Source organism: Arthrobacter sp. MMS18-M83 (assembly GCF_026683955.1).
Taxonomy (GTDB): domain Bacteria; phylum Actinomycetota; class Actinomycetes; order Actinomycetales; family Micrococcaceae; genus Arthrobacter.
Map to the genome: position 1 here is coordinate 2,648,123 of NZ_CP113343.1, position 56,769 is coordinate 2,704,891.

54 protein-coding genes and 1 pseudogene (1 of these 55 running past the window's edge) are annotated in these 56,769 nt (G+C 63.7%); 33 read left to right on the forward strand and 22 right to left on the reverse strand.

Annotation, left to right across the window (positions count from 1 at the left end):
* The 7 genes in view from OW521_RS12475 to OW521_RS12505 are tightly spaced (at most 49 nt apart) and all read right to left on the reverse strand, a layout consistent with a single transcriptional unit that may run on beyond the window.
* Window positions 1-1,000, reverse strand: the 5' portion of a protein-coding gene (locus OW521_RS12475; protein ID WP_268019954.1) for a Gfo/Idh/MocA family protein. Its footprint begins 122 nt before the window's first position; the window shows 1,000 of its 1,122 coding nt (coding positions 1-1,000); its start codon is at window positions 998-1,000; its stop codon lies off the left edge, out of view.
* The gene (locus tag OW521_RS12480; RefSeq protein ID WP_268019955.1) at window positions 985-1,683 is read right to left on the reverse strand and encodes a ThuA domain-containing protein; all 699 of its coding nucleotides are present in this window, start codon (window positions 1,681-1,683) and stop codon (window positions 985-987) included. Before OW521_RS12480 ends, OW521_RS12475 begins: the two co-directional genes overlap by 16 nt.
* 49 nt (window positions 1,684-1,732) lie before the next feature.
* Entirely contained in the window at window positions 1,733-2,737 is a 1,005-nt protein-coding gene (locus OW521_RS12485) for a sugar phosphate isomerase/epimerase family protein (protein ID WP_268019956.1), read from the reverse strand.
* A gap of 11 nt (window positions 2,738-2,748) precedes the next feature.
* Window positions 2,749-3,942 (reverse strand): Gfo/Idh/MocA family protein, encoded by a 1,194-nt coding sequence (locus OW521_RS12490; RefSeq protein WP_268019957.1) that lies wholly within the window; start codon window positions 3,940-3,942, stop codon window positions 2,749-2,751.
* Window positions 3,943-3,976: 34 nt separating this feature from the next.
* Window positions 3,977-4,900 (reverse strand): carbohydrate ABC transporter permease, encoded by a 924-nt coding sequence (locus OW521_RS12495; RefSeq protein WP_268019958.1) that lies wholly within the window; start codon window positions 4,898-4,900, stop codon window positions 3,977-3,979.
* Window positions 4,900-5,802: a carbohydrate ABC transporter permease gene (locus OW521_RS12500; RefSeq protein ID WP_268019960.1), complete on the reverse strand. Its 903-nt coding sequence runs from the start codon at window positions 5,800-5,802 to the stop codon at window positions 4,900-4,902. The genes OW521_RS12495 and OW521_RS12500 overlap by 1 nt, the downstream gene beginning before the upstream one ends.
* 3 nt (window positions 5,803-5,805) lie before the next feature.
* Window positions 5,806-7,125 carry an extracellular solute-binding protein gene (locus OW521_RS12505; protein WP_268019961.1) on the reverse strand — a complete coding sequence of 440 codons (1,320 nt, stop codon included), beginning with the start codon at window positions 7,123-7,125 and terminating at the stop codon, window positions 5,806-5,808.
* Window positions 7,126-7,416: 291 nt separating this feature from the next.
* On the opposite strand from OW521_RS12505, the gene OW521_RS12510 reads away from it, so the two are divergent.
* Window positions 7,417-8,493 carry a LacI family DNA-binding transcriptional regulator gene (locus OW521_RS12510; RefSeq protein WP_268019962.1) on the forward strand — a complete coding sequence of 359 codons (1,077 nt, stop codon included), beginning with the start codon at window positions 7,417-7,419 and terminating at the stop codon, window positions 8,491-8,493.
* On the opposite strand, the gene chrA is transcribed toward OW521_RS12510, so the two are convergent.
* Both chrA and OW521_RS12520 read right to left on the reverse strand, forming a co-directional pair.
* Window positions 8,468-9,667: a chromate efflux transporter gene (chrA, locus tag OW521_RS12515; protein ID WP_268019963.1), complete on the reverse strand. Its 1,200-nt coding sequence runs from the start codon at window positions 9,665-9,667 to the stop codon at window positions 8,468-8,470. The two genes, OW521_RS12510 and chrA, sit on opposite strands and share 26 nt — an antisense overlap.
* 22 nt (window positions 9,668-9,689) lie before the next feature.
* The gene (locus tag OW521_RS12520; protein WP_268019964.1) at window positions 9,690-10,022 is read right to left on the reverse strand and encodes a hypothetical protein; all 333 of its coding nucleotides are present in this window, start codon (window positions 10,020-10,022) and stop codon (window positions 9,690-9,692) included.
* Between the two features lie 86 nt (window positions 10,023-10,108).
* Between OW521_RS12520 and OW521_RS12525 the strand changes: the two genes are divergently transcribed.
* From OW521_RS12525 to OW521_RS12535, 3 genes are all read left to right on the forward strand, one after another.
* On the forward strand, window positions 10,109-10,639 hold the full coding sequence (locus OW521_RS12525; RefSeq protein WP_268019965.1) for a Chromate resistance protein ChrB: 531 nt from the start codon (window positions 10,109-10,111) through the stop codon (window positions 10,637-10,639).
* Window positions 10,636-10,887 carry a chromate resistance protein ChrB domain-containing protein gene (locus OW521_RS12530; protein WP_268019967.1) on the forward strand — a complete coding sequence of 84 codons (252 nt, stop codon included), beginning with the start codon at window positions 10,636-10,638 and terminating at the stop codon, window positions 10,885-10,887. Before OW521_RS12525 ends, OW521_RS12530 begins: the two co-directional genes overlap by 4 nt.
* 200 nt (window positions 10,888-11,087) lie before the next feature.
* Window positions 11,088-11,774, forward strand: a complete 687-nt coding sequence (locus OW521_RS12535; RefSeq protein WP_268019968.1) for a hypothetical protein — start codon at window positions 11,088-11,090, stop codon at window positions 11,772-11,774.
* 26 nt (window positions 11,775-11,800) lie between these two features.
* Here the strand turns inward: OW521_RS12535 and OW521_RS12540 are convergent, their stop codons facing one another.
* Window positions 11,801-13,777 carry an amino acid transporter gene (locus OW521_RS12540; protein WP_268019969.1) on the reverse strand — a complete coding sequence of 659 codons (1,977 nt, stop codon included), beginning with the start codon at window positions 13,775-13,777 and terminating at the stop codon, window positions 11,801-11,803.
* A gap of 367 nt (window positions 13,778-14,144) precedes the next feature.
* Here OW521_RS12540 and OW521_RS12545 point away from each other — a divergent pair, with 367 nt between their 5' ends.
* From OW521_RS12545 to OW521_RS12595, 11 genes and pseudogenes are all read left to right on the forward strand, one after another.
* Window positions 14,145-14,243: a potassium-transporting ATPase subunit F gene (locus OW521_RS12545; protein ID WP_078107172.1), complete on the forward strand. Its 99-nt coding sequence runs from the start codon at window positions 14,145-14,147 to the stop codon at window positions 14,241-14,243.
* A gap of 6 nt (window positions 14,244-14,249) precedes the next feature.
* Entirely contained in the window at window positions 14,250-15,917 is a 1,668-nt protein-coding gene (gene kdpA / locus OW521_RS12550) for a potassium-transporting ATPase subunit KdpA (protein ID WP_268019970.1), read from the forward strand.
* A complete protein-coding gene (gene kdpB / locus OW521_RS12555; protein ID WP_268019971.1) occupies window positions 15,914-18,052 on the forward strand; it encodes a potassium-transporting ATPase subunit KdpB in 2,139 nt (712 codons plus the stop codon). The genes kdpA and kdpB overlap by 4 nt, the downstream gene beginning before the upstream one ends.
* A gap of 8 nt (window positions 18,053-18,060) precedes the next feature.
* A complete protein-coding gene (gene kdpC / locus OW521_RS12560) occupies window positions 18,061-18,672 on the forward strand; it encodes a K(+)-transporting ATPase subunit C (RefSeq protein ID WP_268019972.1) in 612 nt (203 codons plus the stop codon).
* A gap of 57 nt (window positions 18,673-18,729) precedes the next feature.
* Window positions 18,730-21,378: an ATP-binding protein gene (locus tag OW521_RS12565; protein ID WP_268019973.1), complete on the forward strand. Its 2,649-nt coding sequence runs from the start codon at window positions 18,730-18,732 to the stop codon at window positions 21,376-21,378.
* Window positions 21,375-22,052 (forward strand): response regulator, encoded by a 678-nt coding sequence (locus tag OW521_RS12570; protein WP_268019974.1) that lies wholly within the window; start codon window positions 21,375-21,377, stop codon window positions 22,050-22,052. The genes OW521_RS12565 and OW521_RS12570 overlap by 4 nt, the downstream gene beginning before the upstream one ends.
* 26 nt (window positions 22,053-22,078) lie before the next feature.
* Window positions 22,079-22,201: pseudogene (locus OW521_RS12575) on the forward strand (maleylpyruvate isomerase family mycothiol-dependent enzyme); the annotation flags it as partial.
* 32 nt (window positions 22,202-22,233) lie between these two features.
* The gene (locus tag OW521_RS12580; protein ID WP_268019975.1) at window positions 22,234-22,773 is read left to right on the forward strand and encodes a maleylpyruvate isomerase family mycothiol-dependent enzyme; all 540 of its coding nucleotides are present in this window, start codon (window positions 22,234-22,236) and stop codon (window positions 22,771-22,773) included.
* A gap of 797 nt (window positions 22,774-23,570) precedes the next feature.
* The gene (locus tag OW521_RS12585) at window positions 23,571-24,296 is read left to right on the forward strand and encodes an SDR family oxidoreductase (RefSeq protein WP_268019976.1); all 726 of its coding nucleotides are present in this window, start codon (window positions 23,571-23,573) and stop codon (window positions 24,294-24,296) included.
* Window positions 24,297-24,341: 45 nt separating this feature from the next.
* Window positions 24,342-25,250, forward strand: coding sequence for a helix-turn-helix transcriptional regulator (locus tag OW521_RS12590; protein ID WP_268019977.1), 909 nt, complete (start codon window positions 24,342-24,344; stop codon window positions 25,248-25,250).
* Window positions 25,247-25,561, forward strand: a complete 315-nt coding sequence (locus OW521_RS12595) for a carboxymuconolactone decarboxylase family protein (RefSeq protein WP_268019978.1) — start codon at window positions 25,247-25,249, stop codon at window positions 25,559-25,561. Before OW521_RS12590 ends, OW521_RS12595 begins: the two co-directional genes overlap by 4 nt.
* A gap of 55 nt (window positions 25,562-25,616) precedes the next feature.
* On the opposite strand, the gene OW521_RS12600 is transcribed toward OW521_RS12595, so the two are convergent.
* Both OW521_RS12600 and OW521_RS12605 read right to left on the reverse strand, forming a co-directional pair.
* The gene (locus tag OW521_RS12600) at window positions 25,617-26,060 is read right to left on the reverse strand and encodes a hypothetical protein (protein ID WP_268019979.1); all 444 of its coding nucleotides are present in this window, start codon (window positions 26,058-26,060) and stop codon (window positions 25,617-25,619) included.
* A 31-nt stretch (window positions 26,061-26,091) separates the two neighbouring features.
* Window positions 26,092-27,246, reverse strand: a complete 1,155-nt coding sequence (locus OW521_RS12605) for a hypothetical protein (RefSeq protein ID WP_268019980.1) — start codon at window positions 27,244-27,246, stop codon at window positions 26,092-26,094.
* Between the two features lie 185 nt (window positions 27,247-27,431).
* Between OW521_RS12605 and OW521_RS12610 the strand changes: the two genes are divergently transcribed.
* Complete coding sequence (locus OW521_RS12610; RefSeq protein WP_268019981.1) at window positions 27,432-28,364, forward strand: NAD-dependent epimerase/dehydratase family protein; 933 nt, start codon at window positions 27,432-27,434, stop codon at window positions 28,362-28,364.
* A gap of 34 nt (window positions 28,365-28,398) precedes the next feature.
* Here OW521_RS12610 and OW521_RS12615 read toward each other — a convergent pair whose 3' ends face one another.
* Together OW521_RS12615 and OW521_RS12620 are read right to left on the reverse strand one after the other, a co-directional pair.
* Window positions 28,399-29,103, reverse strand: coding sequence for an alpha/beta fold hydrolase (locus OW521_RS12615; RefSeq protein ID WP_268019982.1), 705 nt, complete (start codon window positions 29,101-29,103; stop codon window positions 28,399-28,401).
* A 73-nt stretch (window positions 29,104-29,176) separates the two neighbouring features.
* Window positions 29,177-31,081, reverse strand: coding sequence for an FAD-binding monooxygenase (locus tag OW521_RS12620; protein ID WP_268019983.1), 1,905 nt, complete (start codon window positions 31,079-31,081; stop codon window positions 29,177-29,179).
* 678 nt (window positions 31,082-31,759) lie between these two features.
* On the opposite strand from OW521_RS12620, the gene OW521_RS12625 reads away from it, so the two are divergent.
* From OW521_RS12625 to OW521_RS12650, 6 genes are all read left to right on the forward strand, one after another.
* Window positions 31,760-33,229 carry a fumarylacetoacetate hydrolase family protein gene (locus OW521_RS12625; protein ID WP_268019984.1) on the forward strand — a complete coding sequence of 490 codons (1,470 nt, stop codon included), beginning with the start codon at window positions 31,760-31,762 and terminating at the stop codon, window positions 33,227-33,229.
* Window positions 33,222-33,896 carry a GntR family transcriptional regulator gene (locus OW521_RS12630; RefSeq protein WP_268019985.1) on the forward strand — a complete coding sequence of 225 codons (675 nt, stop codon included), beginning with the start codon at window positions 33,222-33,224 and terminating at the stop codon, window positions 33,894-33,896. Before OW521_RS12625 ends, OW521_RS12630 begins: the two co-directional genes overlap by 8 nt.
* Window positions 33,897-33,951: 55 nt before the next feature.
* Window positions 33,952-35,466, forward strand: a complete 1,515-nt coding sequence (hpaE, locus tag OW521_RS12635; protein WP_268019986.1) for a 5-carboxymethyl-2-hydroxymuconate semialdehyde dehydrogenase — start codon at window positions 33,952-33,954, stop codon at window positions 35,464-35,466.
* 96 nt (window positions 35,467-35,562) lie between these two features.
* Window positions 35,563-36,639, forward strand: coding sequence for a 3,4-dihydroxyphenylacetate 2,3-dioxygenase (gene hpaD / locus OW521_RS12640; RefSeq protein WP_268019987.1), 1,077 nt, complete (start codon window positions 35,563-35,565; stop codon window positions 36,637-36,639).
* Between the two features lie 3 nt (window positions 36,640-36,642).
* The gene (hpaH, locus tag OW521_RS12645) at window positions 36,643-37,428 is read left to right on the forward strand and encodes a 2-oxo-hept-4-ene-1,7-dioate hydratase (RefSeq protein WP_268019988.1); all 786 of its coding nucleotides are present in this window, start codon (window positions 36,643-36,645) and stop codon (window positions 37,426-37,428) included.
* Entirely contained in the window at window positions 37,413-38,249 is an 837-nt protein-coding gene (locus OW521_RS12650) for an HpcH/HpaI aldolase family protein (protein ID WP_268019989.1), read from the forward strand. The genes hpaH and OW521_RS12650 overlap by 16 nt, the downstream gene beginning before the upstream one ends.
* A 583-nt stretch (window positions 38,250-38,832) precedes the next feature.
* Here OW521_RS12650 and OW521_RS12655 read toward each other — a convergent pair.
* Window positions 38,833-39,360, reverse strand: coding sequence for a hypothetical protein (locus OW521_RS12655; RefSeq protein ID WP_268019990.1), 528 nt, complete (start codon window positions 39,358-39,360; stop codon window positions 38,833-38,835).
* A 285-nt stretch (window positions 39,361-39,645) separates the two neighbouring features.
* Here OW521_RS12655 and OW521_RS12660 point away from each other — a divergent pair, with 285 nt between their 5' ends.
* Window positions 39,646-40,854: an aspartate transaminase gene (locus tag OW521_RS12660; protein WP_268019991.1), complete on the forward strand. Its 1,209-nt coding sequence runs from the start codon at window positions 39,646-39,648 to the stop codon at window positions 40,852-40,854.
* 45 nt (window positions 40,855-40,899) lie between these two features.
* Window positions 40,900-41,574, forward strand: coding sequence for a 4-carboxy-4-hydroxy-2-oxoadipate aldolase/oxaloacetate decarboxylase (locus tag OW521_RS12665; protein ID WP_268019992.1), 675 nt, complete (start codon window positions 40,900-40,902; stop codon window positions 41,572-41,574).
* 149 nt (window positions 41,575-41,723) lie between these two features.
* Here OW521_RS12665 and OW521_RS12670 read toward each other — a convergent pair whose 3' ends face one another.
* Window positions 41,724-41,945, reverse strand: a complete 222-nt coding sequence (locus OW521_RS12670; protein WP_268019993.1) for a hypothetical protein — start codon at window positions 41,943-41,945, stop codon at window positions 41,724-41,726.
* A 134-nt stretch (window positions 41,946-42,079) separates the two neighbouring features.
* Window positions 42,080-43,012 (reverse strand): LysR substrate-binding domain-containing protein, encoded by a 933-nt coding sequence (locus OW521_RS12675; protein ID WP_268019994.1) that lies wholly within the window; start codon window positions 43,010-43,012, stop codon window positions 42,080-42,082.
* A 603-nt stretch (window positions 43,013-43,615) separates the two neighbouring features.
* Between OW521_RS12675 and OW521_RS12680 the strand changes: the two genes are divergently transcribed.
* Genes OW521_RS12680 through OW521_RS12700 form a run of 5 tightly spaced genes read left to right on the forward strand, consistent with a single transcriptional unit; the run spans window position 43,616 to window position 48,343 of the window.
* On the forward strand, window positions 43,616-44,404 hold the full coding sequence (locus OW521_RS12680) for a LamB/YcsF family protein (RefSeq protein ID WP_268019995.1): 789 nt from the start codon (window positions 43,616-43,618) through the stop codon (window positions 44,402-44,404).
* Window position 44,405: 1 nt separating this feature from the next.
* Entirely contained in the window at window positions 44,406-45,128 is a 723-nt protein-coding gene (locus OW521_RS12685) for a 5-oxoprolinase subunit B family protein (protein ID WP_268019997.1), read from the forward strand.
* Complete coding sequence (locus OW521_RS12690) at window positions 45,125-46,138, forward strand: biotin-dependent carboxyltransferase family protein (protein WP_268019998.1); 1,014 nt, start codon at window positions 45,125-45,127, stop codon at window positions 46,136-46,138. Before OW521_RS12685 ends, OW521_RS12690 begins: the two co-directional genes overlap by 4 nt.
* 57 nt (window positions 46,139-46,195) lie before the next feature.
* On the forward strand, window positions 46,196-47,536 hold the full coding sequence (locus OW521_RS12695; protein ID WP_268019999.1) for an MFS transporter: 1,341 nt from the start codon (window positions 46,196-46,198) through the stop codon (window positions 47,534-47,536).
* A gap of 57 nt (window positions 47,537-47,593) precedes the next feature.
* Window positions 47,594-48,343, forward strand: coding sequence for an SDR family oxidoreductase (locus OW521_RS12700; protein WP_268020000.1), 750 nt, complete (start codon window positions 47,594-47,596; stop codon window positions 48,341-48,343).
* Between the two features lie 180 nt (window positions 48,344-48,523).
* Here OW521_RS12700 and OW521_RS12705 read toward each other — a convergent pair whose 3' ends face one another.
* Window positions 48,524-48,958, reverse strand: coding sequence for an acyl-CoA thioesterase (locus OW521_RS12705; RefSeq protein WP_184740220.1), 435 nt, complete (start codon window positions 48,956-48,958; stop codon window positions 48,524-48,526).
* Between the two features lie 228 nt (window positions 48,959-49,186).
* Here OW521_RS12705 and OW521_RS12710 point away from each other — a divergent pair, with 228 nt between their 5' ends.
* The gene (locus OW521_RS12710) at window positions 49,187-50,080 is read left to right on the forward strand and encodes a cytochrome c oxidase assembly protein (RefSeq protein WP_268020001.1); all 894 of its coding nucleotides are present in this window, start codon (window positions 49,187-49,189) and stop codon (window positions 50,078-50,080) included.
* Window positions 50,081-50,093: 13 nt separating this feature from the next.
* Here the strand turns inward: OW521_RS12710 and OW521_RS12715 are convergent, their stop codons facing one another.
* The 3 genes from OW521_RS12715 to purB form a co-directional block, all read right to left on the reverse strand.
* Window positions 50,094-50,597, reverse strand: a complete 504-nt coding sequence (locus tag OW521_RS12715) for a GNAT family N-acetyltransferase (protein WP_265979508.1) — start codon at window positions 50,595-50,597, stop codon at window positions 50,094-50,096.
* A 124-nt stretch (window positions 50,598-50,721) separates the two neighbouring features.
* Window positions 50,722-51,381, reverse strand: a complete 660-nt coding sequence (locus OW521_RS12720) for a histidine phosphatase family protein (RefSeq protein ID WP_268020002.1) — start codon at window positions 51,379-51,381, stop codon at window positions 50,722-50,724.
* Between the two features lie 295 nt (window positions 51,382-51,676).
* Window positions 51,677-53,119: an adenylosuccinate lyase gene (gene purB, locus OW521_RS12725; protein ID WP_268020003.1), complete on the reverse strand. Its 1,443-nt coding sequence runs from the start codon at window positions 53,117-53,119 to the stop codon at window positions 51,677-51,679.
* Between the two features lie 195 nt (window positions 53,120-53,314).
* Here purB and OW521_RS12730 point away from each other — a divergent pair, with 195 nt between their 5' ends.
* Together OW521_RS12730 and OW521_RS12735 are read left to right on the forward strand one after the other, a co-directional pair.
* The gene (locus OW521_RS12730) at window positions 53,315-53,623 is read left to right on the forward strand and encodes a hypothetical protein (RefSeq protein WP_268020004.1); all 309 of its coding nucleotides are present in this window, start codon (window positions 53,315-53,317) and stop codon (window positions 53,621-53,623) included.
* Window positions 53,623-55,086, forward strand: coding sequence for a hypothetical protein (locus OW521_RS12735; RefSeq protein WP_268020005.1), 1,464 nt, complete (start codon window positions 53,623-53,625; stop codon window positions 55,084-55,086). Before OW521_RS12730 ends, OW521_RS12735 begins: the two co-directional genes overlap by 1 nt.
* Window positions 55,087-55,119: 33 nt before the next feature.
* Here OW521_RS12735 and OW521_RS12740 read toward each other — a convergent pair whose 3' ends face one another.
* Window positions 55,120-55,548 (reverse strand): phage holin family protein, encoded by a 429-nt coding sequence (locus OW521_RS12740; RefSeq protein WP_268020006.1) that lies wholly within the window; start codon window positions 55,546-55,548, stop codon window positions 55,120-55,122.
* Between the two features lie 74 nt (window positions 55,549-55,622).
* Between OW521_RS12740 and OW521_RS12745 the strand changes: the two genes are divergently transcribed.
* Window positions 55,623-56,741: a histidinol-phosphate transaminase gene (locus OW521_RS12745; protein ID WP_268020007.1), complete on the forward strand. Its 1,119-nt coding sequence runs from the start codon at window positions 55,623-55,625 to the stop codon at window positions 56,739-56,741.
* Window positions 56,742-56,769: the final 28 nt, after the last annotated feature.

Genomic DNA, 56,769 nt, shown 5'->3' on the forward strand with positions numbered 1-56,769 from the left:
CGGATTCCATGACTTCCAAGGCATGGAAGGCCAACTGGCCGCCTGCGCGCGGTTCCACGCCGGCAGGGGTGGCAGCGAGGTCGGCGATGCCGAAGCCTCGGCCCGAATCGATGTAGCCGGCCGAGGCCGGCAGCGTCTGCCAGGAGTCGGCGCCGAGCGTGAAGAGTTCAACGTCGCCGTCAAAGTGGTTCGGGTCGGGAACAACAAGGGACCCCGTGGCGCCATGGACCTCGATGTTGGCCGACTTCGTTTTCACGGCGTCGAAGCTCATCACGAGCGTGGACAGTGCGCCGGAGGCATGGACCAGGACTCCGGTGACGTGCGAATCGATGGTGACCGGGATCGATTCGCCCTGGCGCGGTCCTGAGCCGATGGTGCGCGAGTTCCGGGTGTGGCTTGCGGCTCCGATGACCGAGACCACCGGGCCGAGCAGGGTGACGAGGGCGCTGACGTAGTAGGGGCCCATGTCCAGCAGGGGTCCGCCGCCGGGCTGGTAGTAGAAGTCCGGGTTCGGGTGCCAGCGCTCGTGTCCCGGGGTGACCATGGTCGCGGTGGCCGAGATCGGCGCACCGATCAAGCCGTCGTCGATCGCCTTGCGGGCGGTTTGGATCCCGGTACCCAGCACCGTGTCCGGCGCGCAGCCGACCACGACGCCGGCCTCCCGCGCCGCGTCGAGCACTTGCCGTGCCTCGGCGGTAGTTGCCGCGAGGGGCTTCTCCCCATAAATACTCTTGCCGGCGGCGATCGCCCTCAAAGCGATCGGCGCGTGCGCGGCAGGAATGGTGAGGTTCAAGACGAGCTCGACGTCGTCCGCCGCCAGGAGCTCGTCGACCGTGACCGCGCGGACGCCGTCGTAAGAATCCGCGACCGCTTGCGCGCGTGCGGGATCGAGATCGGCGACGGCCACTAGGTCAATCGCTTCCAGTCGTCGGAAATTTGCCAGGTACTGGGCGATGATGGCACCGCAGCCGATGATTCCTACTCTTAACGGCTTGCCCAAAGCATGCCCCTTTCGATGATTGTGCGGACGTTGCTGTCCTGGAGGATTTCCACCCGGTGCCCGGGGGTGCAGACGAAGATCCGGCCTTCGGCCCACTGCCTGGTCCAGATGGCAGGAGAGGTGACCTCCCGGTTCCACTGGTCCCAGTCCCTGACCTTCTGGGTGGTGGTGGCGAGGACGTCGATGTAGTCGTCCGAGAGGACCCAATACTGCTCGGTGACCAACTTAAAGTCGCCGAGACCCTGCGTGATGGGGTGGCTCGCGGCAGCCGGGAGCATGTTCACCGTGTACGGCACGTAGTTGTCGGACTGTTCGCCGATGCGTTCGTCCGGGTGCTTGCCCGGGTGGCAGGCGAATTGGCCGCCGATCATGTGCAGGTAGTCCGAGTTGTTCCGGTAGGAATCGGCGATGCCGCCGTGCCAGCCGGCGAGTCCGGTGCCGTTTTCGACGGCGGTGCGGAGCCCTTCGAATTCGTCCTTCTCGATGGTGGACATGGTCATGCACTGCACGATCAGGTCCACGCCGGACATATATGCCGAATCGGCATATACCTTGGGGGATTCCTCCACCCGGACGTCGTAGCCGTTGTCCTTGAGGAACGGGATAAAGAGTTCTGTGGCCTCGAATGGCTGATGGCCATCCCAGCCGCCACGGACCACCAGGGCGGTCTTCTTGTCAGTCATGGTTTCCTTTGCTTAGAAATACGGCCGGACAGCCGAGAAATACAGGTGGTCAGCGGCTTGAGAAGGCCGCGTCGAACGCGGCGACCGGCGGGGCGATAGCGGCGAGTTCCCGGACCATGGCCAAGGATTGCGGTGCCCCCAGGAGCCGGTCCATGCCCGCGTCTTCCCACTCGACGCTGGTTGGCCCGTCGTAGCCGATGGCGTTTAGGGTGCGGAAGATCGGCTCCCATTTCACGTCTCCGTGGCCTGCGGTGACGAAGTCCCAGCCCCGCCGCGGATCGGCCCACGGCAAGTGGGATCCGAGCCGGCCATTGCGGCCATTGAGCTGGCGGATGGATTCCTTGACGTGCATATGGAAGATCTTCGGCGCGAAATCCTGAAGGAACATCACCGGATCCAGGTCCTGCCAGATGAAGTGGGATGGATCGAAATTCAGCCCGAAGCTCTCCCGGTGGCATACTGCTTCCAACGTGCGCTTCGCGGTCCAGTAGTCGTAGGCGATCTCGGAGGGGTGCACTTCCAAAGCGAAGCGGACCCCCACTTCGTCGAACACGTCGAGAATCGGGTTCCAGCGGTCCGAGAAATCCTGGTAGCCGCGTTCGATCATCGCCTCCGAGGCAGGCGGGAACATGGCCACGGCCTTCCAGATGGAGGAGCCCGTGAATCCCGTGACGGTCTTGACGCCGAGGCGTGCCGCGGCCCGTGCCGTGTCCTTCATGGCCTGTGCGGCGCGTTGGCGCACTCCTTCGGGGTCGCCATTGCCCCAGACCTCATCGGACAGGATGTCCCGGTGGCGTTCATCGATGGGGTCATCACACACCGCTTGGCCGGTGAGGTGGTTGGCGATCGCGAAGACCTTAAGGCCGTTCCTCTCCAGGATGTCCAGGCGTTCCTTGACGTAACCGTCGTCGACGGAAGCACGGTAGGGGTCCAGGTGGTCGCCCCAGCAGGCGATTTCCAGCCCGTCGAAGCCCCACTCGCCCGCGAGCCGTGCGACCTCTTCGAAGGGCAGGTCGGCCCATTGGCCGGTGAATAGTGTGATGGGTCGTTTCATGTGGTTCCCTCCTAGACTTTCTGCCAGCGGCTGGACTCTGCGGCGCTGCCTTCCACGGCGGCCAGCACCTTTTGCACTTGCAATGCATCAGCGAACGACGGCGAGGGCTGCTCGCCTGCCCCGATCGCCGTCACGAGGTCCACCACTTGGTGCGTGAAACCGTGCTCGTAGCCGAGGCCATGGCCCGTAGGCCACCAATTGCCGGCGTAGGGGTGTTCGGGTTCGGTGACGAAGATCCGGCGGAATCCGGCGTCGGGGGATTCTGCGGCGTCATAGAAGGACAAGACGTTCATCTCTTCAAAGTCGAAAGCCAACGACGCTTTGGTGCCATTGACCTCCAGGCGCATGGCGTTCTTGCGTCCCAGGGCGAAGCGCGTCGCCTCGAAAACCCCGACGGCGCCCGGCGAAGTAGCGCCGCCGTCGAACCTTGCGCTGAAAATCGCGGCGTCGTCAACAGTGACTCTGCCGCGGGGCGCATCGGCGCCGACGTCGCCATGGCCGCCGAGGCCCACGAGGTCACCGCCCAGCGGGCGCTCGTGGACGAAGGTTTCCAGGAGGGCGGAGACACCGGTGATCTGCTGCCCGGTGACCCACTGCGCGGCGTCGATGCTGTGCGCTCCAATGTCGCCCAGGGAGCCCGACCCCGACTTCGACTTGTCCAGCCGCCAGGTCATGGGAGCGTTTTCGTCACTGAGCCAGTCCTGCAGGTACTGCGCCCGCACATGCCGGATGGTTCCGAGCCGGCCCTGCTCGACCATCCGTTTGGCCAGGGCCAAAGCTGGCGTGCGACGGTAGCTGAACCCGCACATCGATAAGACTCCGCGTTCGGCCGCGGCCTGCGCGGCTTCGGTCATGCGCTCTGCTTCCGCCACCGAATTGGCCAGCGGCTTTTCGCAGAGCACGTGCTTGCCGGCTTCAAGGGCCGCGATCGCGATCTCGGCATGCGTGTTGCCCGGGGTGCAGATGTCGATCAGGTCGATGTCGTCCCGCTCGAGGAGCCGGCGCCAATCCGTCTCCACGGATCCCCAGCCGAGCTTGCGCGCGGCGGCCCGGACGCCGTCGTCGTTCCGGCCGGAAAGGGCGGTGAGCTGGGGGTCCAGCGGGAGATCGAAGAACCTCGGCGCAGTCCGCCAGGCGTGGGAGTGGGCGGCGCCCATGAACGAGTAGCCGACCATGCCGACGCGCAAGGGCTTTGCGGTAGTCATTGTGTTTCCTTTCGTGCTATTCACAGTGCAGCAGCTACTTGCTGAATCCGGCGGTCAGTCCGCTGAGCAGCTGGCGGCGGGCCACAACATAGATCACCAGCAGCGGCAAGGTCGCGAGCACCACCGAAGCCAGCACGGCGGGGATGTTGACGCTGAATTCGCCCTGGAACGTCCACAAGGACAGCGGAAGCACGCGGGTGGACGGGCTTTGGGTCAGGATCAGCGGGAAGAGGAAGCCGTTCCAGACGCCGAGCGCGTTGTAAATGCCGACGGTCACGACGGCGGGCCGCGTCATGGGCAGCGCGAGTCGCCACATCATGGCCCAGTCCGAGCAGCCGTCGAGCCGCATGGACTCGAACAGCTCGTTGGGGACATCCCGCATGAAGTTGCTCAGGATGAGGACCGAAATGGGAATGGCGAACGCGATGGACGGGAGGATCAGCGCCAACAAGGTGTCGTAGAGATGCGCTTTGGTGATCATCCAGTAGATGGGGATGATCGTGGCGTGGAGCGGAATCGCCAGGCCCAGGAGGAACGTGTTGTTTGTCCAAGCCAGGAAGCGGCCCTTACCGCGAACGATCGCGTAGGCAGCCATGAACGAGACGAAGAGTGCCGGCACAACGCTGCCCACTGTGACGATCAGGCTGTTGACGAAGTACATCGCGAAGTCGTTCTCGAGCACCAGCTTGTAGTTGTCCAGCGTCGGCTCGCTTGGCGGCATCATCGGGTTCGAGGTAAAGAAGCCTGCCTGGTTCTTCAGGCTGGTGACCACGACGTAGTAGATAGGAACGATGATGACCGCCAGCCACAACCAACCGCCCAAGCCGCCCAGATAGTTAGGACGGAAGCGTCCTGGTCCCTTGGTCCGTTTTGACCGGGGGCCATGCTTGTGGTCTTGCTTGTCGCTTAGCGCGGCGCGCCTTGCCGGAGGTACGGGAAGTTGGGTTGTGGAAGCCATCAGGCACCTTCCAATTGGCTTGCGTTGCGGTTCTTGCCACCGAGTCTTTGCAGGATCAGGGCCAGCGCAAGGCCGATCACCACGAGGATGACGCCCAGGGCACTGGCAGCTCCCATGTCGTTCGCCTTGAAGCCCGTCAGGTACATGTGCAGCGGCAGCAGCCGCGTGGCGTACCCGGGTCCGCCGCCCGTGAGGACGAAGACGAGGTCGAAGTAGGCCAGCGAGCCGACCACCATGAGGGTGGAGGACGTGATGATGGTGTACTTCAACTGGGGCAAGGTGATGGCGAAGAACTGTTGCATGCGTCCTGCACCGTCAATTTGGGCCGCTTCGTAGAGCGACGCCGGGATCTGGCGTACGCCGCCTTGGTAGATGAGCGTGTGGAACGGGACGAACTGCCAGGCGATGACAAAGACGACCACGAAAAGCACCAGATCCGAGTTGCCGAGCCAGTCCTGGGCAAGGAACGGAAGGCCCAAGCCCGGGCCAAGGCCGAAGTTCGGGTCCAACAGGGCCTTGTACGCGATGGCGACGGCAGCCGAGGAAAGCAGCAGCGGCACGAAGTACAAGACCGCGAGGGCTGCGCGGTATTTCTGGGAAGCGGACGTGAACACGCCCAGCAGTAGGCTGATGGGCGCCTGGACGATGAACGAGAAGAACATGATCTTGGCGGTGACCAACAGCGCGTTACCGGTGACGGGATCGGTTAGGACCGTGGTCCAGCTCGACAAGCCGTCCAGCTTGATTTCGCCCAGCCCATCCCATTTGGTGAAGCTCAGGAAGAGCACGCCAAGGAGCGGGAGGATGGCGAACAGGAGGAAGAAAACGAGGGCTGGTGCGGCCAGCCACCCCGACGGGCCCTTTTCAAGGACCCGCCGGGAAGAACCGGTTGAGATGGACACTGGTTACTTTCCGATCGTTGCGTTCATGGTTGTGACGAACTGATCGGGGCTGATCTTCTTCAGGAAGATCTGGTCCAGGTTCGCCAGCATGGCGTCTCCCTGTGCGGGGCTGAGGGCCTGGTCCCAGGAGAGGGTGAAGCTCGGGGCGTTCTTGGCCATGCCGTACACGTAGCTCAAGAAGTCCTTGTCCGGCGATGCTGCCAGCTTGCTCTCGATGCCCGTGGTCACGGGAACGGCTCCGGAATCGATCAGGGCCTGGGTGTCAGCGTCGGTGAACATTCCGCTCTTGACGTAGTCGAGCGCAGCCTTCTTCTGGCTGTCAGTGGCCTTGGAGGAGATCGACCAGAAGTTGGAAGGGTTGCCCACCACGTTGGCCGGATCGCCCTTGCCTCCGGAAACGCTCGGGAACGTGATGTAGCCCAGCTTGCCGCTCTTGACGAAGTCCGCTGCGTCCTTCTTCATGCCCTGGTAGATCCAGCCGCCCTGCAGGATCATGGCGGCCTTGCCGGTGTAGAGGAGCGCCTGGTCGGCGTTGCTGTCGGCAGCGATGGAGGAGAAGCCGTTCACGAATCCGCCGGCGTCAACCAGTTCCTGGATCTTGGTCAGGGCTTCCTTGACGGCGGGATCGGACCAGGCGCCGGGCTTGTTCGCGGCGATGTTCGCGAAGGCGTCGGGTCCGCCGATGCGCTCAACAAGGTATTCGAGCCACATCAGGTCAGGCCACTTGGACTGGCCACCCAGGGAGAAGGGGGCAATACCGGCTGCTTTGAACTTCGGCACCAGCGCCATCAGCTCATCCCAGGTCTTGGGGGCTTGTGCGCCGATCTTGTCGAAGATTTCCTTGTTGAAATACAGGACGACCGGCTGCACGTTGTTGTTCGGCAGGGCATAGGTCTTGCCGTTGATCACGCCATTCTTGAGCACGGACGGAAGGTAGCGGCTCTTGACGTCCGGGTTTGACCCGATGAAATCGGACATGTCGGCCACCTGGCCGGAGTCGACGTAGGACTTCAAGACTCCGCCGCCCCACCCATAGATGAAGGTAGGTCCCTGGCCAGCGCCGACGGCGGTGCGGACCTTGGTCTTGTACGCGTCGTTCGCGAAGAAGTCGAGCTTGATGGCCTCATCCGGGTGAGCTTTGTTCCACGCGTCGATGGACTTCTGGAGCACGGGCTGGTTGCCGCCCGTAAGGCCCCACATGGTGGTCGAATCGGCGTTGCCCGCCGAACCGGCCGGTCCGCTGGAACCACAGGCAGCGAGGGAGAGTGACACGGCCGCAGCAGTGACGGCGATCGCTGCTGAACGCAACGTGAGTTTTACCATTTGCATTTCCATTCGTCCTCCGGGCTCGACGCTGATTGCCCGGCTATTGGTTTCGGGAGTCCGGCCTTCAGGTATGAGGCTGCACTGCCGCTGACACTGAGTACGCTTTGCGGATTCGTCGAAATATTTCGACATTACTTTCGGTCCGTCAAGCAAATTTAGCTGTGGCCTGCGTCACCGTCAAGGACTTTCTGGCATAAAGTTCAACTCTTTTACGAAATGATGATTGACTCTGCTGGCGTTGACGCCCAGACTTGTGGGACCGAAATATTTCGAAAGAGTAGGGGAGTCATGGCCAGCAATGAACGCCCGGCCAAGCTGACATTGGCCGCGATTGCGCGGGAGGCGGGCGTCTCGATGCCGACGGTCTCGAAGGTAGTCAACGGGCGCGAGGACGTTGCCGCCGCCACTCGCGCCAAGGTTCTGACTGCCTTGGAGCGGACGGGGTACAAGTCACCGCTTCAGCGAAAAAACATCGCTGGCCGGCGGCCCGTGGTGGAGGTAGTGCTGGACACCTTGAACTCGGCGTATGGAGTGGAAGTGCTCAATGGCGTGCTGGAGCACGCGGCCGCATCCGACGTCGAAGTCCTCCTCAACATCACGGGCCAACAAGGTGCGTCGACACTTAGCCCGGAGCAACGGGCCCAGCGGATCATCGACGAGGGGCGCAGCGGCATGATCGTGGTGACCTCGGCCTTCAGTTCGGCTCAGTTGGATCCATTCCGACGGCGGCACATACCCATCGTTGTCATTGACCCGCTCAACCCGCCGCCGGATGACGTGGTCAGCGTGGGCGCCAGCAACTGGGCGGGCGGCAAGTCTGCCACGGCCCATTTACTGGATCTGGGTCACCGGCGAATCGCCTACCTGGGCGGGCCGGAAGCCGCGGAATGCAACCAAGCGCGGCTTCACGGCTACATGGCCGCACTGATGGCGAACGGTGTGCCGGTCGAGGAGCGCTACATCCTGTCAGGGCCTTTCCGGTCCGAGAGCGGTGTGGCGGGAATGAAGACCCTGCTTCAGCTTGAAGAGCGCCCAACTGCGATCTTCGCCGCAAGCGACAGCATCGCTTTGGGAGTCCTCGCCGAGGCGCGTCGGCAAAAGATCCGCATCCCCGAGGACATTAGTGTGGTCGGTTTTGACGGCACCTACCAGGCGGAAGAATCGGTGCCTCCCCTGACATCTGTGTCCCAGCCGCTGCAGGAGATGGGCCGCGCCGCCTTGCGGTTCGTGCTGCGGCAAATGCGAGGCGATGCGGTGGATTCACGCAGGGTGGAACTTGCCACGCACCTCGTGGTCCGCGAATCCACGGCGCCTCGGGTCCCCGAGCAGGATAAGGCCGTCAGCGGTGTAGGAGGAGGCCGATGAGGCCGGCGGCAAGGACGATGTAGGGTTCATTGATTTTGAAGCGCCAGAGCAGACCGAGGGAGGCCAGGGCGATGGCCGCGGTGGTCCAGTCGGTGACGGCCTCCCGGGTGAGAATGACGACGGCTCCGGAGAGGGCTCCCGCCGCCGCGGCGGTGGCGCCGGCGACGAAAGCTTTGACTTGTTTGTTGTCGCGGTGGCGGATGAACCAGCGTCCCGGCAGGACGACGGCGAGGTAGATCGGGGTGAATATCCCCACGGTGGCGACGACGGCCCCCGGAAAACCGGCGACGAGGTAGCCGATGAAGCCCGCGGTGATCACCACGGGGCCTGGTGTGATCAGGCCCATTGCGACGGCGTCGAGGAACTGGCCCTGGTCCAGCCAGTGGTGCTGGGCGACGACGCCGTCACGCAGCAGGGGCACTATCGCCAGGCCGGAACCGAAGACCAGAGCCCCGGTCTGGAGGAAGAACAGTCCCAGGGCCAGCAGTGTTCCGCCCGCGGCGACGGGGGCGGCCAACAACGCCAGGGGCAGCAGGAGTGCCTGTGAAGCCGGAGGTTCCGGCCCGGCGGGCGGCTTGGGGGCGCGGTGGCGCAATCGGGGCCAGCGCAATTTCGGGCGCGCGTCCAGCAGCAGGATCGCCAGCCCGGCGCCCAGGATCAGCGGGATGGGTTCGGATCCGGTCAGCGCCGTCACGGCGAAAACGACGCCGCTGATCGCCCAGAGCCTCCAGTCCCGCCGGTCCGTGAGCTTCAGGAGTTTATAAGCGGCGATCGTGATGATTGCCATGACTGCGGGGGCGATGCCGTAGAAGAGGGCCTGGACGATCCCGAGCCCTGAGAATTCGGCGTAGAGCGCGCCGACGGCCACCACAATCGCGAAGGACGGGGCGATGAACGCCGCGGCGACGGCGAACGCTCCCCAAGCTCCGCGTTGAAGGTATCCGATCCACATGGCCACCTGGGCTGCGAGGGGGCCGGGCATCGTCTGGCCCAGGGCAACCCCGTCGAGGAAGTCCTTCCGGTCGATCCAACCGCGCTGTTCGACCAGGTCCCTTTGCATGTACCCGACGGTGGCGATCGGCCCGCCGAACCCGATAGTTCCCAGCCGCAGGAAGTAGAACACGAATCGGCGGAACGGTACGGGTTCCTGTTCCGGCAAGGCTTCAGGGTTCACGGGCTGCGCTGCTCCGTTCCGGTCAGAGGATGACGACGTTGACGATGAACGCGACCAGGGCACCGGCAAGGACCGGGGCGGCCTTGCGCGGAAGGCTCCGGTCGAGGACGGCAACAACAGCCGGGGGAAGTCCGCCGGCGATCAGGCACACCGCGTCCCCGACGCTGACGGCGGGCATGAAGTCCTCGTTCAGGAGCAGTATGTTGGCCAGTACCCGCCAGGCGATGACGGCCACAAGGGTGCCTGCCGCGGCGGCAACCAGATTGGCAGCCGGCCAGCGCGCAAAACGGGAGGCAAGGGCCACCGCGGCGGCCGCAATAATCGCGGAGATCACAATGAGCAAGGGCGAAATCATGTCTTCTCCTGAGGCCGTGAAGGGCGCGTACAGCGCGTCCGGACTGAACCATACCAGTTCAAGGTAACCACGGTTACAATTCTAGGGTGAAGAGTGAACCACTGATACCCGGCGGCTGGGTCCTGCTCAACTACCGGATCCCGCGGGTGCCCTCGAGCCCCAGGGTGGCGGTCTGGCGGCGGCTCCAGGCCCTGGGCGTGGCGCAGCTCGGCGATGGGCTGGTGGCCCTGCCCGCCGACGCACGGACCCGCGAGCATTTCGACTGGATCGCCGGGGACATCACGGACCACGGGGGCACGGCGGCCGTCTGGCTCGGTCAGCCCGCCTCGAAAGCCCTGGAACGGAGCATCGCCGAAGCCATGGCCCAGGAACGACGGCAGGAATACCTGGCCCTGGCCGACGACGCCCGGGAGGCTCTCTGGCTCGAAGAAGCCGCACGGGTCCGGACCGCGAAACGCTTGCGCGCACAGCTGCGGAAAATCAACCGCCGCGACTACTTCCCGCCGCCTGAACGTGCCCTCGCCGCCGAAGCCATCGCAGGGGTCCTCGCCCCGCGCGACACCCTGACCGAGAACACCGCCGCCGCCGAAAGGGTTCCGGCCAGAGGTACCCGATGAAGTGGGCCACGAGGTCGGGAATGCACGTCGACCGGGCAGGCTGCGCCTGGCTGATTCGCCGGATGATCGACCCCGCCGCGGACTTCGTGTTCGTCGACGCCCCCGCCGCCCCCGGCCTGGACATCATCATCCGGGGCCTGTCCTTGGCACTGGACGACGACACCGTCCTGGGGATCACCGGTACGGTGTTCGACGGCCTCTACGAATACTTCAAACGAAGCATGATCCTGGGCCGCAACCCTGCGTGACCACCCGCCAACAGTCTTCGGGTCCCCTATAACGTGCCAAAGCTTGAGCCAGGCTCATTAAGAAGTGCTAAATCTCCGCTGGCCGGCGTATGGAAACCATTAAGACCCATAGCTGCTGACCTGTTCGGTGATCTGATGAAAGGGAGAAACCCGTGGCCCGGCGGGTTTTGGACGAGCCCTCTACAGGAGCTGGATTCACCATGAAACGCATCGTCATAACCAAGGGGACGGCTCCCGACGAATCTGTCCCTGGCACGGCTCCCGACGAATCTGTCCCTGGCACGGCTCCGCAGCCGCGCCCGAAAGACTACGTCGTGGTCGATGACATCGGCGAGTTCACCTACTATCCGTCCGAGACCGCCATGCTCGAAGACTTGGAGTACGTTGACGAAGCTGCCTGCATTCTCGATCGGGCCGGCCACGACTATCGTCTGACACTGGATAAGGACAGGAACCTCTGCCTTGGCCCCTCGCTCGGCCCCGTGGAGTTCGGCTGGCTCCGCCAGGCTTGGACGAGCAACCAACACCGGACACCGCAGGCCCATCGCTTGCACCGCTTCTTCCCAGCCACCCGGGAGGCCCTCCTGACCGGGCTGTTTGAGACGCTTTCCCTTGAACGAGGCACGAGGGAAAGCGACACCTGGGTCCTGGACGTCGACGGCGAAGAAACGCGCCCGGCGACGCTCAAGGAAGTCGATGGCTTCCTCGCCGGACTCGATCACCTCGAACGGGCGACGGTGCACGACCCCTTCGGACACGACTACCGGCCCGTCCGCCATGCTACGCATCGGTTCCGGGCGCTCGGCGCCGGCGCGATCTATTACGTGGAGATCGACCCCCACGCGCCGAATCGCCAAGCCTCCAGCCTCGACGACGGCCGATCGTAGTAGACGGAAAAGACCCTCCGCCGTGGTCAGCCGACGTGGACCCAGGGGCGCCGTGTGATATCGGGTTCGGCTTCACGAAGGACTTCGCGGGTTACCGGGGCGATCTCACCTTCGCCGAGGAACAGGAAGCGCAGGAGATTGATGACCGGGTTGCCTTCAGTCCAGCGGAAGTAGATGTGCGGCATGAGGCCCGTCACGTCCCGGATATGCAGGAGCACCGAGGCGATGGTGTTGGGGACCACGGGTCCGTGCACTTCCAGGATCTGATGTCCGTGGCGCGTGACACCACGGACTTCAAGTGCGGTTTCGAAGTCGGAAGAATCGTCCACGATCACTTCCAGGAAGAGCGCCTGGTAGTCGACCGGAATGTGGCTGACCTCGATGGCTGACGTGAGTTTGTCCCGGTACGCCTCCGCGGTGAGGCGGAGGGGTTCGTGGGCGATGAGCGCGATCGGGCCGCTCAGATTGGTGGACATGAATTCCAGTGCCTGGCGGTCCAGGTGGACGTGGGTGGCGTGCAGCTCAAAGGAGCGCCGGACCCGGGAAAGCAGGGAGATCACGATGATCCCCACGATAAAGATCGCGGCGATCCGGATGCCTTCGGGACGCTCGAACATGTTGGCGATGGTGGTGTAGACGAAGACCACTGCGATGATCCCGAATCCGACCGTGCGCTTGCGCTGCCTCAAGCGGCGGGCCGAGAGGGTCACCGCCACGGCTGCCGAGGTCATCAGCACCAACACGCCGGTCGCATACGCACCACCCTGGGCGTCGACGTCGGCGTTGAACAGGAAAGTGATCAGGAACCCGATGAGAGTGAACACCAAGACCAGCGGACGCACTGCTTTGGCCCACTCCGGAGCCATTCCGTAGCGGGGGAGGTAGCGGGGCACAAGGTTCAGCAGGCCGGCCATGGCGGAGGCGCCTGCGAACCAGAGGATGGCGATGGTGCTCAGGTCGTAGACGGTGCCGAACCCCACCCCAAGGTACTGGTGTGCCAAGAATGCCAAGGCGCGGCCGTCGGCCTGGCCGCCGGGCTGGAATTCCTGCTCCGGGATCAGCACCACCGTGATGAAGCTGGTGGCAAGCAGGAACGAACTCATGATCACAGCGGCTGAGGTGAGCAGTCTCCGGGCGCCCTTGATGCGGGCAACGGGATTGTCTTCGGTGTCGCCGAGGGCCCCTTTGATCTGCGGCATGACAGCGACGCCGGTCTCGAAGCCGGACATGCCTAGCGCCAGTTTGGGGAAAACCACCAAGGCAATGCCGACCACCATCAGCGGGTTTCCATGGGAAGTGGACAGCGCCGTCCACCAGTCGGTGACGGCTGCGGGATGGGCAACGACTTCAGCCAGTGTGACCACCACGAGCACGACGTTCAAGCCCAGATAAAGGACGACGAGGGCAACGGCGACCCCGATCGCTTCCTTGAATCCTCGCAGGAATACGGCGGCGAGTAGTGCTAGCAGGAACAGCGTGACCGCGACATTTTGGCCTTGCAACCAGCCGGGCGCAATCGGGTTCTGGATCAGGTGGGCAGTGGCATCTGCTGCGGATAGGGTCATGGTGATCATGAAGTCGGTCGCGGCGAAGCCCAGCAGCACCAGGACGAAGAATTTGCCGGTCCAGCGCGGCATCAGGCGCTCCAACATGGCGATTGATCCCTCACCGCGGGGGCTTTCGCCCGCAACCCGGTGGTAGACCGGAAGGGCGCCAAGCAAAGTGAGGCCAACCAGGACTAAGGTGGCGATCGGGGAAATCACCCCCGCTGCCAATACTGCAATCGCCGGCGCGTAACCCAGGCTGGAGAAATAGTCGACGCCGGTGAGGCACATGACCTGCCACCACGAGTGCTTCTTCAGATGGGCATCGCCCACCGCGCCGGGGCCCTGGTGCGATCCTTTGGAGTCCTGCAGTCCGAACAGCAGCCAAGTCCGCAAGGAGGCCATGCCCCCGGGCCTTGGTGCCGAAGGATCAGCTGGCGGCCTGCTCAAGGTAGTCATGGTGTCCTTTCCGCGCGACGCGCAGCACCGCGATCATTGCTGAAGATAGCACCGATTGCAGGTCTATTTGCTGGTTGAAGGGGATCTTGATGAATCCTTAACGGCCATGGCCCCGGAATCCACGCTGCACCTGTTAAGAAGCCGTCAAGATTCGGCCATGCCGTGTTAAGGAACCATCAGGAACCGCTTTTCGCCGCCTGCCGAGGAGTTGACTGGCATCAGCCCCGCAAACGGGGCGCGGATGAAAGGACGTTCCAGTGGCCGACGTGGCTGTTGTGGGGATCTTCGTGGTGTCCATGGGGATCGTGATGTGGATAGCCCACCTTTTGGGCAAAATTGTCGACGGCGACGGGCCGGTGAACGGGCAATGAGCGCGGACGCCGTGATGTGGTTGGTCCTGTTCATTGCAGGCCTGTGTCTCTTCGGCTACCTGTTGGCCGTCTTGATCCACCCGGAAAAGTGGTGATTCCGGATGGTTTTCAGCATTGCCTCCTTCGCCACCCAGGTGGCCATTCTGCTCTTGCTGCTGGTCTTGATACACAAGCCGCTGGGCATTTATCTCGCCGGCGTGTTTGAGGGCAAGAAGTCAACCCGTGCGGAGCGGCTGTTCTACAGGCTGGCCGGGGTGGATGTGGGCGCGGAACAGAGCTGGTCCGTTTACCTGCGCAGCGTCTTGGTCTTCTCCGCCGTCTCCATCCTGGTGGTGTTCCTGCTCCAGCGGCTGCAAGGCGTCCTGCCCGGGAACAATTCCCTGCCTGGCGTAGATCCTTGGACGGCCATGAACACGGCCATCTCCTTTGCCACGAACACCAATTGGCAGACGTACACCCCAGAGACCACCATGGGCATCTTCGTGCAGATGTGCCTGCTTGCCGTGCAGAACTTCCTCTCTGCCGCCGTCGGAATCGTAGTGGTGGTCGCTCTGATCCGTGGCATCGCGCGGACCCGGACGGACAGGTTGGGGAATTTCTGGGTGGATCTTGCCCGCACCTCGTTCCGTGTACTTCTCCCGATGGCTGCGCTCGCGGCCATCGTGATGGTGATTGGCGGTGTGGTGCAGAATTTCTGGTCAACCGACGTCGTCAACCAGGCGACAGGTGTCACCCAGACCATCCCTGGTGGGCCAGTGGCCTCCCAGGAAGCCATCAAGATCCTGGGAACCAACGGCGGCGGTTACTTCAATGCCAACTCGGCGCACCCGTTCGAGAACCCGAACGTCTTCATCAGCATGTTCCAGGTCTTCTTGATCCTGCTCATCCCCTTTGCTTTGCCGTACGCCTATGGCCGTATGGTCGGGGACCAGCGGCAGGGCTACACGGTAGCCGCGGTCATGGGCACGCTCTGGTTGAGCTCGACGGCATTGATGGGCTGGGCCGTTGCCTCCGCACAGGGAACGGCAACCGCTGCTGCCGGAGGTTTGGGGGAAGGCTTCGAGCAGCGCTTCGGCGCCGCCCAAAGCTCAATCTTTGCCACGGCCACCACGCTGACTTCCACCGGGGCCATCAATGTTGCCCACGATTCCCTGCCGCCCTTGGCCGGCGGCGTCGCCATGGTGAACATGATGCTCGGTGAAGTGGCCCCCGGCGGCACGGGATCAGGGCTCTATGGCCTGCTCATCCTCGCGATTGTCTCGGTGTTCATCGCCGGGCTCATGGTGGGCCGCACTCCGGAATTCCTGGGCAAGAAAATCGGACCCCGGGAAATGAAGCTCGCGGCGATGTACATCTTGGTGACGCCCGTTGTCGTGCTGGCCACGGCCGGAGTCACGGTCCTGCTCCCGGACGCCGTGGCCAACGCGCCGGCCTCCGGTCCGCACCAGTTCAGTGAAGTGCTCTATGCCTTCACGTCCGGAGCCAACAACAACGGCTCCGCTTTCGCCGGGATCACCACCTCCGGCCCCTACCTGTCCGCGATGATGGGAATCGCCATGCTGCTGGGCCGCTATCTGCCCATCGTGCTGGTGTTGGCCCTGGCCGGTTCCCTGGCGAAACAACCCAAGATCCCGGCATCCTCCGGAACCGTCCCCACCCATGGCTGGCTCTTCGGCTCCCTCTTGCTCAGCGTCACAGTGATCATGACCGCCTTGAGCTACTTCCCGGCCCTCGCCCTGGGCCCCCTCGCAGAAGGACTCCTCAAATGACCAAGTCCGGCACGGCATTCGCCAAGGACACCGCCGCCCAGACCTACGCAGACGGCAATCCCCTGGGCACTCCCGGGGAGCACAAGCATCACACCAAGGCGCCAGCCAAACTGGACCTTGCCAGCATCCGTTCCGCGCTGCCGGTTGCCGTGCGGAAACTGGGGCCACGCCAGATGATCCACTCTCCGGTGATGTTCACCGTGCTCGTGGGGGCTGCCCTCTGCACAGCCATCTGCATTCTCAAGCCGGCCGTGTTCGGCATCTCGGTGACGATCTGGCTTTGGCTGACGGTGCTCTTCGGAACCCTCTCGGAAGCCATTGCTGAGGGCCGCGGCAAGGCCCAAGCAGACAGCCTACGGGCCAGCAGGAAAGGCGTTGTCGCCAGGCTCCGCCAGGCCGACGGCACCCTCAAGGAGGTGCCGGGAACTGAATTGCGGAAGAACGACGTCGTCATCTGCGAAGCCGGGGATGTCATCCCCTCCGATGGTGAGATCATCGAAGGCTTGGCGAGCGTGGACGAATCCACGATTACCGGTGAATCGGCGCCTGTCATTCGTGAATCGGGCGGCGACCGTTCTTCGGTGACCGGGGGCACTAAGGTCCTCTCGGACCGGATCGCCATCCGCATCACGGCGGAAGCCGGCGAGACGTTCATCGACCGGATGATCAAGCTCGTGGAAGGCGCCGTCAGGCAGAAGACGCCCAACGAAATCGCACTCCACGTCCTCCTTGTCTCCCTGACTATCGTGTTCCTGGCGGTCACCATGAGCCTGGCACCGTTCGCGTCCCTCGCGGGCGCAACGCCATCGCCGATCGTCTTGGTGGCGCTCTTGGTTTGCCTGATCCCGACGACCATCGGGGCGTTGGTGCCGGCAATCGGCATCGCGGGCATGGACCGCCTTGTGCAGCACAACGTGTTGGCCACCTCCGGCCGTGCCGTGGAGACCGCTGGAGACATCACCACGCTCCTGCTCGACAAGACCGGCACCATCACCTACGGGAACCGGCGCGCGGTTGATTTCTTCCCTGCCCTCGACGTCGGGCGAACCGAACTCATCGAAGCGGCCCGGCTCTCCAGCCTGGCCGACGAGACGCCCGAAGGACGTTCGATCGTGGAGCTTGCAACAGAAAAGGGTGTCAGCGGCCCGGACCTCGCTGCGCTCCTGAAGGGATCGGAGGACTTCGCGGTTGTCGAGTTCAGCGCGAGCACGCGCATGAGCGGCCTGGACCTCGACGGACGGAAGATCCGCAAGGGCGCCGCAACCGCCGTCGCAAAGTTTGTCGCAGACGCCGGCGGTCAGACACCCGTCGAGGTGGACCGCAAAGTGCGGGAGATCTCGGCCCAGGGTGGCACCCCACTGTTGGTGGCCGGCGTCGGGCACGACGGCGGAGCCCGGGTCCTGGGCACTATCCATCTGGCCGATGTGGTCAAGCCGGGCATGCACGCCCGTTTCGCCGAACTACGGCGGATGGGCATCCGGACGGTGATGATCACGGGCGACAACCCCATTACGGCGAAGGCGATCGCCGCCGAGGCAGGCGTCGACGATTTCGTCGCCGAAGCCACCCCTGAAGACAAACTCGCAGTCATCAAGGACGAACAGGCGCAGGGCCGGCTGGTGGCCATGACCGGCGACGGCACCAACGATGCCCCCGCGCTCGCCGCGGCGGACGTCGGCGTCGCCATGAACTCAGGCACTCCGGCAGCCAAGGAAGCCGCGAACATGGTGGATTTGGATTCGGATCCCACCAAGCTCATCAACATTGTGGGAATCGGCAAACAGTTGCTCATCACCCGCGGTGCCCTGACCACTTTCTCGGTCGCGAACGACGTCGCAAAGTACTTCGCGATCGTTCCAGCATTGTTCACGGCGGCGTTTCCGGGGCTCGGCCTCTTGAACATCATGGGCCTGTCCTCGCCGTCGTCGGCCATCTTGTCCGCCGTGATCTTCAACGCCCTGATCATCATTGCCTTGGTTCCGCTCGCCTTGCGCGGCGTCAAATACCGGGCAGTCTCGGCGACGCAGGCCTTGGCCAGGAACCTGGCGATCTATGGCCTCGGAGGCCTTGTGGCACCTTTCATCGGGATCAAGCTCATCGACGTTCTCATTTCCTTCATCCCCGGCATCGGCTAGGAGTCACCATGAACACCTTTCCCGGCTATCTTCGGCAAGCAGGAACGGCACTGCGGTTCCTGCTCCTCGCCACCGTTGTCCTCGGATTGATCTACCCGCTGGCGATTTTCGGTATCGGCCAGGCTGTTGCGCCGTTCCAGGCCAATGGCTCCATCGTGAAAGACTCGGCCGGCCGTCCAGCCGCCTCGGCGCTGATCGCGCAGGTCGTAGCCGATGAAGCCGGCACCCAGAACAAGCTGTGGTTCCATGCCCGCCCCTCGGCGGCCAAGTGGGACCCGGGGGCGTCCACTGCCAGCAACCTGGGACCCAACGATCCCAAACTGCTCGACGCCGTCAAGGCCAATCGCGCCGCTATCGCCGACGCCGAGGGGGTCAAGGAATCAGACGTCCCCGCCGACGCCGTGACGGCGAGTGGTTCCGGCCTGGATCCGCAGATCTCAGTGGCCTACGCCCGCCTCCAGGTGACCAGGGTGGCCAAGGCGCACGGGCTGAGTCCTGACACGGTGCAGGCCATGGTGGACCGGCGCACGGTCACTGGGCTTGAGGCCTTCCTGGGGCAGCCCTCGGTCAATGTCACGGAACTGAACCTGGACGTAGCGTCAGCGGCGCCGGCCAAGTGACGGCGCCGGGCCTCGCTGCGCGGCACCGGCGCGTTCAACAAGTGAAAGAATGACCACATGGCACGGGCGACGCTGCGCATTTTCCTCGGGGCAGCCCCGGGGGTAGGTAAGACCTACGCCATGCTCGAGGAGGCCCACCGGCTGAGCGGACGTGGCGAGGACGTGGTGGTGGCCTTCGCCATGGACCATGGGCGCAGCGACACCCGTGCCTTGATGGACGGATTGGAAGTCATCCCGCCGCACACCATCGCGTACCGGGACACCGCCTTCGAAGAGATGGACGTCGACGCTGTCCTGGCCCGCAAGCCGCGGATCGCCGTCGTCGATGAATATGCCCACTCGAACATCCCCGGAAGCCGGAATCACAAGCGCTGGCAGGACGTCGAGGAACTGCTCGACGCCGGCATCAACGTCCTCTCCACCGTCAACGTGCAGCATCTGGCCTCCTTGGGGGACGTCGTGAGTGCCATCACCGATGTGCGGCAGTCGGAGACGGTGCCCGACGACGTCGTGCGGCGCGCCGATCAGATCCACATTGTGGACATTTCACCGGAGCTGCTGCGGCAGCGGTTGGGCGACGGCAAGATTTATTCGGCGGACAAGATCGATGCCGCATTGTCTAACTATTTCCGGCTCGGCAACCTGACTGCCCTGCGGGAACTGGCGCTTCTCTGGTTGGCCGACCGCGTGGACGAAGGGCTCGCGAAGTACCGTTCGGAACAGGGGATCGAGGCGAGCTGGCCGGCCCGCGAGCGGATTGTTATTGGCCTTACGGGCGGGCCTGAAGGGGACGTCCTCATCCGCCGGGCCGCCCGCATTCTCAAGCGCGTCAACGGCGGCGACTTGCTGGCCGTGCACGTCCGTGCTGCCGATGGGGTGGCCTCGGAATCGCCGCAGGCGCTGGAAGCCCAGCGGCTATTGGTCCGGGATTTGGGCGGGAGCTACCACACGGTGGCGGGGGAGGATCCCGCGAGGGCTTTGCTTGACTTCGCCCGCAGCGTTAACGCGACGCAGATCGTCGTCGGGATTTCCCGGCGCCGGTCCGTCGTTGGCAGGCTGACCGGCCGGGGGATCGGCAACCGGGTGGTGCGGGACTCCGGTGACATCGACGTGCACATGGTGTCGCATCCCTTGGGCGGCCGGGGGGTTGACCGTCCGCGGCAGCGGGACCTTGGGCGTGCCAGGGTGATGGTCGGATTTGCGATGGCGGTGGTCCTTCCGGTTCTTTTGCAGCTCCTGCTGGCAGCGAGTCCTTCGCACAACATTGCGACGGCCGTGCTCCTCCAGCTGACTGGCTCTGTGGCGGTAGCCCTGGTCGGCGGGTTGTGGCCCGCCCTGCTCGGTGCCCTATGGAGCAGCCTGCTTGTGAATTACTTCTCCATACCCCCCGTGGGCACCCTGACCATCAGCGACCCCGAGAACATCCTTGCTTTGCTTGTCTTCGTGGGTGTTTCAGCCGCTGTGGCCGCCGTGGTGGACGTCTCGGCCAGGCGTTCCAAGGAGGCCGCCCGTGCTCGTGCCGAAGCCACCACCTTAGGTGATCTCACGCGTGGAGCATCGAGCGCGGAGGACACCGTCGAGGGACTCTTGAAGCAAGCGCTGGACGTGTTCCAGATGCGCGGGGCGGCACTTTTCAGGGCAACAGGCGCGGGTTCCCCGGGCGCAGCTACCGGCGGTTGGCGCCTTGTCGCCAAAGCAGGGGAGGCCGCACCCCTTCCTCCCGACGGCGCCGACAACACCGAACAGATCGACGCCGGAACCCGATTGGTCCTATCCGGCCGAATCCTGCCCGCCAGCGACCGCCGGCTGCTGAGCGCCTTCGGCGCGCATCTATCGGCCCAGCTCGAGCGGCGCCAATTGGCGGCCAGCCGCCGTGAGGTCATGCGCTTGGCGGAAAGCAACACGATGCGCACGTCCATCCTGCGTGCCGTCTCCCATGACCTCCGGACTCCGCTGGCCGGGATCAAATTGGCCGTGGGGGGCTTGCGGCAAAGCAATGTCCACTACACGCCCGAGGAGGAGCAGGAACTGTTGGCAACCATCGAGGAATGCTCGGACAGGCTCGACGTCCTGGTGGGGAACCTGCTGGACATGTCCCGCATTACCTCGGACTCGGTGAACGCGCTCATCCGCCCGGTGCGCTGGTACGAAGTGATTCCGGCCGCCCTGCATGGCGTACCGCCGGGGAGGGTGCGCGTCGACTTGCCCGGAAACATGCCGGAGATCGACGCCGACTCCGGAATGCTGGAAAGAGTCATCGCCAACATCGTGGAGAACGCCATCAAATACGCTCCGGATTCGGATGTGGTCCTGGTGGGTGCAGCAGGCGGCCTCAGTTCCTCAACCCTGGACGGGAGACCGTCAGGAGAGCTGCGCATCATCGATCACGGCCAAGGAGTCCCAGCCGAAAGCGTCGTCAGGATGTTCCAGCCGTTCCAGCGGCTCAACGACGTTCCTTCCACCACCGGGGTTGGCCTTGGCCTCGCTGTAGCCAAGGGATTCACGGAAGCGATGGGAGGCACACTCACCGCGGAAGAGACTCCGGGTGGTGGTTTGACTATGGTCATCCGGCTGCCGTTATCTACCGGGGTCGCGTTCCCGCATGAGGAGGCGCAAGCTCCCTTGGAAGCGCAATCGGTGCTCATGGAGCGCCGCCACATGCCGCCGTCGGGCAGTCCAGATAGCGCCCCCAGGGAGGCGAGATGAGCAACGTCCTGGTGGTGGACGACGATCCCCATATCGTCAAAGCCTTGCGGATTACCCTCCAGGCCCACGGTTACACCGTGGCCACCGCGTCCGACGGCGAATCGGCCTTGCGCTCTGCCGCCCAGCATCCGGTGGGCGTACTGATCCTCGACCTAGGGTTGCCGGATATCGACGGAACCACTGTCATTACCCGGTTGCGTGCGTGGAGCAACGTGCCCATCCTGGTCCTTTCCGCCCGGCATGGCTCCGACGACAAAGTTGAAGCCCTCGACGCCGGCGCGGATGACTACATCACCAAGCCGTTCGGGCTCGATGAGCTGCTGGCCCGCCTCCGGGCGATCCTGCGGCGAACCGCGGATCCGGGCGAAGAGCCGCCCGTGCTGGTCACTGACTCGTTCACGGTGGACCTGGCCATGAGGCGTGTAACGCGCGATGGCGTGGACGTCCGCCTGACGCCGACCGAGTGGAGGATCCTGGATCTGTTCGTGCGGAACCCGGAGAAGCTGATCACCCAGCAACAGCTCCTCAGCGAGGTCTGGGGGCCAGCGTACGCCAAGGAAGCCAACTACCTGCGCGTGTACATGGCCCAGCTCCGGCGGAAACTGGAACCGGAAGCCGGGAACCCTCGCCACCTGATCACCGAGGTGGGGATTGGGTACCGGTTCATGCCATGAGTCCGGCGCCGGTCTATGCTCGATCCATGTCGCCCGATCTCTACCTTGCCGAGCTGTCCATCTGCGTCGATCAACTCCGCATCCTTGCCAGACAACCTGAAGATAAGCTTGCACATTCGGTTCCCGCCTGTCCGGGTTGGACACTCGACGGACTTTTCGGGCACCTTGGCTCGATCGAACGATGGGCTGCGGAGATTATTCTTGGGGGAAGCTCGTCGAGGAACGTCCTGCCCCTTCCGTCGGCGCTGCAGGGTGGTTCCTCGAGGGGTCGAACTCGTTTCTCGAGACAATGGCGAGGATGGATCCCGAGAAAGAATGCTGGAATTTCGGGCCCCCTCCCCGCAAGGCCGGATTCTGGCTCAGGCGCCAAGCACACGAACACGCGATCCACCTTGTCGACGCCTGCTTGGCATCAGATCTGGAGGCCCCCGCCTTCAGTGAAGACTTCATGTTCGATGGAATCGACGAGGTTTTGGAAATGTTCATCCCGCGCCAGCTGAGGCTGGGGCGTATGCCGCAACCGGAAGCCGCCGTGACCTTCAACGTCCCAGGATCCGGCAGCCGGACCATTGGTACGGGGCCCGTCGCGGCGTCGATTACTGCGCCTCTGCGCAGCATGTATCTCGGTCTCTGGGGACGTTCAGACCTCACAGACTCCGCCGTCATCGAGGGGGATGCTTCCCTTGCGCTCCGTGTCCTGGAAGGGCCAATCACGCCCTGAGAATCCTCGGATGCCTAAGCGGCTTTCGATTCGGCCTTGATCTTTGGTGGGCCGGTCTTGTGGATCGGCCAGGCTTCACCTGTCTCCCAAGTTCCCGCTCAGTAGGTAGAGTCGAAGCCATGACTCGCCGGAAGGTTCAATCTGCCCTTGTCGCGATTCCTTTCGCTTTGTGCCTGATCGCACTTGCACCGGCAGGGACTGCAGTGGCCGCGCCTTGCGATTCGCCGGGCCTTCTTGGACTGGTCGGCATGTGCTCGCCCGGCAGCTCCGCGACTCCCCGGCCGTCGGGCAAACCCACCCCGCCAGGCACGCCTAGTCCACCGGTACAACCGCAACCACAACCGGATCCGGGAGCTACGGTTCCGGCCGGCGGAGCCTCACCCCCGTCGCCGGTGGCGACCGTGGAGCCGGACCCGATCAAGACCGCGCCACCAGCTGCGACAGGGTCCGCAGTGCCGACGCCGTTTGTCACTCCTCCCGCTCCTTCGGCTCGGAATTCAGCGTCGGCGGCTGGCCCCAGTGTTGACCCCGGTGGCCCAGCCCCGAACGGTCAGCCCGTGGCACCGACCTTGTCTGTGGCGGGATGGCTTTTGGCCTTTGGCGGAGCACTGATCGCCGCCGGGGGCATGGTGGGTCTCAGAAGATATCCATCGCTTTAGGCGTTGTATACCCGGCGTCCCCCCGCTAACACCCGGCGTCCCGCCGCGAAACAGGTAAAGACCGGCCCTCCCTCATTCTGTTGCGCGTTCCTAGGATTGAAAGCGAAGCCGAAAAGCACACCGAACGAGGGGCCAACAATGAGTACTGGACAGGGACGGGTAGCCGTCATCACCGGCGCGTCGTCGGGAATCGGTGCCGCAACGGCGAGGGCGCTCGCTGCGGATGGGTATCGTGTGGCGTTGCTTGCACGAAGGGTCGACCGGATCCAGGCGCTGGCGGATGAACTCGGGGATGGCGCCATTGCTATCGAGGCGGACGTCACCGACCGCGGCTCCCTGCTGGCGGCTGCGGAACGGGTCAAGGCCGAGTTCGGCGGGACTGACGTTTTGGTAAACAACGCGGGGATCATGCTGCTCGGTCCGTTCTCTTCGGATCAGCAGGACGACTACCGCCAAATGATCGAGGTGAACCTGATCGGCGCGATCACAGCAACCGAGGTTTTCCTGGACCAGCTCCGAGATGGTGGCGGGGACTTGGTGAACATTTCTTCCGTTGCTGGCAGGACGGCCCGGCCCGGCAATGGCGTCTACGCCGCGACGAAGTGGGGGATCAACGGTTGGTCGGAATCGCTCCGGCAAGAACTGCAACCAGGGGTTCGCGTGACGGTCATCGAACCGGGGGCGGTTGCCACCGAGTTGCCAAGCCACATCACGCACGAACAGACCAGGGCGGGCGCCGAGGCGATGTACAGCCAGGTGGCTGTCACGGCAGAGGACATCGCCGAAGTCATCGCGTTCGCCGTCAGCCGGCCCCGACGCCTGACCATCAACGAGATCCTGCTGCGCCCCGCAGGCCAGGCCTGAAGCGGCGAACCCGTGCGTCGCCGTCGTCGAAACTAAGGTAGGGGAATGGATAACAGGACCGAGGTCCGGGACTTCCTGACGTCCCGCCGTGCCCGCGTCACACCCGAACAGGCCGGGATTCCGGTCTATGGTGGGCACCGACGCGTCAAGGGCCTTCGCCGGGAGGAAGTGGCGATGCTCGCCGGCGTGAGCGTGGATTACTATGTGCGGATGGAGCGGGGCAACCTCTCCGGCGTCTCGGAAAGCATTCTTGACGCGGTCGCACGCACGCTCCAGCTGAGCGAGGTTGAGCACGCCCACTTCTACGACCTCGCCAACACAGCCAACAGCAGCGGCACCCGCATGGCACGCCCGGCAGTGACTCACGTGCGCCCGGCCTTGCAGCGCATACTCGACTCGATCGCGGCACCGGCTTGGGTCAGAAACGGCAAAGCCGACTTCCTTGCCAGCAACCGTCTGGGACGGGCGCTCTACGCGCCGATCTTCATCGATCCCCGACGCCCAGGGAACACCGCCCGGTTCCTTTTCCTGGACCCGCGCGCGGCGGACTTCTATCCCGACTGGCCGGAGATGGCCCGCGGCATGGTCGCAACGCTGCGCGCCGAGGCTGGCAGGCATCCCTACGACAAAGGCCTGACCGACCTCATCGGGGAACTCGCGACCCACAGCGAACCCTTCCGCCAGCTCTGGGCCTCCCACGAAGTCCTCACCCATCGCAACGGCACCAAGCGCCTGCGGCACCCCGTCGTCGGCGATTTAGAACTCACGTACGAGGCTATGCAACTGGCCACGGACGAGGGCCTGACGCTGCTCATCTACGCCGCCGAACCCGGCTCCCGGTCCGAGGAAGGACTCCGTCTGCTCAACAGCTGGGCACCCGCGGAGGACGACGAAGGCACCGAAGGCCCGCCCTTCGCCCCGGCCGGAGAATCACGAACAAGGAGAACAACATGACCGAACAATCCCGCGCCCAGCAACTCGTCGGGGACATCTCGCCCAAACTGGCCTCACTCACCGACGACGTGCTCTTCGCCGACGTCTGGGAACGGACCGAGTTGGCCAAGCGCGACCGGAGCCTCATTACCGTTGCGAGTCTCGTAACGAGCGGCAGCACCGAACAGCTTTTTGGACACCTGCGCCTGGCGAAGGCCAACGGACTGACCGAGGCCGAATTGAGCGAGGCAATCACGCATTTGGCGTTCTACGCGGGCTGGCCGAAGGCGATGTCCGCCATGGCGGTCGCCAAGCAGGTGTTTGCCGAGTAGCCGCGTTCACGTCCGTGGGCGCCTGGTGCCCCCATCTCCGGTTACTTCCGGAAGTTCAGCCCTGCGGGGGTTGCCCTTGGAGAGAGGCGATCTGCGCACGCGCGGCCTCGATGAGTTCATTGTTGGTGTTGGCGTGGCCGTTGAGGCCCCAACCGCCGTCGGGCGCTTCTGTCAGGAGAACCCAAGTGCGTTCGGGTAGCGTCGGGTCCGCCGCGGCTGTTGCGATGAGGGCAGTGAGCTGTTCGACCAAGACGAGCTGCTTGTCGCGGTCCAATGCGCCCGCGTTCGTGAGCACCTGGACCCGCACGTCGCGGCTGTCGCCGTCGACATTCGACAGGTCCCCTTCCGGGAGTTCATGGATGAATGCTGCCGTGTTCTTTCGGAACATCGGAATGTCCGGAACCTGCTCCACCCGCATCACAGTCGACGCCAGGTCAATCGCGAGCTGGTGCTTGTCTGCAAAGGTCCCGGTGGTGGCATATACGTCGATCATGGGCATGATGCTTCTCCTTTTCTATGTCGGTCAACCTTTAGCGTGTCCTCCGCTGGCCAAGCATTTGCGGATCGTCTGGCTTTACTTCCTTTGAGGTACGGTTCTTCGGCCGGAACGGCATTGTCGGTTCCGACGGGAATCGCCGCGGGCCACTCCACATTGAAGGCGGGGCGTCGATTGCGTAGGCGAGGGCGTACGCTACCTTTTCGTAATTGACGCGCCAGCCCCTGAAATGGGGCCAGGCCTGTTCCGCTGTCACTTCAACCGGGTAGTCGACGGTTCGCAGGAGTTCCACTGCCGCTTGGAAGTCTTCGAAAGTCACGTCGAGTGGGGAATCGGGATCGGGATCATCGTCCACCGGGATACGAATGGCCCGCGCCACTTGATTCAGGCAAGTGAACCCCATCCGAAGAACCAGCCGCGCCCGGGTACTCGGTGCAGACCCCGGACTCAACGAAAGTTGCAACGCAGCCGCGTCCATCACACTGAGCAGGGAGTTGAGCCAGTTCGATTGCGGAGCGGGTGAACGGAACCACACCAACGTGAGGTAAGTGCTGTGTGATTCTGCCACATCAGCGGCCCACCGCTCCCAGATGCGGTAGAGATCGCTAAGCTCGCTGGTGCTGTTCTGGGCGGCCATGCCAAACCGTGTGCGCACCAGAAGCTCAGGTCCCCACGACGGCGAGCCTGCCCTCGACACCAGGAGCGTGACTTCCGCTTCACGCCTGTTGAAGGCCGCATAAAGCGTTGGCAGGTAGCCAATCTGTAAAGCGATGACTATCAACCCGGTATACGCGGCTACGTACACCAACACTGTGTTGCCAACGTTCGACGGCGCAGCGTAGCCGAGCGTGAACATCGCGGAGCCAGCTTCGCTAGCGGCCTGCCAGATGTCACCGTCGACGAAGGGAAGAAGCAGGAGGCTGAACGACAAGTCGAAAAGGATCACCCAAACAAGCAAGCGGACGAATAGCGACATCGGAGACTGCCAGGCAAGGATCCGGTCACGTGCTTCGTACGAGGTTACGTGTTTCGTGATGGCAAAGAACATCTTCGCCGTGACCATATGGGTCACCCGTGAAAGGGTGCTGTGAAGCGGCCGAGGAACTATCAGGGTTCCGATGACACTCATCCAGTTCAGGAGCAGCCCAACCATCCCGACCGAAAAACACGCCCACACGATTACTGTCAATACACTCTTTCGACAATGCCGGACACCAATTCAGCCACTGTCCAAGGGAAGGAGGACAAAGCTGGTGAGGCTCGTATCATTCATGCCCCCTCGAATCTTGTCAAGGGTGATGGCCTCCTTCGTGTTGTAGGGTGTGCGATGTCACCCAGCAACGGATTGGCCGGACAGCTCAGGAGATAACCATCGTGGCAAACCAACTCATCCTCGGCGCGGGACTCGTAGGCGGGACGCTTGCGAGGCAGCTCACCGCCCGTGGAGACCAAGTCACTCTCGGCACCCGCAGCGGCACTACGATCCCTGGTGCGGCTCCGGTGAAGCTGGACGCCAACAACCCTGCCGCCGTCACGCAGGCCGCTCGCGGGGCCGACGCAATCTTCGTTTGCACCAACCCGCCGTACACCGACTGGGTAGCGGACTGGCCTCCGATCTTCGACGCCGTGATCAAGGCGGCGCGTGACACTGGGGCCGCTCTTGTGCTCATGGGTAACCTCTACGCCTACGGCTCCCCGGACGGTCCGATGACCGAGAACTCACCGCTCGCCACGACCGAGAAAAAGGGCCTGGTGCGCAAAGCGGGCTGGGAGAAGGTGCTGGCCGCGCACGAACGCGGTGAACTCCGGGCCGCCGAGGTTCGGGCGAGCGACTACTTCGGCCCAGGGGCCGCTGGCATGTCAACGCACCTCGGTAGTGGCTTTTTCGAACCAGTGTTGGCTTCCAAAACGGCGCGCGTCGTTGGAGACCCCGCACTAGAGCACAGTTGGAGCTTCCTGCCCGATATCGCCGAGACGCTGATCGCAGCCGCAGACCACACAGGTGAATGGGGCCGTGCTTGGCATGTGCCGAGTGCGTCCGTCCCTCGCTCGGAAATCGTGCGGCAGGTGAATGAGCGCTGGGGAGTGAAGGGCCGGGTCGCCGCGATCCCGCAGTGGACACTCAGGGCCCTCGGTACGGTCATTCCTGTCCTGCGCGAGATCTCAGCCTCAAGCTACCAATTCAGGATGCCCTTCGTGATCGACTCCACGGAGACGCAGCGGATCCTGGGTGTCACGGCAACACCATGGGACGAAGCGCTGGAAGTCACGGTGGACAGCTACCGCAAGCCCCCGACGAGCAACTGAGGCACATATAAGGCCTGAGGCACACAAACAGCCCTTAACCAGTCCGCTCCACCGCCGCGAGAATGGCTTCCCCGAGTTCAATCGGCTTGGTGAACTGGGGCCAGTGTCCAGTGGGCAGATCCATGAATTCGACATCGTTGATACGCGCGAGCTCGGCCACGAAGGGGTGGCCGGATTCGATCCATTCGCCGAGCAGGCTGGAGGGGAATTCACACGCGATGATGGTGGCCGGGACGTCGTAGCGGCGAACATCGTGCAGCCGCTGTTTATCGGTGGCCACGTTCTTTGGCTCCGGGATGGCGCGTGCGCGGAAGGCGGCGCGCAGCTCGTCATTGAGGTCCACGAGGTCCTCATTTTCGAAAAGCTCCCATGGTGGCAAGGGCACGGCGTCGCCCTCGACCGGCAGTTCGTCGTTGATGACGGCGCCCTCGCCGAGCGGGCCGCTGTCCACGTAAACCGCCCGGACCACGCGGTCCGGGCGGGCGTCGACGGCGCCGTGGATAATCGCACCTCCGCCTGAGTGGCCGACAAGAACAACAGGCTTGCCGACGGCGTCGACAGCTGCCACTACGGCGTCGATGTGATCCCTGAGGCCGATGCCGGACCGTGGGGCATCAACGGCCTCCAACCCAGGCAGCGTAAGTGGGTGGACGGTGTGTCCCGCAGCAACGAGCGGCGGCGTGACCTCCGACCATGACGAGGCGTCCAACCAGAATCCGGGAACCATGATGATGTCCATGCCGGTACCCTACGACGGGCCACCGACAGAATGAACCCTTCCGGAGTCACTCCCGCCAGGATGCGCCAACAGCTCACGCTGCCGCGGTCCGTCCCGATCGCAGGAGGGGCGCGAAGAACGCTGCGAGTTCCGCCGTCGCCGTGGGGGGCAGGACGTTCGCGACGTACTGGTCCGGGCGCACCACCACCACGACGCCGCCGCGGTCCAGGCCGCGCAGCTCAAAGATGTCAGCCGAAGGATCCGTGCCGTAGACGTTCTCAAGGTAGGTGAGCTTGAACGGCCCCACCTGAGGCTTGAATACCTCCGGGACGGCCCCGATGTCGACGCTCGTGTGCTCCTGCTGGTAAATCACCTTGACGTCGAACCACGCGTCGCGGTCAGCGCCCGACGGCGTTGCGGCCAACGGCGAGTCCGGCGAGTTCGCGATCCACTCGGCAAAGTCGACGACGGGTGATGGCGCGCCGGCCTGGGCTGCGTCCGCGAAGACATAGATGCGCCACCGTCCGTCCGCCTTGGCCTGGTGGCCGAGTTGGACCGGGTTGGTGTCGCAGACGCGCACCACGGGCGCGGATTTGAAACGCTTGCCGATGGTGTATCCCGTCGCCAAACCTTGGTGTGTGGGCTCGGCGATGAGCGGCGAGGGGGCGTAATGGGTCATGAAACCGGCAGGGAACTCTGCCGTGCTCACGTAGAAGTTCTCCAGCTCGGTGGGGTTCTCAAACTCCTCGGGCTTCTTCGCCATGAGCGCGGACCACTCTTTGTCGAAGTCGATGAGGTTCTTGGCAACGACTTGGCGCTCGGCCGAGTACGTGGACAGCAGGCTCTCCGGACTGCGGCCCTCGAGCACATGACCGAGCTTCCAGGCCAGGTTGAAGCCGTCCTGCATGGAGACATTCATGCCCTGACCGGCCTTCGCGCTGTGGGTGTGGCAGGCATCGCCCGTAATGAAAACGCGGGGCGTGCGCGTGCCACGCTCGTCCGGCAGGACGTCGTCGAACCTGTCTGTGAGGCGGTGGCCCACTTCGTAGACGCTGTGCCAGGCGACGTTTCGCACATCGAGGGTGTACGGGTGGAGGATGTCGTTCGCCTTGGCAATGATCTGCTCGATCGTGGTGCTGCGAACGGAGCGGTTGTCATTCCGGTCCACCTCGCCGAGGTCGACGTACATGCGGAAGAGGTGGCCGCCTTCGCGCGGGATCAGCAGGATGCTGCCGCCCGTGCCGGACTGGATGGCACACTTCGTCCGGATGTCGGGGAAATCCGTGACCGCGAGGACATCCATGACGCCCCAGGCATGGTTGGCCTGGTCGCCGGCGAGGGTGCAGCCGATCGACTCCCGCACCTTGCTGCGTGCGCCGTCCGCGCCGACGACGTACTTGGCCCGGACAATGCGCTCCTGGCCCTCATTGGGGCCGGCCGTGTGGAGGAGCGTCACGGTGACGGGGTAGTCGCCTTCGTTGGTGACCTCAAGGCCGCGGAACTCGTACCCGTAGTCGGGAGACATGCGGGTGGGGGAGTTCGCCATGAACTCGGCGAAGTAGTCCAGCACGCGCGCCTGGTTGACGATGAGGTGCGGGAATTCGCTGATGTCTCCGGTCGGATCGTCGAGGGCACGGGCGGACCGGATGATGCGCGAGGGATCCGCGGGGTCTGGCTTCCAGAACGCCATCTCGGTGATCCGGTACGCCTCGGCGATGATCCGCTCGGCAAACCCGAAGGCTTGGAAAGTCTCGACACTGCGGGCCTGGATGCCGTCGGCTTGGCCGATCGCGAGCCTTCCGCTGCGGCGCTCCACGATCCGGGTTTCGACGCCCGGGAACTGGGACAGCTGCGCGGCGGCGAGCATGCCGGCGGGCCCGCTGCCCACGATGAGGACGTCGACCTCGTCGGGAAGATCAGTGGGTCTCTTGATTCCGACGCCGGCGGCCGGCTGGACTCGCGGGTCACCGGATACATAACCGTGGTGGTGGAACTGCACGGGCTTTCCTCACTTCGTTGTGTGGTTGTTCAATTATAGAATTCAAGATTCGATAATTGAACTTGTTCTGCCCAAAACTGTACGCCAGGTGTGACGCTGGTGACAAGGCGCTTGGTTTAGTCGTTGCGAGGGGGTGGTCTCGGACAGGTTGGCTGGCCGTTGCGTCGGATTCTGCGCAATCATTCGACGGCGGTTCGCAGGCGTCCGCGTCATTCCGGGGCCGGGAACCGGGTCGGGCTGAATTGATCGTGCAGAATCCGACACAGTCCTTCCGGTCTGGCGCAGGCGTCCTGAGTGGTGACAGTCCTGATCCGAAGCCGGCGGCAACTCGGACGTGGACCTGCCCGGAACGGCAGAGCGCTGGCAACCACGTGCAGGCTCAGAGCCTTTGGGCCGATTGATCGAAAGTGCCAGGCACACACCAATTCCATGAGCCCGCCCTGAACTATCATCAGGACAGCTGCCGCCTTGTGCCTCTTCATCGTTTGCTCCGCCGTCTGTCGCATCCAGGAGTGCCCGCTACGCGGAGCCTGGGATCCGTCGTCGATCCTCGATAATCGGGGAGCTCAAATAGCCAACAGGCCACCTTTGGCGCCGTATTGCGCCAAAGGGTTGACGTCGCGAAGTTCCCCGGTCATAGTTATCGTATACGATTTCGTACTCGATGAGGAGACAATCTTGGAACAGGTCACCGACCACACCCTGGCCGCGGCCCGCAAGGTCATCGCGGTGCATATTAACTACCCCAGCCGGGCCGCGCAGCGCGGCCGCACCCCGGAACAGCCGTCCTATTTCCTGAAGCCTTCGTCGTCCCTGACGTTCGGCTCGGCAGAAGCTCCGTCAACAGTGGAGCGTCCGGCCGGCTGTGAACTCCTCGGGTACGAGGGCGAGATCGCGCTGATTATTGGCAAGCCTGCCCGCCGTGTGAGCCTTGAGGACGCGTGGAGCCATATCGGGTGGGTGACGGCGAGCAACGACCTCGGCGTCTACGATCTCCGCTACGCGGACAAGGGCTCCAACCTCCGGTCCAAGGGCGGCGACGGTTTCACTCCGGTGGGCCCCGCGCTGATCCCGGCCGCCGACGTCGACCCCTCCCAAATGAGGATCCGCACCTGGCACAACGGCGAACTCGTCCAGGACGACACCACCGAAGACCTGCTGTTCCCCTTCGCGCGCCTCGTCGCCGATCTCTCCCAGCTACTCACCCTCGAAACCGGCGACATCATCCTCACCGGCACCCCGGCCGGCGCCTCCGTCGCCCAACCCGGCGACGTCGTCGAGGTTGAGGTCACCGCTGGCGGGCTCAGCAGCGGCCGCCTGGCCACCACAGTCGTGGAAGGTACGACGGCGTTCGCGGACTTCGGCGCCCGGCCCAAGTCCGATGACGTGCAGCGCGAGGAAGCGTACGGTTCCCGCGAAGCGGCGGGCCTCACCGTCGTCGTGCCTGTCCTGACCCCGGAGCTGAAGAAGAAACTCGAAAGCGTCGCCACCGCCACGTTGTCCAGCCAGCTGCGGAAACGCGGGCTGAACAACGTAAGCATCGACGGACTGCAGGCCACCCGCCCGGACCGCCGCGTCGTCGGGCTCGCCCGGACTCTGCGCTATGTTCCGAACCGCGAGGACCTGTTCAAGACCCACGGCGGCGGATTCAACGCCCAGAAGCGGGCCATCGATTCCGTCAACGAGGGTGAAATCCTGGTCATGGAAGCCCGGGGCGAAAAGGGCACCGGGACGGTGGGGGACATCCTGGCGCTGCGTGCCCAGATGCGCGGCGCGGCGGCAATCATCACCGACGGCGGCGTCCGCGACTACTCAGCGGTGGCAGGACTGGACATGCCCACCTACTTCGCCAACCCCCACCCCGCCGTGCTGGGGCGCCGGCACATCCCGTGGGACACGGACATCACCATCGCCTGCGGCGGGGCCACGGTCCAGCCCGGGGACATCATCGTGGCCGACTCGGACGGCATCCTGGTGATTCCGCCGGCCATCGCCGGGGAACTGGTAGATGAGTGCATCGAGCAGGAGAAGGAAGAGGCGTTCATCTTCGAGATGGTCAGGCAGGGCAACAGCGTGGACGGTCTTTATCCGATGAATGCGCAGTGGCGTGCCCGCTACGAAGAGTGGGAAGGAGCCCAAGGTGACTGAAATCGCCGTCGGGAGCAAATCCGAGCAAGCTTATGCCGCCGTCAAGGCGCGGATCGTGGATGGCACTTACTCGCCCGGATACCGGCTGGTGCTGGCCAAGATCGCCGAGGACCTGGGCGTCAGCGTGGTCCCCGTCCGGGAGGCGATCCGCCGCCTGGAGGCTGAAGGTCTCGTGAAGTTCGAGCGCAACGTCGGCGCCACGGTCTCGGGGATCGACCCCACGGAGTACCTGTACACGATGCAGACCCTGAGCATCATCGAGGGCGCGGCCACGGCGTTGTCCGCACCGCTGATCGGGGCCGCGGATATCGCCCGGGCCCGTGCAGTCAATGCGGAGATGCGGGACTGCCTGGAGCATTTCGATCCGGTCCGCTTCACGGCGCTGAACCAGGATTTCCACAGCGTGCTCTTTGAACACTGCCCGAATCCGCACATTCTGGACCTCGTGCACCGGGGCTGGAACCGGCTCGCCTCGATCAGGGCCTCGACGTTCCGATTCGTCCCCGGCCGCGCGCATGAATCCGTGGACGAACACGAGGCGCTGCTCCAACTCATTGAAAGCAACGCCGACGCCGACACCATCGAACAAGCCGCCCGCCGGCACCGCGCCGCCACCCTCGACGCATACCTCGCACAAAGCAACGCGGGGTCACTTAGCGCCCATTAAACGGCTCAACATGGGCCGTAAGTGACCCCGCGTTCCACCAGTAAAAGGAAAAGTAATGACGTTCACTGCACCAGAAACCACCGCCCATTACGTGCCGAAGGACCTTCCCACCCACATCCAGCACTTCATCGACGGCCAGTTCGTTGACTCGGTGAGCGGGAAGACCTTCGATGTCCTGGATCCGGTATCGAACGGCAACTACGCCACCGCCGCGGCCGGGCAGAAGGAAGACATCGATCTCGCCGTCGCCGCGGCCCGCGAAGCTTTCGTGAACGGTCCGTGGCCTAAGATGAAGCCCCGCGAGCGTGCCCGCGTCCTGAACAGGATCGCCGACGCCGTCGAGGCCCAGGAAGACCGGCTCGCCGAGCTCGAGACTTTCGACACCGGCCTGCCGATCACCCAGGCCAAGGGCCAAGCGTTGCGTGCGGCGGAGAACTTCCGCTTCTTCGCGGACCTGATCGTGGCCCAGTTCGACGACGCCATGAAGGTCCCGGGCGCCCAGATCAACTACGTGAACCGCAAGCCGATCGGCGTCGCGGGCCTGATCACGCCGTGGAACACCCCGTTCATGCTCGAATCCTGGAAGCTCGCCCCGGCCCTGGCCACCGGCAACACCGTGGTCCTCAAGCCGGCCGAGTTCACCCCGCTCTCGGCCTCCCTCTGGGCCCAGATCTTCAAGGATGCGGGCCTGCCCGACGGCGTGTTCAATCTGGTCAACGGCCTGGGCGAGGAAGCCGGCGACGCGTTGGTCAAACACCCGGACGTGCCGCTGATCTCCTTCACCGGGGAGACCACCACGGGCCAGACGATCTTCCGCAACGCCGCCGCCAACCTCAAGGGCCTGTCCATGGAGCTGGGCGGCAAATCGCCGTGCGTCGTGTTCGCCGACGCCGACCTGGACGCCGCGATCGATTCGGCCCTGTTCGGGGTTTTCTCCCTCAACGGGGAACGCTGCACCGCCGGCTCCCGCATCCTGGTCGAACGCGCGATCTATGCGGAGTTCTGCGAAAAGTACGCCGCCCGCGCGAAGAACATCGTCGTCGGGGACCCGCACGACCCCAAGACCCAGGTGGGCGCCCTCGTCCATCCCGAGCACTACGCCAAAGTCGCCTCGTACGTGGAGATCGGCAAGACCGAGGGCCGGCTGCTTGCCGGCGGCGGCCGCCCGGAACACCTGCCCGAGGGTAACTACATCGCGCCGACGGTGTTCGCCGACGTCGCGCCCGACGCCCGGATCTTCCAGGAGGAGATCTTCGGCCCCGTCGTCGCAATCACCCCCTTCGAGAACGACGACGAAGCCCTCGCCCTGGCGAACAACACCAAATACGGCCTGGCGGCCTACATCTGGACCCAGAACCTGACCCGCGCCCACAACTTCGCGCAGAACGTCGAAGCCGGCATGGTCTGGCTCAACAGCCACAACGTCCGGGACCTGCGCACCCCCTTCGGCGGCGTCAAGGCCTCGGGCCTGGGCCACGAAGGCGGCTACCGCTCCATCGATTTCTACACCGACCAGCAGGCCGTGCACATCACCCTCGGCACTGTCCACACCCCCAAGTTCGGCGCCTAACCCAACTAACTCGCACTTGTTGTCGTTATGAGGCTCCAAAACGACACTTACTGCGAGTCAGTTGGGTGGAATTCCTTTCAAAGAAGAGAGACAACAATGACCAACTTCGTCCCCACCCCCGCCGTCCCGGCGCCGGATATCGTCCGCTGCGCCTACCTCGAACTCGTCGTCACCGACCTCGCCAAGTCCCGCGAGTTCTACGTGGACCTCCTGGGCCTGCACGTCACCGAAGAAGACGAGAACACCATCTACCTGCGCTCCTTCGAGGAGTTCATCCACCACAACCTGGTCCTCCGCAAGGGACCCGTCGCCGCCGCCGCCGCGTTCGCGTACCGGGTGAAGTCCCCGGCCGAGGTGGACGCCGCCGAGGCCTACTACCGCGAGCTGGGCTGCCGGGTGGAGCGCCGCAAGGAAGGCTTCACCAAGGGCGTCGGCGACTCCGTACGCGTCGAGGACCCGCTGGGCTTCCCCTACGAGTTCTTCTACGAGGTGGAACACGTCGAACGCCTCACCCAGCGCTACGACCTCTACTCCGCCGGGGAACTGGTCCGTCTGGACCACTTCAACCAGGTCACCCCCGATGTTCCCCGCGGCCGGAAGTACCTCGAGGACCTCGGCTTCCGCGTCTCCGAGGACATCAAGGACTCCGACGGCGTCACGTACGCCGCGTGGATGCACCGCAAGCAGACCGTCCACGACACCGCCCTGACCGGCGGCAACGGCCCCCGCCTGCACCACATCGCCTTCTCCACGCACGAGAAGCACAACATCATCCAGATCTGCGACAAGATGGGCGCCCTGCGCATCAGCGACCGGATCGAACGCGGCCCCGGCCGGCACGGCGTTTCCAACGCCTTCTACCTGTACATCCTGGACCCGGACGGGCACCGCATCGAGATCTACACCCAGGACTACTACACCGGGGACCCGGACAACCCCACCGTCACCTGGGACGTGCACGACAACCAGCGCCGCGACTGGTGGGGCAACCCCGTGGTCCCCTCCTGGTACACCGAGGCCTCCCTCGTCCTGGACCTGGACGGCAACCCCCAACCCGTCATCATCCGCGAGGAAAAAAGCGAAATGGCCGTCACCGTCGGCGCCGACGGCTTCTCCTACACCCGCAAGGATGACGCGGCCGCGGAGGGCTTCAAGCTCGGGGCGCAGGTCTAAACCATGCTTGACCCGAAGACGATAGAAGCGATTGCGGACGAACTGCTGGAGGCCGGCCGGTCCCGGACCCCGGTTCCGCGCCTGACAGCCCGCTACCCTGACATGACAGTGGAGGATTCCTACGCCGTGCAGCAGTTGTGGCGGCGCAGGAACGAGGACGCCGGCCGGAAGCTGGTAGGCCGCAAGATCGGGCTGACGTCCAAGGCCATGCAGGCCGCCACAGGCATCACCGAACCCGACTATGGCGCCATCTTTGACGACATGGTCCTGGAAACCGGCTGCTCCGTGGCATGGGACCAGTACACCCACCCAAGAGTGGAGGTGGAGCTGGCCTTCGTCCTTAAGAAGGACCTCTCCGGGCCGGGTTGCACCATCTTCGACGTCCTGAACGCCACCGACTACGTGGTTCCGGCCCTCGAGATCCTCGATTCCAGGATTGAGATGGAGGGCCGGACCATCGTGGACACCATCTCGGACAACGCCGCGATGGGTGCCATGGTGGTGGGCGGACGCCCTGTCCGCCCGGACGCCGTCGACCTCCGCTGGGTATCGGCGATCCTCTACAAGAACCAGACAGTGGAGGAAACCGGCGTCGCCGCCGGCGTCCTGGACCATCCCGCGAACGGCGTGCACTGGCTCGCCAACAAGATCGCCCCGCACGGCGACGGGCTGAAGGCCGGGGAGATCATCCTCGCCGGCTCCTTCACCCGCCCGCTCTGGGTGTACAAAGGGGATACCGTCCACGCCGACTACGGACCCTTGGGAGTTGTCACATGCCGGTTCGAGTAGAACCAGACCGCACGTTTCGCGAAGCCTTGGCCTCCGCGGACCGGCCCCTCGCCGGGATGTGGGTGTGTTCCGGCAGCCCGCTCATCGCCGAGCTGTGCGCAGGGGCCGGCTTGGATTGGCTCCTGATCGACGCCGAACACAGCCCCAACGGCCTCGAATCCATCCTCGCCCAGCTCCAGGCGGTCCGCGGCTACGCCGTCCAGGCCGTGGTCCGCCCGCCGGCCAACGACACCGTGCTCCTCAAGCAATACCTGGACCTGGGCGTGCAGGACCTGCTCATCCCCATGGTCAACTCCGCCGCGGAAGCCAAGGCCGCCGTCGCAGCTGTCCGCTACCCGCCGCTTGGCGTGCGGGGCGTCGGCTCGGCATTGGCCCGCGCTTCGCGTTGGAACCGCATCCCGGACTACCTCGCCCGCGCCTCGGAGACGGTCAGCGTGACGGTCCAGATCGAAACCGAGGCCGCCGTCGCGGCGGTGGAGGACATTCTGGCGGTCGACGGCGTCGATGCCATCTTCGTCGGTCCCTCCGACCTCGCCGCTTCCATGGGCCTGCTGGGACAGCAGGAACACCCGAAGGTGCGCGCCGCCGTCGAGCACTGCGTTGGCGCGGCGAAGACGGCGGGAAAGCCGGCCGGCGTCAACGCCTTCAACGAAGGCACGGCGCGCGCGTACATGGCCGCCGGCGCGTCCTTCGTGCTGGTCGGTGCGGACGTCGCGCTCCTGGCGCGCGGCACGGAAGCACTCGCGGACAAGTTCATTCCGGCAACGCCCGACGGCGGAGCGCCCTTTGGCGGGACAGGTGACACGCCGTCGAGCTACTGAACTAAGTAGGTAGTCGGCACTCTTCCGGAGGTCCTTGGACGGAGCTACATTGGATATCCCGAGGCCGCTCGGAGGGCGGTCGAGGAGGGGCCGTCCGCAATTTCAATGGAGCATGCCGTGGTCGCGCAACCAGATGTCAATCCTCAACGAACTGCAGCCCTTGCCCAACCGCCGGCTGCAAGGCGTTCAGGCCTCCCGGAGTACGATCTTCGGGCGGTTTACGTCCCGCAGTCGGGGCTGTTCCGAGATGATGAGGGGCGCGAATTCTTCGTGACTGCCGTGGAATTCTGGGAGCACGCGACGGTAGTCAGTCTGTGTTGGAAACGCAGGCCCGTGGCAGGGCAGGGAAGTCCGCCCTTGGTTGCCACGGATGAGCATGACCGTGTGCTGGGCTTGAAGCGCATCTGGAACGTTGGTGCGCGATCGATCCAACATTTTGAACCGATTTCAACGTCAGCCCGCGCATTGACGGTGCTCATTGCCAGGAGATCAGGAACGCAGGAACTGTTTAGCTGCAGGACGCCTCCGGCAAAGAAAGAGGCAATGACGAGCTAGAGGCGCGGTCTGGGCTGGCCCGCGGAAACTAGGCAGTCCGTGCGATGCCCCGTGTTGACCTGCGGATATGGTCGGGCGTGAGGCCGGTCAGCGAGGCAAGCTCAAGGTCGTCGCAGGCTTGGGTGCGGAGCGCCATGACGATCAATGCCTCCCTGCGTTCTGTGATCTGGTCGCGGTGCCTTTCGGCTGCGTTGAGTTCATCGCTTTTCGCCCTCAAGGCATCCACATGCGCGGCGCGCGGAAATCCGCTCGGGTGGAGGTCATAAGCCAAAGCAATGGTCCGGACGGCCCGAATGTTTTCCCCGGTCACTGCGGAAATTGTGGCCAGGGGGAGCCCATCTTCCAGTGCCTGGGCGATCATCTCATTCCGGGCAGCGGTCAATGTTCGGATAGCACTTGCAGCATGGGACAGGAGTTGCCTATACGCCGCGAGGGCTTGGGTGAGCTTGGCATGTTCCCCTTTGGCCGCAGCTTGGGGTCGTGCTGGAGACTTGGCCCGGTAGGCGTACCTGCCGGTGGCTGACGAGCCCCGAAGGGACCCGGATTGGGCTGCCATGCGATCCCTTTCGGACTCTTCGCGAACTCTTCTGATCTATGAAATCTAGGCGGCATTCGCGGAGCTGCGGAAATACCAATACCAGGTGAACCCATAAGAAAAGTGCATGTGAAGAACCAATATGGGCTGAGAAGAAGGCGAAACAATGCCAGACCGCACAAGCGTCATAAGTGCCCCTTATTGATCCACGCACATTAGGTCTTATCCACGGCGCCCGGCAGTGCCTAGTCTCGAAATTGGGGATTCGACACCCGAATCCTGAGTTTCACGATTCTGGAGAAGACAATGTCCGAGTACCTGCCGGCGTCGAGGGTCACACGCATCAAGTCCTCAGCGAGCGTTGCGGCCGCCGCCCGCGTCCGTGAACTACGAGCCGAAGGCATCCCGATCATCGACCTGACCGTCGGCGAGCCGGACTTCGACACCCCCGACCACATCAAGGCGGCCGCCATCGAAGCGATCAACGCCGGCGAGACCAAATACACCTCGGTAACCGGAACGCCCGAGCTGCAGACCGCCATCCTCCGCCGGATCGAAAGCCACACCGGCGCACACTACGAGCCGAACCAGCTCACCATCGGCGGCGGCGCCAAGCAGGTCCTTTACGTAGCCCTCATGGCATCGCTCAACGTGGGCGACGAAGTGATCGTCCCCGCACCGTACTGGGTGTCCTACCCGGACATGGTCCTCGCCAACGACGGCACTCCGGTGATCGTCGCTTGCGGAGAAGACACCGGCTTCAAGCTGACTCCGGCCGCCCTGAAGGAAGCCATCACGCCCAAGACCAAGTGGCTTATCCTCAACGCACCGTCCAACCCGACGGGCGCCGTGTACTCCCGCGAAGAACTACAGGCCCTGGGTGCTGTCCTTGAGGAATTCCCGCACGTCTATATCCTCACCGACGAGATCTATGACGAAATCCATTTCGGCGACGGCCGGGTGACCAGCCTCGTCACGGCGGTTCCGTCCCTGCGCGACCGGATCCTGCTGGTCAACGGTGTCTCCAAGGCCTACGCAATGACCGGCTGGCGCCTTGGCTACGGGGTGGGCCCGGTACCCTTGATCGCTGCCATGAACAAGCTGCAGTCGCAGACGTCCTCATGCCCGTCCTCCATTAGCCAGGCAGCCGCGGCAGCCGCGCTGAACGGCGATCAGTCCTTCGTCCGGGACAGCGTGGAGGTATATCGCAAGCGCCGCGACGTCGCCGTCCAAGGCCTCAACGCCATTGACGGGCTGTCCGTCGCCGCCGCCGAGGGCGCCTTCTACGCCTACGTGAACTGCAGCGGCGTCATTGGCAAGACGGCTCCCGACGGGACGGTCATCGAAAATGACCAGGACTTCACGCTGTACCTCCTCAACGCGGCCGCGGTCGCCGTCATCCAGGGCTCGGCCTACGGACTAGGCCCCTACTTCCGGATCTCCTTTGCGACCTCGCTGGAGACCATCAACGCTGGCGTGGACTCGATCCGCAAGGCAGTCAGCGCCCTCAACTAAGCCCCACGGGCACCCCAGAAGTCAGCCAAGAGAAAGATTCAGAAAATGATCCACGTAAAGACCAAATTCCAGAGGCCCGACGCCGACGTCGTCAGCCGCCTCGCGGCGTTCTCCTCCGCGACCATCCACGAAGCACAGGGCCGCCGCGGCGCCCTGAGCTCGAAGATCAAGCCGATCGATCGCTCGATGTCCTTCTGCGGCCCGGCCGTCACCGTGGCCTGTGCCCCGCAAGACAACCTCATGCTGCAGGTTGCCATCCACTATGCTCAGGCCGGCGACGTCGTCTTGGTGGGGGCGCAGGAATTTTCCGACGCCGGCACTTTCGGCGACGTCCTGGGCAACGCCATGAAGGCCAAGGGCATTGCGGCCATGGTGACGGATTCCGGCGTGCGTGACACCCAGGACCTCATCGACCTGGGCCTGCCTGTTTTCTCCGGCAGCGTCTGCATCAAGGGCACGGTAAAGGAAACCCTGGGCCCGATCAACCACCCGCTCGTCTTCGGCGATGAGATCATCTACCCCGGAGACATCCTCCGCGGTGACGCCGACGGCGTCGTGGTGGTGCGCCGTGAGGAAGCTGAGGAGGTCATCGCACTCTCCCAGGCCCGCGACGACGCCGAACGCGAGCTCATCAAGGCCTACCACGCCGGAGGCACCACCATCGAGTTGTGCGGTCTGACGGAGAAGCTAAAGGCCAAGGGGCTCCTGGTCGAAGACTGATTGTCTCGCTGGGGCCGGTCACCGAATGCGGTGGCCGGCCTTTTGCGCGTCCGTTTCCGGGCACGAAGAAGGCGCCTTGCCAGGGGCACGGCGCCTTGCGTGGTGCGGCGGGTTGGAGAGGAGCCGACGACGGCGGGTGGCCGGTCGAATCAGTCCAGTCCGAGGCGTCCTGTACGGGCGTCGACCAGATACCACTCGATGCTGTGCCCGGCATGCGCCGGCATAAGGCTTCCTTCGAAGACGAAGAGAGGTTCGCCCACGCCACCCAAAGGACGCCAGAAACCATTCCTTGGGCAGTGGAATCCGGTCCGTGCACTGATCGTTCCGAGGGTTGGATTCGAAACCCAGCTGGTCTGGCTGATCCTTTTCACCGTTGTTCCTTTGATTGGGTTCACGGAATCCGTGAGCCGCTTTCGAATTACTTACTAATTCGATAATAGGAAATTAAGGCGCCCGTGAATAAGACCAAAGATGTCTGTCCGGATAAGGCAATGTTATGGATGGATCAGGCCTCGGATGGATCGGCCGCGTACTTGCTGATCAATTGTTGCTGCAGCATCTCCTTGACCAGGATGAGCACGGCCGAGGCGGCCTCGGACAGCGGCTCATGGTCGGGGGTGCACAGGGCAATCTTGCTCTGCAGGGCCGGTTCGACGATCCGCAATACCTTGAAGGTCTCATCGGGGAAGAGCGCATCAGCGGCGGATTTAGGTAGCACGGTGGCCCCGAGGTTCGCGCGAATGAGCCGAACAAGCGACGGAACGGATTCCACTTCGCCTACGAGCCGCAAGGGCAACCCTCGGTCGGCCAGCCCCTTCTCGATGATCTGGCGGAGGGTGTGGTTCTTTTCGGGGAGGAAAAGTCCAAGGCTGCTGGCTTCTTCGAGGGTGACTGTTGTTCGGCCCTGAGCCACATCGACGTCTTCATGGGTCACCAAGTGCAGGTCTTCCACAATCATGGTGGTGAACTGCACTCCGCGGATCTTCCCCGGCTCGTAGATCAGGGCCATGTCGAGGCGGCCATTCTTGATCGCCTCGCTCAGCACGCCGCCGAAGATCTCCGTCAGGTGCACCACAATGTCCGGGTAACGCCGGCCAACCTCGCGGATGATCTGCGGCGTCAGGCTGGAGGCCATGCTGTACGGTGCGATCGCGATGGACACCCTGCCGGACGGTGCCGCCCCGGACGTCGCTACGTCCTGCCGCGCTTGTTCGACGAGGCGCAGGATGGTCTGGGCATGGCGATACAGGGTGTGTCCTGCCGCCGTTGGCTCGACTCCTTGCTTGCTGCGGATCAGCAGGCGTTGCTTAAGGTCGCTTTCAAGCGCAGACACCTGCTGGCTGAGGGCAGGTTGGGCGACGTGGAGCGCCGCGGCGGCCTTGGTGATGCTCCCCGAATCGACGATCTTTACAAAGTACGAGAGCTTCCGAGTGTCCATGGGTCTGCCTTCCTCTAGGCCCCCACAGGGGCATAGATGCCATAAGGAAATTCTATGTGGGGACACACAATTAGTCTTTGTGTGACCTGTCTCTCAACGACTAATTTGAGATCCACATCCCCATGGTGATGTTTCCCAATCATTGCCGGCAGTTCGTTGACTCCCCATCAACCAAATTGCACCGATACCCAAATATAGACGCATTTGGGACGCTGCCCTACAAGTAGATCGTCACGTAAAGAGCACCCCATGAGACCTTCGGGCACATGGCCTTCGGGCCGACAGCATGCGATCACCCGGGCCGCCGGTGCGTCCGCGCCGAACCTGATCCCCGCCGGGATCTTCGCGTGCGGCACATGTGCTGTAGGTCATAACCGGGAGCTATCCCGTGATAGCGAATAGGTCTTTGTGCCGGAACTTCGTCGGTGCGAGACTTCTATCACCAAAGAATTATCGACAGTGCATCTGATTGAAGAATTTTAGCTAAACACTTTCAATCGAACAGGCAGCCGAATTCATCGGATATTCCAGCCGTTCCGTTTGTAGATTCACGGACGTATGGAATTGCGGGACGTCAATGCAGAACCACGGAAAGAGAACCACGTGAACCCGACAATTGATCTTGTAGCGGATCTTGGAGAGGGATTCGGTGCCTACACCATAGGCAGCGACTCCGATCTTCTGGAGATCGTTTCAAGCGCCAATATCGCTTGCGGGTTCCACGCAGGCGATCCCGACATCATGGACGCCACCGTTGCTGAGTGCGTTCGCCGCGGAGTCGGCATCGGAGCGCATCCGAGCTTCCCCGACCTCCGCGGCTTCGGTCGCCGGGACATGGGCCTCAGTGCTGACGAAGTACGTTCCGATGTTTTGTACCAACTCGGAGCCCTGTCCGGCTTCGCAGCTTTCCACGGAACCAAGGTCACCCACATCGCGCCGCACGGCCGGCTGGGAAACCTCGTAGCCGTGCGTGCGGACTACGCCGCCGCCGTGGCTGAGGCCGCCGCCCGGGTAGACAACGAACTCATCGTCGTCGCCCAGGAGGGCGAACTGGCCAAAGCGGCACGTTCCGCTGGTCTGGCCGTGGCCATTGTCGGCATCGTCGACCGCGCGTACCAGGAAGACGGCACGCTGGTTCCGCGGAGCCAGCCCGGCGCCGTCCTGCACGATCCCTCTGCGATTGTGGAGCGAACCGTCCGCATGGTCTGCGAAGGCAAGATCCGCTGCGCGAACGGCACCGACATCGACATTTCCACGGACACCGTCCTGCTTCATGGGGACAATCCGGGCGCCGTCGAACTTGCCCGGCTCATCCGCTCGGAGCTCATCTCGGCCGGCGTCCGGATCGCCCCGCTGGCAGAGGTCATGGATGCCAAGAGGAAGGCGGCCTGACATGTCCGTTCTTACTGCGGCTCCGACTGAGATCTACGAATCCGGAGACTCCGCACTGCGCGTCGTCGCCCTTGCTGAAGCAAGCGAGGACAACTGGCTGACAGTCCACCGTCTTGCGGACTGGCTGGAGAGCTGTGGTGCCGAGGGCCTTCACGGCGCGGTACCCACCTACGATTCCGTGCTGGTGGAATTCGACCCCGTCCTGGTGTCGGCACGCCAGGTGCGCGCGTTCGTCAAACTGGGACTCCTCGAAATGGGCCGTTCCGCCGGCGCCGCAACGGCTCCCCGTGAGTTTGATGTCCCCGTGGTGTACGGGGGAGAATATGGTCCCGACCTGGAGAAAGTAGCCGAATACCAGGGCATCGACGCTGAGGAAGTCATCCGCCTCCACATCGAAAAGACGTACACCGTCCGATGCCTGGGTGCTCCTGCCGGCTCGCCAATGATGGACGGCCCCGCGTTCCCCAAGCCTGTGCCGCGCCTCAAGGATCCGCGCCTTAGCGTCCCCGCAGGGGCAGTGGCAGTGGCAGGACGCCAAGCCGTCATCGCTCCCGCGTCTGCGCCGGGGGGTTGGTGCGTCATCGGTCAGACCCCTTTGACCGTCCTGAACATTCGCCGTGAACCACTGGTCCCCTACAAGCCCGGAGATATTCTTCGGTTCCGTCGTATCGAGGCCGGAGATTTCGACTCGTACGTCGGCAGGGAATTGGAACCACGGCCATGAGCGGACACATTCTCATCCAGCAGCCCGGCAACGCCGTGGTCACTGACCTTGGCCGGTTCCGCGGACCCCGCTTTGGACTGCCTGTCAACGGCGCCCTGGACCAGTATTCGGCCAGGGCCGCCAACATCCTGGCCGGCAACCTGGACAACGATCCCCTGGTGGAGATCACGGCTCTCGACTTCAGAATGAAGGCTCACTCCGACATCCTGATCGCCGTTACGGGGGCTCCGCTGACACTCACCGTCGGAGGGCGTCCGTGCAGCCAGTGGGAACCGGTTTCGGTCCGTGCGGGCGAGACGGTGGCCATCCGGGGAATCAACCGGGGCCTCCGTGCATACCTGGCCGTCCACGGCTCGGTGGAGGCACCGACTTTGCTGGGCAGTTGCGCTCCGGACACGGTTGTGGGCTTCGGCCTGCAGCTCAAGGATGGAACCACGCTCCTCACCCGCCGCAGTGTGGGCCCTGTTCGCCAGCCGTACTTCGACCTTCCGCTCTTTCGCCTTTGCCTTGAACGGCCGAACATGGGGCAGGAACTGCTGGTCGACGTGACCGACGGACCGGATGTCGCCGACTTCGGCGATTCCGCCGGGTTGCTCTTCACATCGGAGTACGCCGTGAGTGGCCGGAGCAATCACATCGGCTTGCGGCTCGGCGGCGAACTTCCGGAAAGAACCTCAAGTGGCGAAGTGCTTTCACGCGGGGTGCCGGTGGGAGCCGTCGAGGTTCCCTCCCGGGAAGAGTTGCTGGTACTGCATCGGGGACGCGGCGTCACTGCCGGATATCCGGTCCTCGCTGTGGTCACCAGTAATGGCCTGGACATCCTTGCTCAAGCCCGCCCGGGCGACAAGGTCCACTTCAGGAAAACAACAGTGGCGGAGGCAACTTCCGCCCACCGGCGCTCGCGGGCGCAGCTTGAATCCCTCCGCGAATCAGTCAACACAGTCTTCGGACTACTTGGCATTGGATGCCGACCCCAGTGGCAGGACCTCCCGGTTGCGGCATGCAGCTAAGAACCCGTCGTCAAAACCAATAGGCGTTGCTACGCTCAACATCAAGAAGGAAATGTCATGACCGCTAACACCAACGCTGCACAAGTGCAGCATGAACGGCTCACAGGCCGTCAAACGCGCAAGGTTGTCACCGCAGGCTGCGTTGGCATCTTCGTGGAACTCTATGACAACGGCATCTTCGCCTTCATGGCTGGAACGCTTGCCTTAGTGTTCCTCGCCCCGGGCAACCCGGACAACGCCCTGTTGTTCGTCTTCGCCGGCTACGCAGTATCGTTCTTCGTCCGGCCCCTTGGCGCAGTTGTTTGCGGTTACTTGGGCGACCGGATCGGCAGACAAAAGCTACTGGTCTTCGTCATTCTGCTGATCAGCGTGGCCACCGCCGGTATCGGAATCCTGCCCACTTACGCGGCTATCGGCATCGCGGCGCCCATCCTGCTCGTCCTCTTGCGGCTCCTGCAGGGCTTCTCGGTTGGCGGCGAAGCCGCCGGCGCCATGACCTTCTTGGCTGAGCACGCCCCCGAGGGCAAGCGCGGCATCATCACCTCTTACGCTCAGATCGCTTCGTTCGCAGCCCTGCTCACCGGTACCCTTGTGGCGTTCTCCATGTCTCCTTGGCTCACCGCGGCTGCCATCGACGGCGGCGGCTTCGGCTCCTTCGCTTGGCGCGTTCCGTTCCTAGTCGCCATTCCGATGGGCGTCATCGGCTTCTACATCCGCAAGGCCATCAGCGACACCCCCAACTTCACGAAGCTCAAGGAAGCGGGCGGCCTCTCCAAGAACCCGCTCAAGGAAGCCTTCCAGTCTGCTGAGCACCGCCGGGCAATGGTTCTGGCCCTCTTCATCCCGCTCATGAACGGCTCCGGCTACTACGTCCTGTTCTCCTACATGCCCACCTTCCTCAAGGGCAAGCAGCTGAACTTCACCATCGGCGAGGCGCTGTTCATCACCGCCTGCAGCCTGGTTGTCATCTGCATCGCCATTCCTTTCATGGGTGCCCTGTCCGACCGCATCGGCCGCAAGAAGGTCATCGCCGGCTCTGCCATTGCCATGACCATCCTGGGCATCCCGTCCTACGCCCTCATCGCAACGGGAAACATGGGCCTGGCTATCCTCGGCGCCTCCATCATGGCCGTTGTCTTTGCTGGCCACACGGCCGTCATCCACATCCTGATCGTTGAGTTGTTCCCCACCAGGGTCCGGTATTCCGCCTACGGCCTCGGCTACAACATCTCCTCCGCGCTCTTCGGCGGAACGGCCCCGTTGCTGATGACCTGGCTCATCAGCAGCACCGGCAACATCTACATGCCCGCCTTCTACGCAGTCATCACGGCCCTCGGCACGCTTGCAGCCGTGAGCACGGTCAAAGACCGGGCCCACGAACCCCTCCGCGACGCTTAGGCGCCACTGACCTCTGGGCACACTTCGTGTCCCCATTCCCCACCTTTTGGAGAAGTAATGTCTTTTTCCGACTACAACACCGCCCTCGTCACCGGAGCGTCAACCGGTATGGGGGCCGCGATTACCGAGCGCCTGGCCAAGAGGGGCCTGACCGTTCATGCGGTGGCCCGCAACGAGGAACGTCTCAGTGAATTGGCCGATCGTACGGGAGCCATCCCCCACGTAGTGGACCTGACCGACACAGCGGCCCTGACCGCCGTCGTGAGTGACCTGAAGGTCGACGTCCTGGTCAACTGTGCTGGCGTTTCGCGGCCCGGCAACCTCCTGGACTCATCCGAGCAGGACATCGACGAGCTCATCGACGTCAACCTTCGCGGCTTGCTTCAGCTCACGCGGCTTGTCCTGCCGGGGATGGTGGAGCGCGACCTCGGCCACATCATCAACATCAGTTCCATCGCCGGCGTCTACAACTTCTACGGCCACACGGTCTACCACGCCACCAAGGCGGCGGTGCACCAAATCTCCCGGCAGCTCAGGAATGACACGGTTGGCAAGCGCATCCGCGTGACGGAGATCTGCCCCGGCCGGGTGGAAACCGAGATTTTCGGCCGGAACATGGGTGGCACGCCTGAAGCCATGGAAGAAGCTTGGAAGACGTACTACGAAGGCTACGAGTCGCTGACCACCGACGACATCGTCAACGCCCTCGACTACGCCATCGAAACCCCGCGCCACGTCAACGTGGGCATGCTTGAGCTCATGCCCACGTTCCAGGTCCCCGGTGGTCTCACCTTCGACCGGCGCTAACCGCCGCCTCGCCTGAGGCGACCCAAAAGGTTCCGGTGACATCACTCCCGTCACCGGAAATACAAGCTGGCGGCCGCGAATTTCGCGGCCGCCAGCACCCGTTTCCCGGGAGTGTCAGTGAGAAGGGCGACGCGCGCCCTGGCTCCTGGCAAGCTTCTTGGAGGGCCCGACGTCGGGCGCTCAGTCCTCGTGGAGCGCTTGCGTCAGGTGGTGCGTGGGGATGCGGTCGCGGTCGTAGGTGATTTCCGTGTAGCCGTGCGGTTCCGGCCTGCCGTCGTGCCCGAGGTTGACGAAGACGATTTCCTCGATGGTCAGGATGCTCTCGCGAGTGATCATGTTGCGCACCTCCGCCCGCATCGTCAATGAGGTCCGGCCGAAGCGGACTGCCGTGAGGCCCATTTCCACCAGATCGCCTTGGACGGCTGAGCTCACGAAGTTGATTTCGGAGATGTACTTGGTGACGGCGCGGCCGTTTCCAAGCTGGAGGATCGCGTAGATTGCCGCTTCCTCGTCGATCCATTTCAGCAGGCTTCCACCGAACAGAGTGCCGTTGGCGTTGAGGTCCTCCGGACGTACCCATTTGCGGGTCCGGAACGTGATGTCAGCCTTTTCCATAATGCGAGATTAGCCGAGGCCGGGCGCCCGCGTCTTGTACGGCGTGCCATGCTTCGCGGGACTCCGTAACATGGATAGGGTGCACCCGGTTCAGGGCACAACACGACACACGCCGATTCGCGCACCATGCGGCACGCCGGGGACGCGCTGGAGGAACACCATGAAGATCGACAATACCCACCGTAGTGCTGGGCTCGCCGCCCGGCCTTCCGGCTGGAACCGCTGACCATGCCACCGTTGGACGTTGTGCTGGGCGCCTGGTCAATGAATTGGCCTGCCTTGGTCATTCTTGTTGCCGCCGTCATCCTGGATTTAAAGGGCCTGGTTGCCGCCAAGCGCCGGGAGATCCGCTGGCCCTGGTGGAATTCGTTTGCCTTCTTTGCCCTTGGCCTCGGCAGTTTCGCTGCCCTCAGTTTTGGATTCCCGGGCACCTACAGCCACGACCTGCGGTGGGCTTTCACCCTCAAAGTGACGTCTTACCTGTTTGTGGTCCCATTGTTGATTGGCCTGGGAAAGCCGCTAACGCTGGCAAGGCAGACCCTGGGCCCAGTGGGCGCAGAACGGGTGGAAGCGGTCCTCGGGCATCGGCTCGTTCGCATGCTCAGCAACACCCTCATAGCGGCCTTTCTGGGGCTCGCCATGTTCACGGTGTTCCTGACCCCGCTGTTCTATGTGCTCCGGACCAACCCGGTCGCCGACATCATCCTGACTTTGCTGGTGCCTGTCATGGGCCTCCTCATGACGGTTCCGATCATGGAAGACGGCGCAGGACGCACTGGATCGCTCATTGTGGTCGAGTTCATTTTCGTATTCATCGAGTTGCTTGCCGACGCCGTGCCGGGCGTCCTGATGCGCCTCAGCCCGGGAATTCTCGACGGCGCCGCCTCAGTTTTGGGCAATCAACCGGGCTGGTTCCCCTCACCGCTGCGCGACCAGCAACTCGCCGGGGACCTGATGTGGTTCCTCGCGGAGATCGTGGACCTTCCCCTCATCATCCTGATGTTTGTCCGGTTCTCCCGTAGCGACAAACACGAGGCCAAGAGCTTCGACGACCTGAGCGATGAAGAAATCGAAGCCCTGAATCGGGCACATCTGGGCCAGGGCGGACGCAGCTTGGATTGATCCGGGGCGGCTCTTAGGCCATCGCGGTGTGCGATGCGCTGTGCGAATCGATCGGCTTCGCGTAGCACTGCGAGTGGCTGACACCGATGTATGGACCGAAGTTGGGCACTGCGGCGAAGCCGGCGCTTTCGTAGAAGCTGCGACCATCCGATTGGGCCGATCCAGCTTCCGCCGTGATCACACTGAAGCCGTGGGAGTGCGCTTGCGCTTCCAGCGCGGCGAGGATGGAGCTCGCCACTCCCGACCCCCTAGCGTAAGGGACAACGTAGAGGCGTTTGATTTCTGCGGTCTCGGCGTCCAAGATCCGCAGACCGCCGCAACCCAGGGGCTGTCCTGAGCACTTTTCGTAAGCCACGACGAAAACGGCAGTATCAGCTTCCGATGGTGCGGGTCCGGGCTCGTGGTCTGAGTTACCGAATCGCGAGTCCAGTTCCGCTTGCTGGGCGGCGCGAAGGTCTGCACCCACTGGGTTCGCCCAGGTGACCTGTTTGATGTTGAGCCGCGGATTAGTCTGCATCGGAACCTCTTTCGCCGGAGGGGGTTATGCAAATCAAGCCTAAGAAGCGGGGGTTACCGCGGTGTTTCCTCCGCGTAAGCGTCCGGAGAAATACCGGCGCGTTGGGCTGATCTTCAGACAGGCGTTATTCGAGTGCGTCGCCCGTGGGATCCTCTGCTGTCCGGTCGGCAAAGGCAAGTCCGCCCACAGGGCTTTGGTCCCAATGCAGCAGGCGCCAGCCACTGTCCGGGTCGCCTTCGAGCACTACGATTCCGGTGTTCTGCAGCTGGTGGGTGGCGGCGAACTCGCGGCCGACACCGACTGCACGGCGCCCGGCCCAGCAACGGATCGCGGCACCATGGCTGACCACGACGGCGGTCTCGTCCCCCGCCGCCGCCACCTTGGCGATGGCTGCGTCGTAGCGGGCGAAGAACTCGTGACCGTCACCTGCTCCCGGCATGCGGACGTCCAATTCGCCGTCGGTCCAGGCAAAAACCGTGCTCATGTACCGGTGGTGCGATTCGTGGTCGGTGAGCTTCTCCAAAGCACCCGCCTCGATCTCCTGCAGACCCTCCAACACGGTGGTCTCGAGTCCCAGGGCTTTGGCGAGTGGAGCGGCGGTCAGTTGGGTACGGATCAGGGTGGACGCATAGATGGCCGTGATGTCTTCGTTGGCAAGGGATGCAGGGAGTGCGGCGGCTTGACGTTCGCCGAGTTCAGTCAGCCCCGGACCGGGAAACGCTGTGTCCAATTGGCCCAAGACGTTTCCGGGGGTTTGCCCGTGGCGGATAAGCAAGAGCCTCATGCTGACACAGTCCTAACAGTCGATTCGGAATGCCGGAACCACGTGCGTTGCGACCCGGTGACTTTCAGCCAATCAGGCCCGGCACCTAGGCGCCGGGCCGACACGCCGTTCGGTCGGCAGCGCAGCCGGTGAGCGACCGGGGCAGGCGACCGGGGCAGGCGACCGGAGCAGGCCCCGACGGCGGGCAAGAGCAGACGCCGACCGCAAGCGACCGGAGCGGGCCCCGACGGCGGGCAAGAGCTCTGTGCCCTGGCCCGCCGTCGAACGGCGGCCACTGTTTCCGCAGTGCTGCGTTCTACTTCAGGTGGTCCACAAGCTGACTGGCGATACCGGTGTACTTTCCCGGAGTCAGGGCCAGCAGCCGCGCCTCGGCCCCGGGGGACAGCCCCAAACCGGAGACGAACTCCTGCATACGGGCGGCGTCGACACGCTGGCCGCGGGTGAGATCCTTGAGACGCTCGTACGGGTTCTCCATGCCCTCAACGCCGGCGATGGCCTCCGCCCGCATGACCATCTGGATGGCTTCGCCCAGGACTTCCCAGTTTGTGTCGAGATCGGCCGCCAGTACCTCCTCGGCAACGTCCAAGGCCTTCAGTCCCTTGGCGACGTTTGAGATTGCAAGCAGCGAGTGCCCGAATGCGACGCCGATGTTGCGCTGCGAGGAAGAGTCCGTGAGGTCTCGCTGCCACCGGGAGGTAACCAGAGTGGCGCCCAGAGTGTCCAGCAGTCCGTTGGAGATCTCAAGGTTGGCCTCGGCGTTTTCGAAGCGGATCGGGTTGACCTTGTGCGGCATAGTGGAGGACCCGGTGGCGCCTGCGACCGGGATCTGGCGGAAGTATCCGATGGAGATGTAGCTCCAGATGTCCGTGCAGACGTTGTGCAGGATGCGGTTGAAGCGCGCAACGTCGGCGTAGAGTTCAGCCTGCCAATCGTGGCTCTCGATCTGGGTGGTCAGCGGGTTCCAGGTCAGGCCCAAGCCCTCAACGAAGGACTGGGCTACGGCCTGCCAGTCGGCGCCTGGAACGGAAGCGACGTGTGCCGCGTACGTACCGGTAGCCCCGTTGATCTTGCCCAGATATTGGGTCTTGGAAACGCGGTCCAACTGACGGTTCAGGCGATGCGCGATGACTGCCAGTTCCTTGCCCAACGTGGTGGGCGTGGCGGGCTGGCCGTGCGTGCGGGAAAGCATGGGGACGGCGCGGTTTTCCTCGGCCATCGCTTCGATCTGCTTCACCAAGGCGCTGGCCGCGGGGAGCCAGACCTCCTCGACGGCGCCCTTGACGCCCAAGGCGTAGGAGAGGTTGTTGATGTCCTCCGACGTGCAGCCAAAGTGCACCATTGCGGTCAGGTTCTCGATACCGATCGCGGGAAGGCGGCGGGCGATGTAGTACTCAACAGCCTTGACGTCGTGGACGGTGACTGCTTCGATTTCGGCGAGTTCCGTGACCGAACCGGCATCGAACTCGGTGACGATGCCGCGCAGCTTCTCCTGCTGTTCGGGGGTCAAGGGTCCGGCGCCAGGGAGCACATTGTTGTTGGTCAGATGGATGAGCCACTCGACTTCGACGGCCACACGGTCACGGTTGAGGGCGGCCTCGGAAAGGTAGTCGACCAGGGGAGCGACGGCGGACTGGTACCGGCCGTCCAGCGGGCCAAGGGCGATCGGCTCCGGCGACGCGGCGAGGGCCAGGCGTCCAGAGGGCGTACGGGTAACAGCGGCGGCGACGGTTTCAGGCATGAGGCAATTCTTTCATGAACTCGCTCAGCGTCATTAAGCGGTACTTCTCTATGTGCAAAACCACTCGGCTTCCCCTCCACAGCCATGTTTCCAGCAGTTTGTCCACATAGCCCGCCAAGGCGGTTCCGCACTCATCGGGGCCCAACGTAGCGTCGATGCCACGACATCAACTCGTACCTACAGGAGGACTACGTCATGAGCGTCATTCAGGTGGCGGCTGGGGGACCGGATCTGGATTCCCAGCAATGTGTTTCGCGTGGAGCGGAGGTCCGGCAGCTCGGATGGCGGATGGCCGCCTGTGCAGACCGGGCCGACGCCGTGCTTGCCAAGCTGGCGCAGCTGCAGCTGGACCGCTGGGAGTCGCCGGCGGGCCGCGCCTACAGGACGACTGTCGCTTTGCAGGCCGCGTCCCTCCGAAAGGGGCGTGATGCCTTGCGCGAGGCAGCCGCGGTGACTCTTCGGCATTCCCAGAATGTGGCATCGAACGGCCAGCCAGGCTTCTGATGGTCGAGATCGCTCCCGTCGCCTGGGGTGGGTCGCCGCGCCCCAAAGCACCCGAGCCGGACGGCCCACTGCGTATTCGCGGCGGCGTCGGCGGAATCAATTTCCAATTCGAGGAGCTGCTTACTGGCGCAACCGCGCTGGACGAGCTCGTACACCAACTGGAGGCCATTGAAGTAGAGGCCGAGGCAGTGCGGGCGGCTCTCTTTCCACATCAAGCCTCCTCCTACACAAGCGGAAGCAACGCCATCATTGCTGTCGGGGAAAGTGGCCGGGACATCGGGCGGGTCCGTGAGCAGCTTCAGCGGATTGGCAACGATGTCAGGGCAAGCCACCGTGAATATGAGTTTGCGGAATCACATGCGGCGATCCGCCTTCGAATGGGCTTGGGAATGCCAGTCCTCGGGACTGGTCCCGGCCCCCTTGACCTTGGCTGGCGGGGCGCAACGGAAGGAGTCGTCCGGGATTTGACCCGGATATTGGAACTGATGATGGGGTTGCCCCCGGTGGCGGCCAACCTTGCAGGGGCGATGGTTGGCCCCACCGACGTCGGCGCCGTTTTGAGAGCCATCGTAGCCACCCCTGGGTTGGCGTTCCTGAGGCCACGTCCCATCAACGTCAGTCGAGGCGAGACCACCACGAAAAGCATGGACCTGTCGGCTTCAGGATTGCTCCGGGAGCTAGACCACGTCTCAGCTAGTTCGGAGGGCGAAATTGAAGTAGCGCAAGTAGATAAGGACGGAGAACGGGCATGGGTGGTGTTGATTCCGGGTACTCAACCGGGAAATCCGCCAGGGGGTAGCAATCCATTGGACGAGGCCGGTATTGCCGAAGCGCTGGGCTACGAGTCGGCAGAAACCAGCAAAGCCATCCGTCAGGCGTTGCGCGAGGCAGGTGCGGTTGCGGGCGAGTCGGTGGTGGCCGTGGGCCACAGCCAGGGCGGGATCCATGCAATGAACCTGAGCAAGGACAAGGCGTTCCTCGCCGAGTACGACCTCAAGTTTGTCGTGACGGCAGGATCGCCTGTCGGGGGAATCACGCCGCAAGCGGGTACCGGCAGCTTGCACTTGGAGCACAAAGACGATTGGGTCCCAGGTGCTGACGGCAAAGCCAATGCTGATACCAAGGACAGGGTCACGGTCACCTTGACCAATCCGCCGAGCCTGGCCCCAGGGGAAGACCCAGGCCGCCTGGGTCCCGCGCACAAGCTCTCGCACTACGAGGAAGGGGCGAAGCTGGTGCAGCTCAGTTCCGATCCTTCCCTGGCGGCGTCCACAGCGACTCTGGGCGGGATACTGGGCGCTGGCGGCATGGCCAAGGTCAGCAGGTTCAAATTGGGTCGTGAAGCTCCCCAGCCTGTACGGGTTCCGGTTCCCCGGGTGCCTGTGCCCTCCCCATCGGTTCCCGCTCCGAGGGTCGAGCAGCCCGTCCTGTCAGATTTCCGCTCCGGATCGGGAGCACGGTGAGGAAGCTGTTCGAACAGGCTGCTTCCAGTCTTCCTAGCGCCTGTTAGCGCCCGGAATCCAGCTAGCCACGACTGAAATCAGGCTGATGATGATAGCGGCGAGAACTGCGGTCCAGAAAAAGCGATCGATGGTGAGGTGTACCGGCGTGTAGCTGCTTAGCCAAGCTGTCAGTGACAGCATGGCGGCGTTGATGACAATCGTGAACAAGCCGAGAGTCAGGATTGTGATTGGAAGGGAGAGTAGCTTGACCAATGGCCGCACAAAGGCATTCACGATGCCAAAAATGAGCCCTATGAAGAGATAGGCAAGAACCACGCCCAAGGTATCGCTGCCTTGTGTGACCCCCGCGTTGTTGACTGCGTTGGTGGTTGCCGAGGTGGAAATATCCATCCCAGGCAGAATCCAGCTGGCAACCCAGAGGGCCAGCCCGTTGATCAGGACACGCACAATGAATGAACCCATGCGCCCATGCTTTCACATGCGCCGACCGGAAAGCCCACCCTCACGTCCCGAATGCCTACAAGTAGGCTGGTGCCATGAATTCTTCTGACAACGCACCGGAGGGCGTGCGTCCCCGCCCGGTTGTGGACAGGCTCCCCAAATACGCCGCAGGCAAGCCTCCCGCAGCCATAGAAGGCCTGACCAGTTACAAACTGTCTTCCAACGAAAACCCGTTGCCCCCGATCCCCGCGGTGCTCCGGGCTATTGCCGACCAGTCTGACATCAACCGGTACCCGGACCCTCTCTCCACCAAGCTGCGCACGGCGCTCGCTGAATTTCTAGGAATCCCCGCGGACGACGTCGTCACGGGAGCCGGAAGCCTCGGGGCCCTGAACCAGATTCTTTCCACGTTTGCAGGACAGAACCACGACGGCAAAGCCGATGAGGTCATCTACGCCTGGCGCTCCTTCGAGGCCTACCCCATCTGCGTAGGATTGGCCGGTGCGGAGAGTGTCCAGATCCCTTTGCTTTCCGACGGACGCCACGACCTCGAGGCCATGGCAGCTGCGGTCACCGTCCGCACCAAGGTGATTTTGCTTTGCACGCCCAACAACCCCACGGGCCCCATCCTCACTGCGGAGGAAACGGAGCGATTCATCCAGTCGGTGCCTGCTGGCGTGGTTGTCGTTATTGATGAGGCCTACCAGGAGTTCGTTCGGGACCAGAACGCCGTGGACGGCATCAAGCTATACCGCAAGTACCCCAATGTGGTTGTCCTCCGCACGTTCTCCAAGGCTCACGGCCTTGCAGGCCTGCGCGTTGGATACAGCGTTGCCGGTCCGGATCTCACCCAGCACCTGCGAGTCGCAGCCACGCCCTTTGCGGTGTCACAGATAGCTGAACGCGCCGCTATTACCTCCTTGCAGAATTTCGACCAGGTTGTTGAAAGGGTACAAAGCCTGGTTGATGAGCGGGACCGGGTGACCGCCGGGCTCAGGGAGTTGGGATGGTTCATCCCTGAGGCCCAGGGCAACTTCGTCTGGTTGAATCTGGGAGATAACAGCGCCGAATTCGCCGCCCTGGCAGGCGAACGGGCGTTGTCCGTGCGTGCTTTCGGCAACGAAGGTGTCCGGGTCAGCATCGGAGAGGTTGAGGCCAACACCCGATTCCTGGAGCTCTGTGCGTCCTATACAAAAGCGCCGCAGGCTTCCTAGCGGTTAACAAATGCCCCTGCGTCCCTTA

Coding starts and splice junctions, on each gene's coding strand:
- purB (WP_268020003.1), bottom strand. CDS start 53,119: ATGCCTGAAACCGTCGCCGCCGCTGTTACCCGTACGCCCTCTGGACGC.
- OW521_RS12495 (WP_268019958.1), bottom strand. CDS start 4,900: ATGGCTTCCACAACCCAACTTCCCGTACCTCCGGCAAGGCGCGCCGCG.
- OW521_RS12690 (WP_268019998.1), top strand. CDS start 45,125: ATGAGCGGACACATTCTCATCCAGCAGCCCGGCAACGCCGTGGTCACT.
- OW521_RS12565 (WP_268019973.1), top strand. CDS start 18,730: ATGGCACGGGCGACGCTGCGCATTTTCCTCGGGGCAGCCCCGGGGGTA.
- OW521_RS12540 (WP_268019969.1), bottom strand. CDS start 13,777: ATGACTACCTTGAGCAGGCCGCCAGCTGATCCTTCGGCACCAAGGCCC.
- OW521_RS12665 (WP_268019992.1), top strand. CDS start 40,900: ATGATCCACGTAAAGACCAAATTCCAGAGGCCCGACGCCGACGTCGTC.
- OW521_RS12730 (WP_268020004.1), top strand. CDS start 53,315: ATGAGCGTCATTCAGGTGGCGGCTGGGGGACCGGATCTGGATTCCCAG.
- hpaH (WP_268019988.1), top strand. CDS start 36,643: ATGCTTGACCCGAAGACGATAGAAGCGATTGCGGACGAACTGCTGGAG.
- OW521_RS12745 (WP_268020007.1), top strand. CDS start 55,623: ATGAATTCTTCTGACAACGCACCGGAGGGCGTGCGTCCCCGCCCGGTT.
- OW521_RS12490 (WP_268019957.1), bottom strand. CDS start 3,942: ATGACTACCGCAAAGCCCTTGCGCGTCGGCATGGTCGGCTACTCGTTC.
- OW521_RS12700 (WP_268020000.1), top strand. CDS start 47,594: ATGTCTTTTTCCGACTACAACACCGCCCTCGTCACCGGAGCGTCAACC.
- OW521_RS12590 (WP_268019977.1), top strand. CDS start 24,342: ATGGATAACAGGACCGAGGTCCGGGACTTCCTGACGTCCCGCCGTGCC.
- OW521_RS12720 (WP_268020002.1), bottom strand. CDS start 51,381: ATGAGGCTCTTGCTTATCCGCCACGGGCAAACCCCCGGAAACGTCTTG.
- OW521_RS12570 (WP_268019974.1), top strand. CDS start 21,375: ATGAGCAACGTCCTGGTGGTGGACGACGATCCCCATATCGTCAAAGCC.
- kdpA (WP_268019970.1), top strand. CDS start 14,250: ATGGTTTTCAGCATTGCCTCCTTCGCCACCCAGGTGGCCATTCTGCTC.
- OW521_RS12535 (WP_268019968.1), top strand. CDS start 11,088: ATGAAACGCATCGTCATAACCAAGGGGACGGCTCCCGACGAATCTGTC.
- OW521_RS12530 (WP_268019967.1), top strand. CDS start 10,636: ATGAAGTGGGCCACGAGGTCGGGAATGCACGTCGACCGGGCAGGCTGC.
- OW521_RS12710 (WP_268020001.1), top strand. CDS start 49,187: ATGCCACCGTTGGACGTTGTGCTGGGCGCCTGGTCAATGAATTGGCCT.
- kdpB (WP_268019971.1), top strand. CDS start 15,914: ATGACCAAGTCCGGCACGGCATTCGCCAAGGACACCGCCGCCCAGACC.
- OW521_RS12675 (WP_268019994.1), bottom strand. CDS start 43,012: ATGGACACTCGGAAGCTCTCGTACTTTGTAAAGATCGTCGATTCGGGG.
- OW521_RS12695 (WP_268019999.1), top strand. CDS start 46,196: ATGACCGCTAACACCAACGCTGCACAAGTGCAGCATGAACGGCTCACA.
- OW521_RS12705 (WP_184740220.1), bottom strand. CDS start 48,958: ATGGAAAAGGCTGACATCACGTTCCGGACCCGCAAATGGGTACGTCCG.
- kdpC (WP_268019972.1), top strand. CDS start 18,061: ATGAACACCTTTCCCGGCTATCTTCGGCAAGCAGGAACGGCACTGCGG.
- OW521_RS12510 (WP_268019962.1), top strand. CDS start 7,417: ATGGCCAGCAATGAACGCCCGGCCAAGCTGACATTGGCCGCGATTGCG.
- OW521_RS12650 (WP_268019989.1), top strand. CDS start 37,413: ATGCCGGTTCGAGTAGAACCAGACCGCACGTTTCGCGAAGCCTTGGCC.
- OW521_RS12655 (WP_268019990.1), bottom strand. CDS start 39,360: ATGGCAGCCCAATCCGGGTCCCTTCGGGGCTCGTCAGCCACCGGCAGG.
- hpaD (WP_268019987.1), top strand. CDS start 35,563: ATGACCAACTTCGTCCCCACCCCCGCCGTCCCGGCGCCGGATATCGTC.
- OW521_RS12545 (WP_078107172.1), top strand. CDS start 14,145: ATGAGCGCGGACGCCGTGATGTGGTTGGTCCTGTTCATTGCAGGCCTG.
- OW521_RS12740 (WP_268020006.1), bottom strand. CDS start 55,548: ATGGGTTCATTCATTGTGCGTGTCCTGATCAACGGGCTGGCCCTCTGG.
- OW521_RS12580 (WP_268019975.1), top strand. CDS start 22,234: ATGGGCTGCGGAGATTATTCTTGGGGGAAGCTCGTCGAGGAACGTCCT.
- OW521_RS12595 (WP_268019978.1), top strand. CDS start 25,247: ATGACCGAACAATCCCGCGCCCAGCAACTCGTCGGGGACATCTCGCCC.
- OW521_RS12600 (WP_268019979.1), bottom strand. CDS start 26,060: ATGCCCATGATCGACGTATATGCCACCACCGGGACCTTTGCAGACAAG.
- OW521_RS12485 (WP_268019956.1), bottom strand. CDS start 2,737: ATGAAACGACCCATCACACTATTCACCGGCCAATGGGCCGACCTGCCC.
- OW521_RS12685 (WP_268019997.1), top strand. CDS start 44,406: ATGTCCGTTCTTACTGCGGCTCCGACTGAGATCTACGAATCCGGAGAC.
- OW521_RS12715 (WP_265979508.1), bottom strand. CDS start 50,597: ATGCAGACTAATCCGCGGCTCAACATCAAACAGGTCACCTGGGCGAAC.
- OW521_RS12615 (WP_268019982.1), bottom strand. CDS start 29,103: ATGGACATCATCATGGTTCCCGGATTCTGGTTGGACGCCTCGTCATGG.
- OW521_RS12505 (WP_268019961.1), bottom strand. CDS start 7,125: ATGGTAAAACTCACGTTGCGTTCAGCAGCGATCGCCGTCACTGCTGCG.
- OW521_RS12585 (WP_268019976.1), top strand. CDS start 23,571: ATGAGTACTGGACAGGGACGGGTAGCCGTCATCACCGGCGCGTCGTCG.
- OW521_RS12480 (WP_268019955.1), bottom strand. CDS start 1,683: ATGACTGACAAGAAGACCGCCCTGGTGGTCCGTGGCGGCTGGGATGGC.
- OW521_RS12520 (WP_268019964.1), bottom strand. CDS start 10,022: ATGATTTCGCCCTTGCTCATTGTGATCTCCGCGATTATTGCGGCCGCC.
- OW521_RS12735 (WP_268020005.1), top strand. CDS start 53,623: ATGGTCGAGATCGCTCCCGTCGCCTGGGGTGGGTCGCCGCGCCCCAAA.
- OW521_RS12660 (WP_268019991.1), top strand. CDS start 39,646: ATGTCCGAGTACCTGCCGGCGTCGAGGGTCACACGCATCAAGTCCTCA.
- hpaE (WP_268019986.1), top strand. CDS start 33,952: ATGACGTTCACTGCACCAGAAACCACCGCCCATTACGTGCCGAAGGAC.